Genomic DNA, 55480 nt, shown 5'->3' on the forward strand with positions numbered 1-55480 from the left:
ATGGGGCCGGTCTCGCCCCGGTGATCCAGGCGCCGGAGGCTCTTGCGATGGCCCCAGAGGCTGGTATCGGCGGAGACCATCTCGGAGACGGCCAGCCCGGCCCCCAAGTCGCGGCAGAGTTCCCGGAAGGGGCGGTCCGTCACCCCGGCCATGGGGGCGAGGATGAGGTTATTGGCCAGGGTGATGGGGCCGATACGCAGGGGCATTGGCTGGGTCGGGACGGCGGTTTGGCCCCCGGCCAGTAGGTCGGCGGGGTCCATCAGGACGCCGGGGCCAGCTCCCGGCGGCGGCCGGCGAGCAGGACCCAGTCCTCCTGAATCTCGGGCGGTTCCAGGTCAAACCAGGGGGCGTAGGCGGCGGTGACGGACCCGACCTGATCGAACAGCAGGCCCGACAGTGCCAGGGCACCGCCGGGGTGTACCAGGGCTGCGAGCCGGGGCGCCAGTTCGATCAGGGGACCGGCGAGGATGTTGGCCACCAGATAGTCGGCCCTCTCCTCCGGCAAGCCCGGGGGCATATCCTCGGCCGCCAGGCACCGCAGCCGGTCGGCGACGCCGTTCTCGCTGGCATTCGCTTGGGTTGCCTCCAGGGCCTGGGGGTCATGGTCCACGGCCAGGGCCTGGGCCGCGCCCAGCTTGAGAGCGGCGATGGCGAGAATCCCCGAACCACAGCCATAGTCGATCAGGCGGGTCCCGGTCAGAGCGGCGCCATCCAGCCATTTCAAGCAGAGGGCCGTGGTGGCATGGTGGCCGGTGCCAAAGGCGAGACCCGGGTCCAGTTCCACGATGACCTGGTCGGGCTGCTCATCCACCGGCCGTTCGCCGCGTGGGCAGACCCACAGGCGCTCGCCGAAGCGGGTGGGGGCGAAGTCGTCCCGCCAGGTGTGTTCCCAGGCCTGGTCCTCGATGCGCTCGTAGCGGGGTGGGGCGGCCAGGTGCCCGGTCAGGGAGGCGACCAGGGCCTCGGCGTCCTGGCGGCTCGCCGCGTCGGGTTCAAAGAGGGCGTTCACCAGGACCTGGCCCCAGAGGGGCGTGGCGCCGGGCGGTGGCTCCAGTTGGGGTTCGTCGCCCGCATCGCCCAGGGTCACGGCCAGGGCGCCGATGTTCTCCAGGGCCGCCTCGAGGAGGGTGGCGTGCTCCCGGTCGGTAGCGAGGGTGATTTGTAGCCAGGGCATGGGGATACCGCTACAGCCCCAGCTTCTTTTCCAGATAGTGGATATTGACCCCGCCGGCGCGGAAGGCGGCGTCGGTGAGGATACGGCGCTGGAGGGGCAGGTTGGTGTGGATGCCCTCGATGACGGTCTCCCGCAGGGCATTGCTCATGCGCGCCAGGGCGGAATTACGGTCCTCGCCGTGGGCAATCAGCTTGCCAATCATGGAGTCATAGTAGGGCGGGACATAGTAGCCGCTGTAGATATGGGTCTCCATGCGGATGCCGGGTCCGCCGGGGGCGTGGAATTCCTCGATGCGACCGGGGCAGGGGATGAAGGTATCAGGGTGCTCGGCATTGAGGCGGCATTCGATGGCGTGGCCGCGGATCTGGATGTCGTCCTGGGTGTAGTGGAGCCTCTCCCCGGCGGCGATGAGGATCTGCTCCTTGACGATATCCACCCCCGTGATCATCTCGGTCACCGGATGCTCGACCTGAACCCGGGTGTTCATCTCGATGAAATAGAATTCGCCATTCTCGTAGAGAAATTCGAAGGTGCCGGCACCGCGGTAGCCAATGCGGCGACAGGCCTCGGCGCAGCGTTCGCCGATGGTGTGGCGCTGCTCCGGCGTGATCCCCGGGGCCGGGGCCTCCTCGACCACCTTCTGGTGGCGGCGCTGCATGGAGCAGTCGCGTTCCCCCAGATGGATGGCGTGGCCCTGAGTGTCGGCGAGGAGCTGAAACTCGACGTGGCGGGGGTTCTCCAGGTACTTCTCCATGTAAACCATGGGATTGCCAAAGGCAGCCATGGCCTCGGCCCGGGTCAGGGCGATGGCGTTGAGGAGGGTGGCCTCGGCGTGAACGACCCGCATGCCCCGCCCACCACCCCCGCCCGAGGCCTTGATGATGACCGGGTAGCCGATCTCGCGGGCCAGCTTGAGGGAGCGCTTCTTGTCCTCGTCCAGGGGGCCGTCGGAGCCTGGGACGCAGGGGACGCCAGCGGTCTGCATGGCGCGGATGGCGGAGACTTTGTCGCCCATGAGGCGGATGGTCTCGGGCCGGGGGCCGACGAAAATGAAGCCGCTCTTCTCCACCCGCTCGGCGAAGTCGGCGTTCTCCGACAAAAACCCATAGCCAGGATGAATGGCGACCGTGTCGGTGACCTCGGCGGCACTGATGATGGCGGGGATGTTCAGATAGCTGCCCGCCGATGGTGCGGGGCCGATGCAGACGGTCTCGTCCGCCAGCAGTACGTGCTTGAGTTCGCGGTCGGCCTCCGAGTGGACGGCGACGGTCTTGATGCCGAGTTCACGGCAGGCGCGCAGGACGCGCAGCGCGATTTCCCCTCGGTTGGCGATGAGCAACTTCTCGATCATGGCAATCTGATCCGCGTCTGGGCACTGGTGGCGACGGCTGGGTCCCGGCTCGTCGGGGGCATGAAGTGGAAACCGGCGCTCTTGGGCGATCGGGCGGGTAGGCCCGCTGCCGGGGCGCATTATTTTAGTCGATCACGAAGAGGGGTTCGTTGTATTCCACGGGTTGGCCATTCTCGACCAGGACCCGCTTGATGGTACCTGCCTTCTCGCACTCAATTTGGTTGAGGATCTTCATCGCCTCGATGATGCAGAGGGTGTCGCCGACCTTGACGCTGCTGCCTTCCTCGACGAAGGACCGGCTTCCGGGGGAGGGCGAGCGGTAGAAGGTGCCCACCATGGGTGAACGCACCAGGTTGCCCTCGGGGATGTCCGCGCCCGGCGAGGAAGGGTCCTGGGTTAAGTCGGGCGGGGCCAGGGCGAGGGGTGGCGACGCCGGCAGGGGGGCCGCGGGCATGTAGAGGGGCATGCCCGTGGGGTTGGCGCGGCTGATGCGCACCGATTCCTCGCCCTCCCGGATCTCGATTTCGGTGATATCGGATTGTTCCAGGAGTTCGATGAGTTTTTTGACTTTGCGGATATCCATGGGGTGTCGCGTCAGTTCTGAGTGTGGTCCCTGGCCAAGCGGTCAGCGGCGGCGCGCAGGGCTAACTCGTAGCCCAAGGCCCCCAGGCCGCTGATGACACCCGCCGCCAGGTCCGAAAAATAGGAGTGGCGCCGAAAGGGCTCGCGGGCGTGGACGTTGGACAGGTGCACCTCGATGAAGGGAATGGCCACCGCCGCCAGGGCGTCGCGCAGGGCGACACTGGTGTGGGTAAAGGCCGCCGGATTGAAAAGGATAAAGGTCACGCCTTGGCTGGGGGCCTGGTGAATGGCATCGATCAATTCATGCTCGGCATTGCTCTGCAGGAAGCTGATGCTCAGGCCGAGCACCTCGGCCAAACGCCGCAGGTTCTCCTCGATGCCGGCCAGGGTCGTGCGGCCGTAATGACCGGGCTCCCGGGTACCGAGCAGGTTCAGGTTGGGGCCGTTGAGCACGAGGATGGATGCCATGAACAAAAACCGGTGGAAAGGCGCCGGGGCCTGGCCACCAAAAGGGGTTGAGGACACCGGGGGTGTCTCCGGATTACTAATTACGGGATTCTCCGGATTCAGCGAGAGGCTGTCCAGTTCCGCGCGCTTTTATCCCTAGTTTGCCAGCGATGGGGTCCGGGGGGCCTCGGCGAGCAAGGGCGCCAGGTTCTCGGCCAGGAAAGCCTGGGTGACCTCCCCATTGTGGGCCTGGATCCGCCTGCCCTGGCGGTCGAAAATCACCGTGAAAGGCAGGCCTTCCAGCCGATTGCCGAGGCGGCGGGACAGCTCCACGGCCTCGGTCCCGCCCAGTAGCATCGGGTACTTGACCGGATTTTTTGCCAGATAGCTGGCCACCTCCTCCTGGGTATCAATGGCGATCCCGATCACCCGTACCTGGTCGCTCGCCGCGTGCGCCTCCTGGAGGAGGGGTATCCCGCTCAGACAGGGCTGGCACCAGGTGGCCCAGAAATTCAGGATCACCACCTTGCCGGCCCAGGCCGAACTGGCGATCTCCTGGCCATCCAGGTCCCTCAGAATTAAGGCGGGCAAGTGCCGGAGAGGGTCCTGGGCGTTTTTGGGGAGACCGGGCAAGGACAGGCTGGAGGCTTTCTCATCACTCCACCAGGTTTGACCCAGGACGGCGATCAGGATGCTGATGGCCCCGGCCAGGACGGTCACCAGCACGAACTTTCCCGTCTTCAAGGGCGCAGGCCCTGCAAATGGCTGGCGAACTCGGCGGCGGGCATGAAGCCAACCAGACGCCGGTCGCGCCGTTCCTGGCCCTGGGGATCGAAAAAGAGGATGGCGGGCGGGCCTGGGATGCCGAAGCGCCCCTGCATCAAGGCCTGGTCCTCCTCATCGTTGGCCGTGACATCCGCCTGAAGCAGGACGAAGCGTGCCATCTCGGCAGCGACGGCGGGGTCGGAGAAGGTGTAGCGCTCCATCTCCTTGCAGGACACGCACCAGTCGGCGTAAAAGTCCAGCAGGACGGGACGGCCGCTGGCCTGGGCGGCGGCGATTTCCCGCTCCAGGTCCGCTACCCCCTTGATGGCCTTGAAACTCGCGTGGGGGACGGCGCCGGGGCTGGTGCCCCCTGGCCCGAATCCCAGGCCGCGCAGGGGTTGGAGGGTGTCCTTACCTCCCGCCGCCGCCCCCACCAGCATGAGGGCGCCATAAACCAGGGTGACCAGGCCCAGGCCCTTCCATAGCTTGCGCCAGCCGCCGGCCTCGGGGGGTAGGTGGTGCAGGGCGCCCATGTAGGTCGCGGAACAAATCAGCAGGGCGCCCCAGAGCAGCATGGCGACACTGGGTGCCAGCAGGCGTTCGAGGAGGAGGATGGCAACCCCGAGCAGGGCGACGCCAAAGACCGCCTTGACCGCCTCCATCCAGGCGCCGGCCCGGGGCAGCAGCTTGCCCGCCGAGGTGCCGATCGCCAGGAGCGGCGCCCCCATGCCCAGGCCCATCGCGAAGAGGGCGGCGAAGCCCAGGAGGGCGTCGCCGGACTGGCTGATGAAGATGAGGGCGCCCGCCAGGGGTGGTGCCACGCAGGGACCCACGATCAGGGCGGAAAGGACGCCCATGATAGCCACGCCGATCAGATGCCCCCCCTGCTGGCGCTGACTGAAAGCGGCGATCCGGGTCTGGAGGCTGGAGGGTAACTGCAGGTCGTAGAAACCAAACATGGATAGGGCCAGTGCGACGAAGACCAGGGCGAATAGGGAGAGTATCCAGGGGTCCTGGAAGGCGGCCTGAAGGTTGGCCCCGCCCAGGCCCGCCAGTAGGCCGGCGATGGCATAGGTCAAGGACATGGCCAGGACATAGGTCAGGGACATCCAAAAGGCCTTGCGGGTGGAGAGGCCCGGGCCATGGCCGGCGATGATGCCGGACAGGATGGGAATCATAGGAAAGACGCAGGGCGTCAGGGCCAGGAGCAGGCCAAAACCGAAGAAGAGGGCCAGGGCCGCCCAGACGTTGCCGCTGGCCAGGGTGGCGGCAATGCGGTCCTGTTCGGAGACGGGGGCACTAGGCTGGGGGCTGGGGCCGGTCGCCGTCGGGGGGGGGGTGGCCGGCGCGGTGGAGACTGGGCTTGCGGCCAGGTCAGCCTTGGCTAGTCTGGCTGCTGGCGCCGTTTGGGGCTCGCCGCCGGGGGCTACCGCTGTCAGAGCCGCTCCGGTCGCCGCGGGTAGGGCTAGTTCAATCCGCTCCTGGCGGGGGGGGTAACAGACGCCGATGTCGGCGCATCCCTGGAATTTGGCAACCAGGGTGATGGTCGTCGCCTCCGTATCACCCCGCTGAATGGGCAGTTCCAGGTCGATGCGATCCCGATAGAGGGCCACCTCCCCCAGGCTGCCATCGGGCCTGACGGCATTCTTCACCTGTTCCGCGGGGGGCAACTGGTAATCACCGATGCTGATGCCCGCGGGCCCCTCCAGACCGAGGGCTAACTTATCCTGATAGATATAAGTGCCTTCGGCGATGATCCAGGTGAGGCGCAGGCGATCCGGACCCACCACCTCGGCGGCGAGGCGAAAGGCCTCCTCCGCCGGGAGCAGGGCCTGATCCTCGGTCGGTGCGGTGAGGCCCAGGGACTGGGTCAGGGCTGATTTATTACTGGAAGCCAAAGGTTTGGTTTTGTCCACCGCCCCGTCGTCGCTGGCCAGGGGTGGGAGGTCAAGGGCCAGCGTCTGACGGTGCGGGGGGTAACAGAGGCCGGCGTCGGCGCAGCCCTGGGAGCTGACTTCCAGGCTCAGGCGCCTGCCCTCCCCGGTTGCCCTTTCGATGGGCAGCCTGACCCCTACCGGGCCGCGAAGAATCTCGACCTCACCAAAAAATTCGTCCTGGCGCTTCTCGCCCGCGGGGAGTCGCGGTTCGCCCGTCCGGATGCCCTCCGTCAGGCTGCGAAACTTGAACTTATTCCGGTAGAGGTAGTAGCCCTCGGCCACCGACCAGTTCAGGACCAGGGTGTTCGGCCCCTCGGCCACCACCACGACGGGGAAGGCCTCTTCTGGCAACAGAAATTCCTCCTCCGCCCGGGGCGCGGCGGTGGCGCATAGCGCCAGGATCAGGAGCAGGCAGAGGCGGGGGAAGTGGCGTTGGTACATGTAATAACCCAGTTAAGGTAGTCGGGTAGGCCATGGCTGATCAAGACCGCCATAATCTCCGGGAGGTCGTAGGGATGCAACTCGCGCAACCGCGCCGCCAGTTCCGGAAAACGGGAGGCGGCGGTTTTAATCAGCAGCAGGACCTCGGCGTCGCATTGCATCCTGCCCTGCCAGACATAAATGGACCTCACCCCCGGCAGGAGGTTCACGCAGGCCGCCAGCCCTTCGCCGACCAGGGTCTCGGCGAGGGCCAGGCCCACGGACTCGTCCGGGCAGGTGCAGTAGGCCAGAAGGACGTCATCGGTCATGCTTGGATACCCCGAGGGCTGGTGGGGACCTGGTGGCGGTCTTGGGCCAAAGATCGCGAGATGTTACCCTTAATCACGGCCGGCGCGGGCCGGTATACCGCTTCTTCCATGTCAAAAGGGCAACCCGACTTGATCCTATTCTTACTTTTCCTGGTCGGTATCCCGCTGGTTGAACTCTATTTCCTCATCGAGGTTGGTACCGAGATCGGTGTCCTCCCCACCATCGGCATCAGCTTGTTCACGGCGGCCCTGGGTGGCTACCTGGTGCGGCGGCAGGGCTTTGATGTCTTGGCGCGGGTGCGACGGGTCAAGGATCAGGGTGAACTACCGGCCTTGGCGGTGATGGACGGTGCCTTGCTGCTGGTCGCGGGCCTCTTTCTCCTCCTGCCCGGCTTCCTGACGGACACCCTGGGATTTTTGCTCCTGATTCCCGCCATTCGCCAGCACCTCATCAAGCGCTTTATCGTCATCCTGCCTCCGGGACAGGAGGGTCCCGGTGGCCCGGCCGGTCCTCGCATCATCGAAGGCGATTACCGCCGTGAATCCGACTGAAGGGGGCCAGTCCTTCAGTCCCCGGGACCCGCCTGCGTAATATTTGCGCGGTCCAACCCTTGACACGCTAAGACAAGCCCCTATTATTAGCACTCGCAAGCGGTGAGTGCTAACAAACAGCATCGCCCCGCGTGACCGTCGAGCCTCGGGTAGCTTATATCCAGCCGCTGGCGGCCAAAAACTTATCCTAACCCAACCCGTTATCACTCCGGAGACCGTTCTCGATGAACATTCGTCCCCTTCACGACCGCGTGGTCGTTCGCCGTATGGAAGAAGAGCGCACCTCGGCTGGTGGCATCGTCATACCCGATTCCGCCACCGAGAAGCCCATCCAAGGCAAGATCATTGCCGTCGGTAACGGCAAGCCCCTCGACAATGGCCAGGTCCGCGCCCTTGACCTCAAGGTCGGTGACCGCGTTTTGTTTGGCAAGTACTCCGGAACCGAGGTCAAGCTCGACGGCGATGATTTCCTCGTGATGCGCGAGGAAGACATCATGGGCGTAATCGAGGGCTGAGCGCCTCCGCCAGCACCCGGACCCCCCTTACACCCCACTGAATGAATTAAGGAACTCAAGCATGAGCGCAAAAGACGTCAAATTTGGCGATGATGCCCGTATTCGGATGATGGCCGGCGTTAACGTCCTGGCCAACGCCGTCAAGATTACCCTGGGTCCCAAGGGCCGCAACGTGGTGCTGGAGAAGAGCTTTGGCGCTCCCACCATCACCAAGGACGGCGTCTCCGTCGCCAAGGAAATCGAGCTCAAGGATCGGTTCGAGAACATGGGCGCCCAGATGGTCAAGGAAGTCGCCTCTAAGACCTCCGACGTCGCGGGTGACGGCACCACCACCGCTACCGTTCTGGCCCAGGCCATGCTGCGCGAAGGCCTCAAGGCCGTTGCCGCTGGCATGAATCCCATGGACCTCAAGCGCGGTATCGACAAGGCCGTGGAGGCCGTGGTCGCCGAGCTGCGTGTCCTGTCCAAGCCCTGCACCGAGAACAAGGCCATTGCCCAGGTCGGCACCATTTCCGCCAACTCCGACGAGTCCATTGGTCAGATCATTGCCCAGGCCATGGAGAAGGTTGGCAAGGAAGGCGTCATCACCGTTGAGGAAGGCAAGTCCCTGCACAACGAGTTGGATGTGGTCGAGGGCATGCAGTTCGACCGCGGCTACCTCTCTCCCTACTTCATCAACAACCAGCAGGGCCAGAACTGCGAACTGGAAGACCCCTTCATCCTCATCCACGACAAGAAGATCTCCAACATCCGCGATATGCTGCCGGTGCTGGAAGCCGTGGCCAAGGCGGGTCGGCCTTTGCTGCTCGTGGCCGAGGACGTGGAAGGCGAGGCCCTCGCCACCCTGGTGGTGAACAGCATCCGCGGCATCATCAAGGTCTGTGCCGTCAAGGCCCCCGGCTTTGGTGATCGTCGCAAGGCCATGCTTCAGGATATCGCCATCCTCACCGGCGCCACTGTCATCTCGGAAGAGGTCGGCCTGTCCCTGGAGAAGACCACCCTCAACGAGTTGGGCACCGCCAAGAAGGTCCAGGTCAACAAGGAAGAGACCACCATCATCGATGGCGCTGGCAGCGAGGCCGACATCAAGGGCCGTTGCGAGCAGATCCGCGCCCAGGTCGAGGAGACCACCTCCGACTACGACCGCGAGAAGCTCCAGGAACGCTTGGCCAAGCTGGCCGGCGGCGTGGCCGTCATCCAGGTCGGTGCCTCCACCGAGATGGAAATGAAGGAAAAGAAGGCCCGCGTCGAGGACGCCCTGCACGCTACCCGTGCGGCTGTGGAAGAAGGCATCGTCCCCGGCGGCGGTGTCGCCCTGGTCCGCGCCCTGCAGCGCGTCAAGGGTCTCCAGGGCTCCAACCATGACCAGGATGTCGGCATCGATATTGCCCGCCGTGCCCTGGAAGAGCCCCTGCGTCAGATCGTCACCAACGCCGGTGACGAGGCCTCCGTCGTCCTGCACAAGGTCGTCGCCGGCGAAGGTAATTATGGCTACAACGCCGCCAATGGCGAGTACGGCGACATGGTCGAGATGGGCATCCTGGATCCTACCAAGGTGACCCGTTATGCCCTGCAGAACGCCGCCTCCATTGCGGGTCTGATGATTACCACCGAGGCTATGGTGGCCGAGGAGCCCAAGGAGGAGTCCCACGGCCACGGCGGTGGCGGTGGTGGCGGCATGGGCGGCATGGGCGGCATGGACATGATGTAAGCGCCCGGGGTCATCCGACCCAGTGAGACGAAGCCCCGCCCCGGCGGGGCTTTTTTTTGGGGCTGTGCCCCGTTTCTCGCCCTATGGACGGTCCCCGCCGCCTATCACGACCAGGCCGGCTCACTGGGCGCCGCTTGGGGCAGGCGTTTCCAGGTGGGCGTCGGGGGGGTTGCGGCAAAGCCTGATCCGCGCCACTATCCGATCCTGAATTTACCTGGCTCGTGGAGGCCCCTCGTGCATCATCGCTTACGCATCGCACCCGCCGCTGTCATCGGTTTTGCTCTGGTGGCCTGGGTGCTAGCCGGACTAGCCAAGGGTCCAACGGCCTTCGCGCAGGCGCCCGCCAGCGCCGGGCACGACCCTCATGCCCATCATCATCACCCGGCCCCCGCCAGCGTGAGTCGATCCCAGGCCCACTATTCAATCCCGGACGTCACCCTGGTCGATCAGGAGGGTAGGCCCGTCATCCTGCGGGATCTTTTAAATACCGACAAGCCGATCCTGGCGAACTTCATCTTCACCACCTGCACCGCCATCTGTCCGGCCATGAGCGCGACCTTCCAGCAAGTGGGGCGAGAGTTGGCCGGGGACCGTGACCAGGTGATGATGGTGTCCTTCTCTATCGATCCGGAGCAGGACAACCCGTCCGCCTTGGCTCACTATGCCGAGCGCTTCGATGCCGGCCCCCAATGGGTGCTGCTCACGGGTAGCCTGGAGGACAGCATCCGGGTGCAAAAGGCCTTTGACGCCTATCGGGGGGACAAGATGAATCACGCGCCCCTGTCCTTGCTGCGGATCGGACACGGTGAAAATTGGGTACGTTTCGACGGTTTCGCCAGCGCCACGGACCTGGTCACGGAACTGCGCGCCGGTATGGAGAGGTCTGCCTCGGCGGACTTGGCCCCTGCGGCGGTTCCCAAGCCTGGCGAGATGGCCAGCTACGCCATCGGCTATGAGCTTGGCGGTTACCTATCGGGCCTCGCGCGTCAGGGTGGCGGTGTGGATCCAGGGGCCATGTTGCAAGGCGCCTTGGACGCCTTGGCCCAGGCCGAGCCGCGGGTGAGCCAGGAGGCGATGCGTCAGGCCCTCGCGCCGCTTGAGGCCGACCCCCCCGCCGTCGCCGAGAGCGGCGAGGCTACCGCGACACCGAACCCGCCACCCGCCCGGACCCTGGGGTTCGTCGACGATTTTGCCGTCCTCAATGCCAAACGGCCAGGCGTCGTCACCCTGCCCAGCGGGGTCCAGTACGAGATCCTGAATGCGGGCCAGGGGCGCCGGCCTGACCCGCCAGACCGGGTCGCCCTCCGTTACGAAGGGCGGCTGACAACGGGAGTCGTGTTCGATTCCACCCACGAAGACCCGGAGCCAGCGCGCCTGCGGGTCGAGGAGATTCTAGTTCCTGGTCTGCGGGAGGCCCTGCTCCTGATGCGAGAGGGCGACCGCTGGCGTGTCGTCGTGCCCCCCGCGCTGGGTTTCGCCGCCGCCGGCAACAACCTCCTGCGCAAGCGTGACCTTATCTACGAGATCGAGTTGGTCGCCATCGAGCCCGCCACGCCAGGTTCCATCACCCAGGAGGGTAGTGTCTCGGCGGCGCTCCTCAAGGCGGACGCCGCCCTGGGTGCGGACCCGGCGGCCTCTCGGTAGGCCGGCCGAGCGGGCGCATCCGCCCGCGTTAAAGACCCCCTGCTTACTCCGGGATATTGGCGCCTCAGGGTACGAGGCGCCCGGTGACTGCCACCAGGCGATGCGATTCCGGGGACATGAAGCGCAGCAGCATGCCCCCGCGCGCCGCCATGCGTTGCCGGGGTCCAAGGCTCATGCGCCCGTAGAAGGCTACGTGGCTGTCGGGATCGACCAGCGGTGTCCCGTCCGCGTACTTGTTGACTTCTCGCTCCAATGCCTCCAGCAGGTGCTCGCGGCTCAAGGGCACCCGGGGCCGACGCGCCTCCTGACTGCGGATCTCTCCCAGTGCCCGGGTGAAGAGGTAAGCGGCCGCGTAGGCATCGGCCCGAGGGCGCGCATCTCCCCCGGTCTCCAGCCCCTGGCGATCGAGCCAGTGTGTCAGCCGCAGTCGGGCGATCTCGCCCTGTAACCCGAGATCGTCAAACAGGGAAACGAAGGTCACGCGCGCCTTCCAGGCGGGTGGCAACGCCAGGGACTCGGGTGGCGCCAGCAGGGAGGACAGGTAAATAGGCCCCGAGCCTGGGCCCTCGGGCATGGCCGCCACGAGCAGAGCGATCTCCGCGGGTCTGAGCCATAACGCCAGGGCGGTGGCCTTGCCCAGCGCACCCAACCCGGCCGCCGGGGCCGTGGGGCGGAAGCGGCGCGGGCTTTCTGGCTGGGCCTCGGTGGCCGCCAAGACCTCGGCGGCCTGCCGCCCGGAGGCGTCGCTAAACATCTGAACGATGGGCGGCGGCTTGCCCCCTGGTACCAGGGACTCGGCACGCCGATGGGCGGCGAGCAGCCGGGCCTCCAGGGTGACCCCGGGGGAGAAATAGAGCGAATAAAAGCCCGGATCACCCTCGGGGGCGATCTCCAGGGATGGCAGGATACAGGGGACCCGGCGCGCCTCGCAGAAGCGGTCTACTGGCCGCCATTCGGCACCACCGGCCCCCGACAGGATGGCGAATACTGGCTGCTCCCGATAGCGGGCCTCCAACTGCCCTGACCAGGTCTCTGGCGGGCCCGACAGCTCCCAGACCTGCAGAGCCCAGGGTCTGCCGGAGGCCTGGGATGCGGAGGCCCAGGCCTGCAACACCCCGATCACCGCCTCACCCTGCTCGCTCGGGGCGTCCGGGGTCACGACCGTCGCCAGGTGCAGCAATCCGTCGGGCTCGGCGCCCGGGGCGGGCATCGTGCCGAGACCCCGCAAGTAGGTCGCCAGGGCGGAAAGGGAGCTCTCGTCGAACTCGTAGCGGGGCATGGGCGCTATTAAGGGCTGGCCGTCCGGATCCAGGCCCTCGCGCAGGGCGCGGGCGAAACTCTGGTCATCATAGGCTCCCCGCGTGAGGGCCCGCGCCCAGGCTTTATTGGGTACCCAATGATGTGCCTTATTCAGAAAGGTGCCGGTGAAGCGGGCCGGGGCGAAGAGGAGGGGGCCGGCGACCGGCGGTACCAGGAGGGACAGTTCCAGGGACCCTTCCACGGACCCCATGCCGCTGTCCCGATGACAGGTGACGCAGGCCGCCTGCTCCCCCTCCAATATGAAGCCTTCAGGGCGGATGGCCCGCAGTGGCGAGCCATCCGCCAGGCGACCTTCCCGATAGATACGGCGGCCTATGTCCATTTGGGGGTCGCTGGAGATAGGGGTCTCGGCCACCGCGCCGAGGATCGCCGCGAGCGGCAGGCTCACGGCGAAAACCCAGGTGGTGGCGACCCGGCACCTCATCTTTACTCACCCCCATCCGGGACCTGGATCACTTCTTCGGCTGGGCTGGCTCGGCCGCCGCAGGCTTCTCCGGTTCGCCCACCGCGATCAGTTCGACGTCGAAGATGAGGGTCTGGTTGGCCAGGGGACCCCGTTCGCCATAGGCGAGTGCCGCCGGCACGAAGAGTTTGATCTTGCCCCCCTCCTTGATGAGCTGGAGCCCCTCGGTCCAGCCCTTGACCACGCCATTCAACTTGAATGAGGTGGGCTGACCCCGCTTGTAGGAGCTGTCGAATTCCTGGCCGTCCATCAGGGTGCCTCGGTAATTCACCGTCACCTGGTCGGTCGGGCCCGGGGTCTTACCCTTTCCTGGCTCGATAATCTGGTACTGAAGACCGCTCATGGTGGTGACTACTCCGGCCTGCTTGGCGTTCTCCTCCAGGAACTTCTTGCTCTCCTCGGCAACCTTGAGTTCCTGGTCGGCGAGGCGCTGCCGTTGCTCGGCAACGATTTTTTGTTTGAGATCGGCGAGGGTGGTCAGCATGTCTTCCGGCTTCATCAGAGGTTCCGCGCCGGAGATGGCGTCCGCGATGCCCTGGGTGATCGCCGCCGCGTTCATATCGACCCCCTGCCGTTTGAAATCTCCGCCGATCTGATAGCCCAGGCTATAGTTGATGCGGGTGGTGTCATTCTCGAGGTTCAGGGGTTCGGCGGCCACGACCAGGCCCCAGGGCGCGGCCAGAAGGGCTATACCCACCAGGGTGTTAATCTTCATCTCTTGGTTACTCCATCGTTAACGGGTGGCAAGAATACAGACTTGGTCTAGCCAAAATAGCGTCTTGCCGGGGTGATGAAAAGGGCCGCCCACGGGCGGCCCCAAGATCAAGGTGGCCCAGGCCCGATGGCCTGGCCCTGGGAAAGCCTCAGGGCACGACGCCGCACCCGGGGGCGGTGGCCTTATCACCCACGCAGTAGGGCACCATCATCTCATTGTCCTCGTGCTCGACGATGTGGCAGTGCCACACATAGAGACCCGGGATGACGAAGGTCGCGGCGATACGGGTGACCTGACCGGGGTAGGCGACCACCGTATCCTTCCAGCCGGCCTCCGTGGCCTGCGCCGGCCGCGCGACACCGGACAAGGCGCCCGTCAAGGGGTCGAAGGCCTCCCGATTGATCACCTTGAACTTGACCTGATGGACGTGGATGGGGTGACCATCCACAGTCCAGTTCCAGAACTCCCAGGTCTCGGTCGCATTGAGTGCCGGATTGGTCTGTATGGGGTCCGACCAGAGGGACACCGTGCCCCCCGTCCTCCCGTTGATGCCGAGCACGGCGGCCTTGGGTGCGAAGGGTACGGCGGCCGCGAGGGTGGCGGTCCCGGTGAGCACGCAGGTCCCCGGGTTCGCGGGGTCAGGTGTCGCCGTCGGGTCGAAGCTGATTGCTCCGGTCGGGGCTATGGTGACGCAGACCTTCAGGGATTCCTCCTCAAGCAGCGCCTGGTCACGGGGCATGGGATTAAGGTTGGCTACCCCGGTGGGATAGGTATCCACCCCTTCAACGGGGCCCAACACCAGGCTCTCGGGCGGGGTGGCCGCGGTCGTCAGGTTCGTGAGGGTCCCATTCGGGGCGCGCTTCTCGTCTGTGGGGCTGGTGCCCAGCAAGCTGGTATTAACTACGAAGCGCATCACCTGGCCCGTGGTGGCGGGGTCGGCCGGGATGTCCGGAAAGCCGCCGAAGGGGGTATCGGGCGCCGTGTTGAACATCTGGATCAGGGTCCCGTTCGGCAGGCCGCGGAAGTCCAGGATCACATCCGCGCGCTCGGCATTGCCCAGCAGGAGGGCCTGGGCGGGATGCGGCCCCTTAACCGGCTTGGGGAGGGTGCCGTTACCCGGTAGGGGGGTCGCAGTACCGGTTGTCACCCTCACGACGCGTGGCAAGAGGCTCTGCTCGGCGCCGATCTGGTAAAAGGGCAGTTCCTCTAGGTTGTCGGTTTTGGCCTTGAGCTTGCCATTTTTCTGGGTGACCCACTCTGTCCTTTTGACTCTGATCGGCTTACCGGAAACCCGGTCCACCGGCTTGAGCGATAGGTTGAGGAAGCGGGAGTTGCAGCCGTTCAGCAAGCGGACACGGTACAGGGCGGGGGCTACCTCCTGGGTGGGCCAGGTAACGCCATTCACCACCATGGTGTTGAAGAAGGCCTCAGGGTTCCAGATGGGGGCGATGTCGGAGGGGTTCGTGGCATCGCCGAGGAAGGGGATCTGGAGCTGGCTCGGTGGCAGGCCTTCGAAGAAGGCCCGGTTGTCCGGATAGAAGAGGGAGCCGTCGGCGTTGAAGGAACGGTCCTGGATGACGATGGGGATCTCGCGATACTTCTCGCGGGCACCGCCGCGCGAGGCTGGGAGGTTGGTGGTCGCGAGGTCCTCGCCCGCCACGGGCGCGGGCGCCGGGAGGCGGCCCGACACCAGGCCGGTCTCGCCAGCCGGGTTTCGGGGATCGCGCAGAATCCAGAAGCCCGCCGGTCCCGCATAGACATTGTTGCGGGTCATGCCCAAGGCGTGGTCGTGATACCAGATCGTACTGGAGGGCTGGGTGTTGGGATAGGTGAAGGTGCCGACACCCGGCCGGTTGTCGGCATTGGTGGTGACGCCGCCGAACCGGTTGACCAGGGTGCCGGTGGTGGCGTAACCAGCGGGGATGTTGTTGGCGTTGGGGAGCCACCAGGCCTCGGGGTAACCGTCGCTCTCGGGTCCGGCATGGGCCCCATGCACATGCACGACCATGGGGACTGGCCCCGGGTAGGGTTGTTGGAGGAGGAGCCCGTTCGTGGCCGGATCCGGGGCACAGTCCTTGGACTTGTCCGGATCGATGCAGTTAAGCTGCTCGGGATTAGCCCAGTGCAGGGAGCGGTCGATGGGCAGCAGATGGGGGATGAAGGCGCAGTTGGGATCGCCCGCGAAGCCCGTGGTCGCCTTGCAGGCCACTGGATCCACGACTAACTGATTGATCCAATCGACGGTCGTGGTCTCGAAGGACTTATTTTCGATCGTATAGGCCGGATAGTTGAACTGGGAATTTGGTGCCGGGGCTATCCCCGCGCCCCCGCCCAGGCTGGTTGAATCGGGCAAGGGATCGGAGTCGGGTCCATAACTCCAGACTTTGGTCGCTGGAAAGACGTCGGCGCGGCCGTTAAGCGTATTCCAGATGCCGCCGGGCAGGATCTGCTGTTTGAACTGGCGCACCGCGATGTCGTAATCGTTAGCCGCGCCGGTATTTTTCATCACCGGCGGGATGACCAGGGGGGTCACATACTTGGGGATCGTCAAGGGGTCTAGGGTACCGCCCGGCAGAGGCACCGCCTGGGCGGTGGCAAGGGTCAAGGTCAGGGGGGACAGCAGGAACAGGGTCCGTCCGCCCCCCCGGGGCCTAGCCATAGGCGTTGGTTTGCAGTTAGCCATGTGAATTCCCCCAGGTTGGTTTCAGGTTATCGGCATCCGCCTTCCTCGGGGTGATGGGCCCCCTCCACAGACTTACCAGGCTGTAGATAGAGGTCGCTCCGCCACAGACCCACCCGGGGAAGCCTTCAAGGACTTTGTAGCATCCCTTCCTACAAGAAATAATGGGGGAAAACACCCAAATGTATGCGCCCAGGCCCCCGTTCCCGCTACTTTTGAGGGCGTTGAAGAGCTTCATGCCCTTATGGCGCGATAGCGCTAGATAGAGGCGCGGGTAGGAGGGTGGTGCGGCTGCGCGGGGAGCGGCAGCCTGTGTGACGGGACCGGCCTTTTAACCGCCGGTGACGGGCGGGAAGAAGGCAACCTCGTCGCCATCCTGGACCAGGGTGTCGGGTCGGGCCATTTCCTGGTTGACGGCGGCGAGCAGGCTCTCCTCCCCGCCCAAGGCATCGCTCCAGGGCTCGCCACGCTGACGCAGCAGATGGAGAAGATCCGCCACGCTAAGGGCGCGGTCGAGGTTGGCGAGACTAGGGCAGGGGATGGCCTCGGCGCCCGTACCGAGACGCTCCCGCAGGCTGGCAAAGTAACGGAGTTGGATCATGCCAAGATCTCGTTCAAAGGAAGGTACTGGACCCTGTTCCCGCGCCTGATGGTCTGGTTGGCGGGGATGACCGCCAGCCCGTCCGCCCAGGTGACGGAACTGAGGACGCCGGAGGACTGACGGGGATAGAGGCGGATCTCCGGCTGGCCATCGGCGCCGGCTGCCAGGCGAGCGCGGGGAAATTCCATGCGATCGGCGGCCTTGGGCCAATCGAAGCCGGCAGGGACCGCGAAGGCCTGGGGCTCCAGGTTGCCCGCGCTGCCCTGCATTCGGCGTATGAAGGGCCGGGCGAAGAGGCAGAAGGTGACGAAGAGGGACACCGGGTTACCCGGGGTGCCGATGAAGGGCGTCCGTGCGGGGCCCAGATGCCCGAAGGCCAGCGGCTTACCGGGGCGGATGGCGACCTTCCAGAGATCAAGGGTGCCGATCCGTTCCACGGCCAACTTGACATGATCCTCCTCGCCCACCGAAACGCCGCCGCTCCCCAGCACCAAGTCCGCCTGGCTAGCGGCGGCGGTCAGGGTGGCGATGGTCGCCTCCAGGTTGTCCGGCACCCTGCCCAGGTCCAGGGTCTCGCAACCCAGCCCCGCCAGCAGGCCAAGCAGGGTGAACCGGTTGGAGTTATAGATCTGCCCGGGGCCCAGGGGCTGGCCGGGCATCACCAATTCGTCGCCACTGGCAAAAACCGCGACCTTGAGCCGCCGCCAGACGTTCAGCTCCGCCACACCCACGGAGGCCGCCAGGCCCAGGTGCTGCGGAAGCAGGCGGGTACCGGCGGCCATGATTTCGGCCCCGGCCTGGATGTCCTCGCCGGCGCGCCGAATATTGGCGCCGGGTGTCACCGCCAGGGGTATGACGACCGCGTCACCCTCGGCGCGGCAGACCTCCTGGATCACGACCGTGTCGGCCCCCTCGGGGATCGGGGCGCCGGTGAAGATGCGCGCCGCGGTGTCGGGCTCCAGCCGGGTTCCCGGTTTTCCGGCGGCGATGCGTTGGGAGACGCGCAGGCGGCCCTGGGTCCCCGCCAGATCCCCGGCCCGCAGGGCGTAACCGTCCATGGCACTATTGTCCCAGCCGGGGACGGTGATCTGGCTCACCACCGGGGTCGCCAGGACTCGCCCCAGCCCCTCCAAAGTGGGGAGGTTTTCGTGCTCCTGGACGGGAACGGCCTGGGCCAAGAGGCGTTGCACGGCCTCGTCCTTTCTCAGGAGGGCTTTGGATCCGGCTGGGTCAGCGTAGCAACCATCGGGGGGGCTAGTCATGGTTCGTTCTCTCGCTAACCGGGGTGGATTTCGGGGCGGAACTACTTCTCCAGCACCCGCTTGAGGAGTTGGGCGAAGTTGCAGGGCCGGGTGCGGTGGTCGAGCTGGGGCGCCAGGATCTGGTCCCAGGCCGTGCGGCAGGCGCCGCTGGAGCCCGGCAGGCAGAAAATGAAGGTGCCGTTGGCCAGGCCGGCGAGGGCGCGGGACTGGATGCTGGCGATGCCGATCTCCTCTCGGGAGAGGGCCCGAAAGAGTTCGCCGAAGCCCTCGATGCGCTTGTCGAGGAGGGGCCCGATAGCCTCCGGCGTACTGTCGCGGCCGGTGACCCCTGTGCCGCCCGTGGCCAGAACCACCTGAATGTCGGGAGCGGCAATCCAGCGCGAAAAGACGGCCCGCATCCGATAGATATCATCGGGAATGATCTCGTGTGCCACCACCCGGTGCCCAGCGGCTGCGGCCTTGTCGCGCAGCAGAGCCCCGGATTTATCCTCGGCCTCCCCCCGGCTGTCCGAGACCGTCAGGACGGCGATATTCAGGGGGATAAAGCCGGTATCCTCAAAGTGTTCAGTCATATCGTTGATTGCGGATTAGCCTGCAAGCCGAGGTAGGGGACGGGGGCCTGGCGCTGAGTTAGGCCAGACCGACTGAAAATCATGGCTATTTGTCAAGGGTGCGACAGGCTGAAACGATCAGGGTCGAGGGACCGCTCCGACAGCCAGCCTCTATCCATCCTAACCAGCGCGCCGCGACGCGGCAACCTGTAATCGGGTCAACCGCCTTAAATAGGCCGGGCCGGGGTGGAGCGACCCGGCACGACCCCGCCCGGCTACTGGGTTACGGCGCAGTAGGCTCGGAAGGCCTCCTCCGTCGAAGGGAACCCCCGCGTTTGCGCCAACTCCCAGGACCGGACGCACCGCTGCTCCCGCGCGCACCCGGAATAACCCGCCGAGCCGATGCACCCCTGGGCATCGCGGTCGGAGCCGAACATGCTTGCCGGGCGCGACTCCGTGCCGCTCACCTCCGCAGATGCTTCTGTCCCCGCCGTCAGAGCGCGGCCCGCAAGGAGCGGTTGCCACGCTATCAACACCCCAATGACCCTTTTTATTTTCGTCTCCGGTCGTTGTCAAGGAAGATGTCGCGTCAGCTAGGCCGTTGTTGGTGTCGATTGTGGCTCCTGTTTCAGGGGTTTTCCGGGATTCAGAAGCACGACGGCATCGGGCTCCCCGTTGCGGATCGCGCCGCTCCAGCGTTCCGGGTATTGCGCCTTGGCGGCCGCGTAGAGACCTCGGCGTCCGGCGAGCAAGGCCTGATCCTCCCCGCGGTGACGCTGTCCCGGCGTGACGAACTTCAGGGCACGGTGGCGATGGGCCTCGTTGTACCCGGCGACGAAGCCCGCGACCCAGCGCCGCGCGCTGGCGAGACCGTCGAAGGGTTGGGCGGGAAAATCGGGTTGGTACTTGAGGGTCTTGAACAGGGCCTCGGAGTAGGGGTTGTCGTTGCTCACCGCCGGTCGGCTGAACGAGGGCACCACCCCGAGGCGTTGCCGGGTCGCAAGCAGGGTGGCGCCCTTCATCGGCGAGCCGTTGTCCGCATGTAGCACCAGGGTCTGGCGGGGTACGCCTGCGCCTTGATACGCCGCGGTGAAGACCGCGGCGGCAGGTTTGGCGCTTTCCTGCGCGAAGACCGCCCAGCCGACGATCTTGCGGCTGCAGACAGCCACATCCATGAATAGGTACCGATAGCAGCAGCTCCCCTTCAGCGTGTTGGCCACATAGGTGATGTCCCAGCGCCACAGCGGGTTGGGTCCGGTCGCCTGCAGCGGCGCGGGGCGCTGCCGGGTCGGAGCACGGGCCTGGCCGCGACGGGCGAGCTGCCCTGCCGCGCGCCGCACCCGGTAGCAGCGCGAGGCCGAGGCGATGTCAATGCCTTGGTCGGCCAGGGCCGGGACGATCGGGTGGGGGGCTGGTGGGCGAACTCCGGGCGGTTGGCGACCGCCAGGATCGCCGCGCGCGTCGCCGCGTCGAGGCGGTTGGCCGGCGTGCGCGCCGCCCCGGCCGCGGCTCGGGCATCGGCCGTGATGCCTGCGGTGCTGCGCCAGCGTTGCCGGGTGCGCAGCGACAGGCCCAGGCACCGACAGGCCGGCTGCTGGCGCGCCCCGGCGCGACAGGCCTCCGCGATGAGCGTGCTCACGGTGCGGCGCTGCTCCAGGTCGATAGGCCGTCCGCGGGAGCCATGAAGCGGGCGTGGACTTTTTTTGGGAGCACCAGCAGGGCGGCGGTCTCCGCCAACGCCTGCTCCTTGAAGGCCAGCTCGGGCGTCAGGGCACTGATCCGTTGTTGATCCTCGCGCCGGGCGGCCCGCGCGATCCGATCCGATACCGGCGTATTGGCCGGCACGCAGGCCGTCCGCCAGGTTTCGACCTGCTGGGGGTAGAGGCCCGGCGCGCGGCAGGAGGCGCTCAAGGCTGCGGCATCCAGCGCGCTGGTCGCCAGCACCACGGCGAACTGCTGGGCGCTGCTGCGCTCGTGCGCACCGCTTGGCGCCGGGGCCGCCGCGGGATCGGCCTTCACGGCCAACGTGCGCCAACGTTAGAGGGTGTCCTTGGGGATCCCCGTCTCTTGCGCCAACTCGCCAACAGCGCGGCGCTGCGGGGGCAGCATCTTAGCCATGAGGCTGGCTTTGAACTCGGGTGAAGAGTGGGTCATGAATGAATACCAGTTGTGCGTCGTCGAGGGCTTGCGCCGCGCGATCTGGCGGTCAAGGTCCCGTCGCCCTACGGGCTCCTTCCCGTTGACCGCCAGACCGCGCCAAGTCCCTCGACAACGATGATGCCCCATCGTCACATAAAATCTCCGCGGGGGAGGTGACATTTATCCTGACACTGGGGCTGTGCGGCGACCCGGCACCTAGCCGGGACAAGACGGCGGTGATCCAGTACCGTTGTGGACGGTGACCAAACTGCCACCGTCAGCGAGGGCGATTTCGTAAAATTGCGGTGCCGATAGCGGGGGGCCGCCGGGCCTGGGGCGCTGGAAGTGCTCATTAGGAGCATCGGGTAAATCATGAGCTGCTTATGAAGGACTCACCCACCGCCCTCTCGCTCCTAAGCTGGGACGCAACCAGCGTTTTTGCCAGAGAAGGGTGAATTAACCTTCACTACCGAAAAGGGCCTGTCACGTGATCTCAAGGCGGGCGATGCTTGGATAGAACTCGTGGACCAGCTTCACTTTGGTGAAAACAAAGGACAGGAAGTCGTCCTGACCTTTACACATACTTGAGTCCATTCCTTTCTCACGAAGTATCCTCCGGCGGCGGCCGCAAATACCCCGGCGGATACTCATCGCGCCAGCTCGCCCGCTCCTCCGGGCGATAGATCAGATACCTCTCGATCGCCACGTCCAGCTTCTGCAAGCCATGCCACAGCACCTCCGTCCCCGGGTGGCCATCGGCCTTACGGCCCTGGAAGCCGCCCTTGATGGCGATCCAGCGGGTCGCCTCTTGCAGGGTGGGTGGCTGCTCGGGCAGAACGGTGGTTTGATGAAACCAGCTAAACAGCGCCTGCCATTCCGGATCCTGGAAGAACAGGGTGCAGGGGGCGTCAGGATCCATGCGGCCCAGCATCGTCAGATAGTAAATGCGCCAGGCCACCACCAGATCGATGGCCAGGCAATTCTCCAGGCGGGCCACGCAGCCCAACTGGCGCTCCTCGATCTGGCAACCGGTCTTGAGGGTGCGATGAAACACCTCGATGCCCCAGCGCGCGCCATACCAGCGCACCCGCTCCTGGGCCTCGGCCAGGGTGGTGGTGGCGACGTTGGTCAGCAACAGCCAGTCCACCCGTCGACCCCCGGGGGCAGGGGCCGCTGCGCAGCAACACCGCCCACAGCGCCAGCGGGCTTTCTTTAAGATTCCCGGGCGGTTTGAGCGTCACCGGCCCACAGCGCAGCGCCAGCTCCGCGGTGCGCGCCGCTTGCGCGCCGCGGCGCGGCAGTACCAGGGCGAGGCGCCCCGCCACCTCCAGACCGCCCAGGTGGTCCCACAACGGGGTCAGCCCCTCAGCGCTCATCACCTGGCGCTGCCGGCCCCGGTTGGCCCGCACCAACAGGCGCGGACTCTGGGGATCGCGTGCCAGGGCGAAGAGTTCGAACAGGTCGGCCTCGCGGTCGCCGATGCTCACCAGGGTGGTCTGGGGCACCTGGGGGCGATCGCCTGCAGGGTGCGGTAGGCTGCCAGCCACTTGCCGCTTTCCCGCACCTCGGGTTCCCGGCGGGTCTGATGTTGGTCGGGGTCACGCGCCCAGCACGCGGCGCTCACCACCCCAAGGGCACGCCCTCGGGGTGAAGGCGTGGCTGTTATGCAGCACCAGGCCGACGGGGCCGCCGTCGGTCTTGTTCCCGATCGGCCCCAGCCCCGCCGTATCGGGATGGCCGGTGTAGTTGAGCGAGGTCGTGTCCTGGGGCACCAGCACCAGGGGCTGGGCGCCCATCCGGGCGATCACCGCCTCCCGGTGGGCGCCGAGTATGACGTGCATGTTGATCCGCGGGTTGCCAAAGAAACGATAGGCCGCGACCGTCCGGGCGCGGTCGGCGCAGCGGCGGGTGAGACTCCGGGACTGGACGTCGCCCCAGAAGTCCGCGGCCAGATGATACAGGCGGTGTTTGAGACGGGCATCCCAGACTTTGAGGCCACCAAATTCTTCCTCGGTCCAGTCGGCCGGCGTACTGGGGCGCTCGGCGGGCAAGCCGTGCGGGCCCCTGGCGCAGCCGCTGGCGGGCATCATCCGCCAGGGGCGCACCCACAGGGCCTTCGGTACGCCGTCCCGGCGGCCGGCGCTGTGGCCGATGCATTCCCAGCCGGCGGCGGCGTAGCAGGTGCCGGCATAGTCGGGATGGACGAAGGTCTCCAGCAGCGGGGCCGCACGCCATAGCGGGCTTCCCAGTCCGCCGGCAAACGGCGGGCCAGCTGGCCCAAGAGATGGGAGGCCAGGTGGGGTACGCGTACCCCAGGCAAGATCAGGAAGCGGGCATTGGCGACGACCCGGGCGAGGTTACCGCGGCGGGTGGCCTCGTTCCAGCCGATCCAGTGGTCGCGATCCTGGAGGGCAAAGCTGGCCGCTTGGCAGGCGGCGGCGCCCAGGTCGCCGTGGGCGGAGCGGAAGAGGTAGCGCAGTTGGGCGCCGCACAGGGGTTTATCGCCCAGGGGTGCTGGACCATGAGTTGGTGGTAGGTGTCGCGTTCCGCGGCGGTGTCCACCACCACGAGGTCGATGGGACCCAGGGCGGCCAGGTCGCCCGTTACTTCAGCCACCGGCAGCGGCGCTGGCGCCACCGTGGCGGGTGCCGGGCGGGGGCCGGCGGGAAAGGGTGTCGCCACGGGCAGCGTCACGGCGCCGCGCCGGTGGAGCTCGGCCAGCGCGCGGCGGGCGCTGCCCAGGCAGCGTTGGCCCTGGGCATTGGTCCAGTTCAGCCAGTCTCACACCCGTTCCGCCAGGGCGCGGCGGCTGAGGGCGGGCTCCTGACCGACGGTGGCCATGATGCGCTCGCGTAGGGGGGTGTCAAACCATTGGCCACAGACTCTCATGGCCGGGGAGCGTAGCGGCCGGGCGGCGCGGAGTCAAGTGTGTGTAGGGATCAGGAAGTCGTCAAACCCCGAACATGAGAAATCCGTTCGCCGGGCTATCGAGCTGTCGGCATAGGCGTCTCTGGAATACGGTACCGGAGGTGTATTTGGGGCCGTCATCGTGAAGGACGGGAAAATCATATCGGAAGGAATGAACCGCGTGGTGGCGAGTCATGATCCAACCTGGCATGGAAAAAAGGAGGCCATCCGGCTGGCCTGTATCACCCTGCAGAGCTTCAAACTACCGGGCTGTATTCTTTATACCTGGGCGGAACCCTGTCCGATGTGTATGGCTACCTGCTATTGGGCGGGCATCGAAGAGGTTTACTAAGCCGCGACCGTGGAAGACGCCTTTAAATATGGCAAATTCGACGACCGCCCGATCTACGAACAACTGGCGCTGCCAAAGGAGCATCGTTCAATCAAAATGACCCAGCTTCTTCAGGACGAGTCCGTCGAGGTCTGGAAAAAAATATAAGGCCAGGCCCGATAAGACCCAATGCTGATTGTTCAAAGGCTGCCTCGGCCCGTCACCAGCGGGGTTTTCCCTGCGAAGACGAATTTGTTATGCGCTACCGAGGGGTCGGGGATGAATCTAACTTTACGTCTTCCATAATTAGAAAATTTAATTTAAGATGCAAATCGTCAACCCTGCAACTTGAGGAATAAACCGATGCACAGCCTGGCCGAGATTCAAGCCCAAATAGATGCCCTACAGGAACAAGCCAACTTAATCAAGAACCGCGAAAAAGATGGGATTATCTCCGAACTGCGGGAAAAAATTAAAACCTATGGTTTGACGGCGGCGGATCTCGGGCTATATATTCCTGAAATGCCAGTCGTTAGGCGTGCTCAGAGAGGTGCGAAATTCGTCTCGAAACCGGAACCCAAGTACCGGGATGCGCATGGTAATGAATGGTCCGGCGGGCGTGGCCGGCGGCCGCAATGGGTGATAGCCGCGATTGAAGCCGGGGAAGATATCGAAAACTACCGCATCGCGGATTAGCCTGGACAGGAAGGCGGCCCTGACAGCCAATGCGATCCGCATTGGATATTTTTTTGACTATCCGATGAGGGAGAGGTCGGTCAAAAAGGGCGCGGAGGCGCCCAGGACACCGATCAGGGCGAAGTGGAGACTCTATTCCTGCAACCTGGCAAAGGTAGCTACCAGGGCACCATCAACCATCCGCATCTCCAGCCGATCGCCGGTCCGCTCGAAGCGCGCGGCCTGGGGTAGGGCGGACAGGAAGGCGGTTTCCTGCGCCATGACCCCTGGCGGGTCCTGGCAGAATTTGCGGGTGCTCAGGGCCTGGCCGATGGTGATCTGGTCGCCGCTGATGGCAAAGGAGGCGCTGAAATGGTTGCATCCCGCAGAGCCGTCCAGGGCACCCCCCTCCCCAAAGTCGAGATGTAGCTCAGTGCCGCCGAGGAGGCCCTCCAGGGCGCCCCGGCCATTGTTGACACCCGTCACCCGCCAGCGGGTGCCGACCAGGCCCGGGGCCTGGGGACTGAATTTCATGGTGCCGCTATCGAACTTGAGGTCGATGAAGAGGTTGCCGTCCTGAAAAAAATAGCCATTGGCCCCGCCCAGATTGGCCAGGAAGCGGTCCCCCAGGGAAGCCTCGCCACAGCCCATGAGGGTTGTGGGCCCCAGCTCGATCCGCAGGCGATGATCTTCAATTTTGTAGCGACCCTGGGCCCGGTTGCAGTCAGCCTGAATGGCGAGGGTACCATCCCCGAGAAAGCGCAGGTGATAATTCCCCGGCTCGGCCGGGCGAAAGAGGTCGTCGTTGTTCATGTGGGTCTGTTGCCATAACCAACTCGTCGCGGTCAGGGCGGACGGGGTTTCCACCGCCAGCAAGGCCTGGCTGGATAATCCGGCGGCCAGGGTGAGCAGGATAAGAACAGCGGATATTTTCGAGGACATGAGAAAGGGTCTCCAAAGGTGCCGTCAGGCTAGGTCAGGTACCAATCGTTGGGTGGCGGTGACGCCGCTGGGGCGCCGAGGGCCGGATCTTAGGTAAGGATCACCGTCGCCTTGCTGGCCTGGCGCGGTTTCTGGTGGTCGCGTCGGAGAGTCACGGGTAGGGCCAAGACCTGCAATGAAGGTTGAGGAAAGGGCAGAATTGTACCCTCGGTTCCGGTTGGCGGGCGGTCACTGCAACCTGATCGAGCCGACCATCCGGGACCAGCGAGGCCTCCCCGGGTCCGGGTGCGCCCCAGCAACTGGCCAAAGGGTTTTTCCGCTCTTGTTATTACAGCGTAAGATAGTGCCCTTGGCACCTGCAATGAACCCTGCCCCGGGCCCTCGCCGCCAGTGCCCCGGCCCCCGCTGTTAGACGAGACCCCCATGCGCTACGAGACAGACGATCTACGCATCCGCGCCATGAAGCAGCTGATATCGCCGGAGGATCTGATCCGGCTCTACCCCCTGACGGATGCCATCTCGGCCACCGTCCACCATGCCCGGTGCGCCATTCGCGACATTCTCCACGACGAGGACGACCGCCTGCTGGCGGTGGTGGGCCCCTGCTCGGTGCATGACGTCAACGCGGCCCGAGATTACGCCGAGCGACTTTTGCCGGTCCGCGACCGCCTCAACCAAGAGCTGCTGATTGTCATGCGCGTCTATTTCGAGAAGCCGCGCACCACGGTGGGCTGGAAGGGTCTCATCAACGATCCCCACCTGGATGGCAGTTTCGAGATCAACGAGGGCCTCAAACTGGCCCGCTCCCTGCTGGTGGACATCAATGGTTTGGGCGTCCCGGCGGGGACCGAGTTCCTCGACCTCATCAGCCCCCAATACATCGCCGACCTCATCAGTTGGGGGGCCATCGGCGCCCGCACCACCGAGAGCCAGGGCCATCGCGAGCTGTCGTCGGGGCTATCCTGCCCGGTGGGCTTCAAGAATGCCACCAGCGGCAGCCTGCGCATCGCCTTGGACGCCATGCACGCGGCGGCCCACCCCCATCATTTCCTGTCGGTCACCAAGGAAGGCCGCTCCGCCATCTTTGCCACCGCCGGTAACCCGGATACCCATGTGATTCTGCGCGGGGGTGCCCGGCCGAACTACGACACCGAGAGCGTCAACATGGCGGCGGACGAGATGGACGATGCTGGGCTGCGCCCGCGCATCATGATCGACTTCAGTCACGCCAACAGCCGCAAGAAGCCTCACAAGCAGGTGGATGTGGGCCGGGACGTTGCCGGCCAGGTCGCCCGGGGCGATCGCCGTATCATAGGTGCCATGATCGAGAGTCATTTGATCGGGGGCCGCCAGGACTGGCACCCCGATACCGAATTGACCTATGGTCAGAGTATTACCGATGCCTGCATTGGCTGGGATGACACCGAGCCCCTGCTGGAGGAGCTCGCCGAGGCCGTCCGCCGCCGCCGCGCGGTATCCTGATTTTCCTGAGCGCCGAAGCCAAGCCGACCCATGCGACAAGAATACGACCCCCGCGCCATCGAGGCGGCGGCCCAGGCCTACTGGGAAGGAGCCCAATCCTTCAAGGCTGTGGAAGATCCCAGCCGCGAGAAGTTCTACTGCCTGGCCATGTTCCCCTATCCGTCCGGGAAGCTGCACATGGGCCATGTGCGCAACTACACCATCGGCGACGTCATCGCCCGCTATCAGCGCATGCTCGGCAAGAACGTCCTGCAGCCCATGGGCTGGGACGCCTTTGGGCTGCCGGCGGAAAACGCCGCCATCCAGCACGGCATCCCGCCCTCCCAATGGACCAAATCCAACATCGCCTACATGAAGGCCCAGCTCAAGAGCCTGGGCTTTGGCTATGACTGGGACCGGGAACTGGCAACCTGCGACCCGGATTACTACCGCTGGGAGCAGTGGCTGTTCGGTCGCCTCATGGACAAGGGCCTGGCCTACCGCGCCAAGTCCATGGTGAACTGGGACCCGGTGGACCGCACCGTGCTGGCCAATGAGCAGGTCATCGACGGCAAGGGCTGGCGATCGGGCGCCCCGGTGGAGAAGCGCGAGATCGAGCAGTGGTTCGTGCGCATCACCGCCTATGCCCAGGAACTCGTGGACGCCCTCGACGGCCTCGACGGCTGGCCGGACCAGGTACGGGCCATGCAGCGCAACTGGATCGGCCGCTCCGAGGGCGTCCACATGGACTTCGGAATCGCCGGCTCGGATGAGAAGCTCGGCATCTATACCACCCGTCCGGACACCCTCATGGGCGTGACCTATGTCGCCGTTGCCGCCGAACACCCCTTGGCTCGGCGGGCGGCCGAGACCGATCCCGGTCTGGCGGCCTTCATCGAGGAATGCCGGCAAGGTGGCGTCTCCGAGGCCGAGATCGAGACCATGGAAAAGAAGGGCTATGCCCTTGGCCTGGATGCTCTGCACCCCATCACCGGGGCGCCCGTGCCTATCTTCGCCGCCAACTTTGTCCTCATGGGCTACGGCACCGGGGCCGTCATGGCCGTCCCCGCCCATGACCAGCGCGACTGGGAGTTCGCCGCCAAATACGGCATCCCCCGCAGGCAGGTCATCTTCGCCGCCGATGGCTCGCCCTGTGGTATCGAGGCTGGGGCCTACATCGAGAAGGGGCTACTGCGCGACTCGGGCCCCTTCGATGGGCTCGACTTCGCCCAGGCCTGCGCCGCCATCGCCGCCTGGCTGGAGGAGCAGGGCCGGGGCGGTCGTCGCGTCAACTTCCGCCTGCGCGACTGGGGCGTCTCCCGGCAACGCTACTGGGGCTGCCCCCTGCCGGTGATCCATGGGGCGGATGGCCAGGTGCGCGCCGAGACCCATTTGCCGGTGCGGCTGCCAGAGGACGTCATCGTCGATGGTTCGGGCTCGCCCCTCAAGAAGATGCCGGCCTTCTCCGAGCTGGGCGGGGGCGAGAGCCGGGAGACGGATACCTTCGATACCTTCTTCGAGTCCTCCTGGTACTACGCCCGCTACTGTTCTCCCGACTGCGATACCGCCATGCTGGACGAGCGCGCCCGCTACTGGCTGCCGGTCGATCAGTACGTTGGCGGTATCGAGCACGCGGTCCTGCACCTCCTCTATGCCCGTTTTTTCCACAAGCTGATGCGGGACGAGGGCCTGGTGGAATGCGACGAGCCCTTCACCCAGCTGCTCACCCAGGGCATGGTGGTGGCCGAGACCTGGTATCGCGAGGATAGCGAGGGTCGCAAGCAGTGGTTCAATCCCGCCGAGGTGGAGGTGGAGCGCGACGAGCGGGGGCGGCTGGCGAGGGGCCGGCTTCAGGCCGACGGCCAGCCCGTCGTCTTTGGGGGCATCGAGAAGATGTCCAAGTCCAAAAACAACGGGGTCGATCCCCAGGTGCTGACGGATCGCTATGGCGCCGATACCGTGCGTCTCTACACCATGTTCACCTCCCCGCCGGAGCAATCCCTGGAATGGAACGATGAGGGCGTGGAGGGGGCCTCCCGCTTCCTCAAGCGGGTCTGGGCCCTGGCCCAGGACGAGCACCGCGAGGGCCGGGAGGGGGCTGGTGGCCTTGCGCCCGGGGAGGCGCGCCACGAGATCCATGCCACACTCAAGAAGGTCCTCTTCGATTACGAACGCCATCAATTCAATACCGTGGTCTCGGGCTGCATGACCATGGTCAACAGCCTCCACAAGCTGGACCCCGGGGTCGCGGCCGGCGCGGCGGTGATGCGCGAGGGGCTTGGCATCGTCCTGCGGCTGCTGGCCCCCATCGCGCCCCATCTGAGTCACCACCTCTGGCGCGAACTGGGCCTGGGTGACGACATCCTGCGCGCGCCCTGGCCCAGCGTGGACGAGGAGGCCTTGCGGCGGGACACCTTGGAATACGTGATTCAGGTCAACGGCAAGGTGCGCGGCAAGATCCTGGTGCCCGCCGTTGCCGATCGCCAGGCTGTGGAGAGGGCCGCCCTGGAGAACGAGAATGTGCGTCGTTTCCTGGGCGAGGCCCAGGTGCGTAAGGTGATCCTGGTCCCCAACAAGCTGGTCAATCTGGTGGTGCAGTGATGACCATGGGCCTAGCCGATACGCGCCTGGGGTTGCTGGTGGCCCTGCTGATGGCTTTGACCCTGGTAACGGCCTGTGGCTTCAAGCTGCGGGGCGCGGTGGCTATACCGCCCAATCTCAGCCCGGTCTTTGTCGAGATCCCCGGCAACTCCCTGGTGGGGGGGATCCTGCGGGAGAGATTCCAGCTCTCCGCCGTTCAACAGGCCGCCTCGGCCAAGGACGCCAGGGTCCTGGTACGCATCTTGTCCGAGTCCCGCCGCTCACGGGTCGGTGCCCTGGATCGCAATGGCAAGATTATCGCCACCGAACTCATCCTGGACCTGCGCTTCGATGCCCGCGACGCCACGGGCAAGATCCTGATCGAGCCCCGCGCCCTGGAGATTTCCCGCACCTTCGAAAATGCCGACGTGGAAGTGCTGGGCAAGCAACTGGAGGCGGAGATCCTCTACGCGGAGATGGCCCAGGACGCGGCCACCCAGATCCTGGCGATGCTGCGCGCCGCCTTGCCCGCGGGCTAGTCCGGGACCGGCGGGCCCATGCGCCTCCAGTTTCATCAGCTTGCCGCCCACCTCAAGCCGGGGCTGCCGCCGGTGGTCATGCTCTGCGGCGACGAGCCATATCAGCTCGGCGAGGCCGCCAGCCTGGTCCGCCAAGCGGCCCGCGCCCTGGGCTTCGCGGAACGGGAGATCCTGGAGGTGGACGGCCATTTCGACTGGGGCCTGCTCACGGTGGCGGCCCAGTCCCAGTCGCTCTTTTCCAGTCTCAAGCTCATCGAGTTGCGGCTGGCCTCCGGCAAGATAGGGCGCGAGGGTGGCGAGGCGGTGCGCCGCTATTGCGCCCAGCCCAGGCCCGAAAACCGGCTCCTGATCCTGGCGCCCAATCTGGAATACCAGGAGCTTCAAGCCAAGTGGATTCAGGTAGTCGAGCGCGCCGGGGTGCTGCTCCAGGTCAAGCCCCTTGCAGGGCCGCGGCTGGTGGAGTGGATCGGGCAACGTCTACGCGAACGTGGTCTCAAACCCGGACCCGAGGTCGCCGCCATGCTCGCCGAACGGGTGGAGGGTAATTTGCTCGCCGCCGCCCAGGAGGTCGATAAGCTGGTTCTGATCCACGGCCCGGGCCCCCTGACTGCCGAACAGCTCAGCCGCGCCATCTCCGACAGCTCCCGCTATGATCTGTTCGATGTCCCCGACGCCGCCCTGGCGGGGGATCGCGGCCGCATGCACCGCATCCTTGACGGCCTCGCCGCCGAGGGCACCGCCGAGCCCCTAGTGCTCTGGGTTCTGGCCCGCGAGGTTCGTCTCCTGACCCGCGCCGCCTTCGCCGCGCGCTCCGGCCCCCGGGCACTGGAGGCCTTCCTGAGCGCCGAACGGGTGTGGCAAAATCGCCATGGCCCCATGAAGTTGGCCCTGCGCCGCCTGCCTCCCGCCCGGCTGCGGGCCCTCATGGGACACTGCGCGCGCGCCGATCGCCAGATCAAGGGCCTGGAAGCCGGAGAGGCTTGGCTGACCCTGGCGGTCATCGGTGATGCCCTGGCGGGCGGGGAGGGGGCTCTGCCCGCGAGTTGAGATGAGATGCTTGACAGTATTAGCGAATGCTAATACATTATCTCCCCAGGATGGCGCGCTATGACGCCCTCCCTTGCTGCAACCCAGATCTAACTTCGGAGAACACAGATGAAAAAACTTGCTACCGCTGCCGCTATCGCCGCCCTGCTGGGCGTTTCCGCCTCCGCCGCTGCCTACTGGGGCGGTGGTCCTTGGGGCGGTGGTCCCGGCTATGGCAACAACAACATGATGAACGACATGTTTGGCGATGGCAGTGGCTACGGCGACTTCAGCATGAACATGAGCGGTGGCGGCCGCGGTTACGGCCGTGGTTACAACCGTTACTATGACAACTATGGCTACGGGTATGCCCCTTACGGCTATGGCGCCCCCTACGGTTATGCCCCTTACGGTGCCCCCTATGGCGCGCCTTATGCCCCGCCCGCGCCCCCGGTTGCTCCCGCCGCTCCCTCCAAGTAAGCCAGTCCAGCGCCGTTTGCACCAGAAATGAGCTAACGGCGTTCGTCGGCACAGGGAGGTGCCGAGCCACCCCGGCCCCGCCGGGGTTTGTTTTAAACAGGGTCCGCGCCAGACGGCGCGGACCCTGCCGTTTTGGCTTCCCTGGCCGGTGCCGAGCCACTTGGCGGTTCCAAGCATCTGCCTGCGGCGTTCCCTCCCGTCATGGCGATGCCCCTCAGCCTGCTTTTCAGCGCGACTCGGATGAGATTGATATCCATGCCAAGACCCATCAGGAAGGTTCCGCCGCCTGATCTGCCGCGCCGCTGTTCCCACCCCATGGCCAATCAGAAATCGGTTGAAATCTGACACCCTGAAACGGGCGCATCCTACGTTTTTACTTCCCCCTATTTCTTCCCGGCTAATCAAACTCAATCTGGGAATTTCTTTTCCTTGGCCTTGTTCTAGGCTATCTTCCCCTGTCTATCCTGGCCAGAAAGTCGATCCAACGAAGCCTTATAGCCCAAACCCATGCCGGCCAAGTGCTTAGAGGGCGTGTATAGAAATATACAAGTAAATGCTGATATATTGATCGAAATCAAATAAGTTTGCGCTATCTGTTGATTTATCGCATTCTTATAATAATTGAGTCCGCCCCGATCCCCAGGTCCCATCCCGCTGCTGGGGCTGGGTCGCGATCGGCTTGATCGAGCTGGAAAGAGTGTGTCTTGCAGCATGGCAACAGGAGGTGGTGGGGCCTGCAAGGCGCCAATCGTGAACACCGAGTAATCGAGGCTCTGGACCCAGACCTCGCCTCGCAAGTACGACAATTACTACGAGAGGGGATTTGGCAGTGAATTTAAAGCGCATCGGGGCCATAACCGCCTCGCTATCCTTAACCTGCTGGGCAGGACACGCGGCGGCCGAGTTGGGGTTCAACTTCCCCGAGCCCGCCGCCGGCGTGGCCCAGGAGATCTATGACATCCATATGATGACCACGACCATTGCCGCGGTCCTGCTGGTCGTTATCTTTGGATTCGTCATCTACTCTCTGGTCTATCACCGCAAGAGCCGGGGCTATGCGGCCGATCAGCATTTCCACGAGTCATGGTTTGGGCGCTGGTCCTGGGTGATAGTCCCCGTCCTGGTGCTGGGCGTGGACCTGACCATAGCCAACTCCGCCCATAAGACCCTGGTGAAGGTTTGGGAAATCCCCAAGGGCGAAGACCTCATGGATGTCAAGGTAGTGGGTCACCAGTGGTGGTGGGAGTACGAGTACCTGGACCACTCGGTGGAGGTCGGCGGCCAGCCCAAGCACGTCCGCATTGAGAGCCGCTATCTCCCGGAAGATAAGGCCGGTGAAAACTATCTACGGGCGGTGGACAATCCGCTGGTCCTGCCGGTGGGCACCAAGGTCCGTTTCCTGCACACCTCGGCCGACGTCAACCATGCCTTCTGGGTGCCAGAGCTGGCGGTAAAGAAGGACGCCATCCCCGGCTACGTCACTGAGACCTGGGTTGATCTCAATCGCGAAGGCACCTTCCGCGGCCAGTGCGCCGAGTTGTGCGGGACCTGGCACTCGCGTATGCCTATCGTGGTGGAGTCCGTGTCCAAGGAAAAGTTTGACGACTGGATGGTCCAGCAAAAACAAGTCATGGTGGCCTCCGCCGCCGAGGCGAATGTGGACAAGACCTGGACCAAGGCCGACCTGATGGAAAAAGGCAAGGACCTCTATAACAGCAAGTGCAGTGCCTGCCACCAAATCAACGGCCAGGGGCTGGCTCCGGCCTTCCCGGCCCTGGCGGGAAGCAAGATCGCCACCGGCCCCATCGCAGGCCACCTGGATATCGTTCTGAACGGCAAGACAGGTACCGCCATGGTGCCCTGGAATACCCTTAATGATCTGGAACTGGCCGCTATCATCACCTACGAGCGCAATGCCTGGGGCAATGACACCGGCGACCTGGTTCAGCCGCGCGACGTGCATGCCGGCCGCTCCCTGGCAGTCAAGTAGGCCCATGCAGGCCCTTCCCCATCCGCTCCAGAACGCTACGCCGCGCAGCCCGAATATGGGTGCGTCGGCGGGCGGACGAACTCTTTCTCCCACGAGGTAGACCGCCATGACCGCCATCACATTGGATCACGAGCACGAGCAGCATGGCCCCCCTCACGGCCTGCGACGGTGGCTGTTCTCGACGAATCACAAAGACATAGGGACCATGTATCTGATTTTCGCCTTGATCATGCTCTTCATGGGTGGGGCGAGCGCCATGCTCATCCGCATGGAGTTATTTATGCCGGGCCTGCAATTGCTGGAGCCAGACCTTTACAACAACCTGGTTACCAATCATGCCCTGCTGATGATATTCGGGGCCGTGATGCCCGCCGCCGCAGGCATGGCCAACTGGATGATCCCGCTCATGATCGGGGCTCCGGACATGGCCTTGCCGCGCATGAACAACCTGAGTTTTTGGATTCTGCCGGCGGCTGGGACCATGTTGGTCCTGTCCTTCGTCGTGCCTTTCTTCCCCGGCGGCGGGACCCAGATCAACACCGGCTGGACTCTCTATCCGCCCTTGTCCATCCAGGTCGGCATGTCCATGGATTTCCTGATTTTCGCCATCCATCTCCTTGGCATTTCCTCGGTGCTGGCCTCCATTAATATTATCGTCACCATCTTCAATATGCGCGCACCGGGCATGAAGCTGTTGCAAATGCCGATCTTCGTCTGGACCTGGCTAGTCACCGCCTTCCTGCTCATCCTGGTGGTGCCGGTGCTGGCTGGCGGCGTTACCATGCTGCTGTTCGACCGCCATTTCGGCACCAGCTTCTTCAATGCCGCCGGCGGCGGCGATCCGGTTCTGTTTCAGCACCTTTTCTGGTTCTTCGGCCATCCCGAGGTCTATATCCTGATTCTGCCGTCCTTTGGCATACTGGCGGCTATAGTCCCGACCTTCTCCCGCAAGCCGCTGTTTGGCTATAACTCCCTGGTGGGTGGCATGATCGCCATCATGGTTATCGGCATGGTGGTCTGGGCTCACCATCAGTACACCATCGGCATGTCACTGGGGGCGGTGAGTTATTTCATGATTGGCACCATCATCATCTCCATTCCGGTTGGGCTCATGGTCTTCAATTACATGGCTACCATGTGGAAGGGATCCATGACCTTCGAGACGCCCATGCTCTTCGCCGTGGCCATTCTGCTGATGTTCTCCTTCGGTGGTCTGACCGGCATCATGCTGGCGGTGGTCCCGGCGGACATGCAATATCACGACTCGATGTTTGTCGTCGCCCACTTCCACTATGTGCTGCTGCCGGGGGCCGTTTTCGGGCTGTTCGCCGGCGTCTTCTATTGGCTGCCCAAGTGGACCGGCCACATGTACAACGAGCGACTAGCCAAAATCTTCTTCTGGACGAATATCATCAGCTTTAACGCGACTTTCTTCCCGCAGCACTTCATTGGACTGGCGGGAATGCCCCGGCGCATTGTTGATTACAATGTGATGTTCACTGAATTCAATGTTATTTCCAGCCTGGCGGCTTTCGTCTTCGGCCTCAGCCACCTGTTGCTGCTGTACATCATCATCGACACGATACGCCGCGGAAAGCAGGCCAAGGATCGGGTGTGGGAGGGTGCCGAAGGGCTAGAGTGGGAGTTACCATCGCCCCCGCCCTTCCATAGTTGGACTACGGCCCCGGTCCTGGCCAGATAGCTAACCCTAAAGCCCGGGATGGCTGGCCAGGAGAGCCGCGTGAACTCCCTGGCGAGCCATCCAACTGTAACCCAAACGAGATCATCAACATTCAGATGACTAACGACATGATTTCCGAGGCGAGGCCCGAACTGCGGCGCCGCAATGTCCGTACCGCCTGGGTGCTGGCGGCCTTTGCCTGTTTTATGTTCCTGAGTTCCGTGCCCTTCTGGAAGGGCCTGGCCAACATGATCGCGGCGAGTGGACTATGAGCGAGGCCGCTGACCTTGGGCGGAGGAAGCGTCGGACTTCGTGGTGGCTTGCGATGCTCGCCCTTGGCATGTTTGGCTTCGGTTTCGCCATGGTCCCGCTCTACGGACTGCTGTGCAATATTACGGGGATGCAGTCAGTTGATGGCATGAGCGATCTCGGCAGGCGCATTACAACGGCTGGGGAATGGACGGGTGCCGAAGGAAGGTGGGTGACGGTCAAGTTCGATACGACCATGCATCCGGAATTGCCCTGGAGCATTAACCCGATGGAGGGCAAGGTCCGGGTACGGCTCGGGGAATCGCGGGTGGTGAACTTCGTGGCGGAGAACCACTCCGCCCAGTCGATTACCGGTCAGGCGATTCCGAGCATTGCACCCTGGCAGGCTAACGGCTTCTTCTCCAAGCTGGAGTGCTTCTGTTTTTCCCAGCAGACCCTGGCCGGCTATGAACGCAAGGAGATGCCGGTGCGTTTCGTGGTCTCGCCGGACCTACCGCCGGAGATCGATTCCCTGACGCTCTCCTATAACGTCATGCGGTTGCAGGGTGGGACTCTGGCGGCAGCCCAATAGCTGGGGCATCGCCGGCCCCCGAGCGGTCCTGGCGCCCAGGACCATCATCGACATCAAGATTAAGCGAGGAGTGCGAGGATGAGCGGTTCTATCCACGGGCAGAAAGACTATTTCATCCCGGATTCCAGCCCCTGGCCGATCACGGCCATGTTCGCGGTATTCCTGATGCTGTCCGGGACAGCCCTGAGCATCAATAGCGTGAGTTTCGGTACCTGGATGCTGGTGGCGGGCTTCGCCTTGCTCGCCTTCATGTTCTATGGCTGGTTCGGCGATGTCATCGGCGAAAGCATGGCGGACCGTTATAACGCCCAGGTGGACCGCTCCTTTCGCCAGGGGATGTTCTGGTTCATCGCCTCCGAGGTCTTCTTCTTCCTGAGTTTCTTTGGGGCCCTGTGGTACATCCGCAATGTGGCCATGCTCTGGCTGGGGGGCGAGGGCTATCTGGGCGAATCCCATGCCCTGCTCTGGAGCCAATTCAGCGCGGTCTGGCCCTCGGCGGGTCCTGAACAGCTCGGCGGTGAGTTCAAGGCGATGGGTCCCTGGGGCATCCCGGCCATCAATACCCTGCTGCTGTTAACCTCAGGGGCCACCATTACCTGGGCCCATTGGGGCCTGAAGGAGCATAACAATACCACCCTGGTCCGCGGCCTGGCCCTGACCATTGGCCTGGGTTTTCTCTTCGTCCTGCTTCAGGCCTACGAGTATTACCATGCCTACCATGCGCTGAATCTGACCTTGGGCTCCGGGGCCTATGGCTCCACCTTCTACATGCTGACCGGCTTCCATGGCTTTCATGTGACCATGGGCGCCGTGATGCTCAGCGTGATCCTGGTCCGGGCCATGCGGGGTCACTTTAGCCCGCACAACCACTTTGCCTTCGAGGCGGTGGCTTGGTATTGGCACTTCGTGGACGTGGTCTGGCTGGGGCTCTTCGTCTTTGTCTATTGGCTTTAATCGGGGGATGGGGCTCGCCGGAACTTGCTCCCGGCGAGCCATGGGGATGGGCTTCAGACCCCGTGGGGCTGAAGCAGACCGGTGAAATGGCCGAGCATCAGGAGCCCGAACAGGGTCAGCGAGAGAACGATACGTACCGTCAAGGCGCGTACCACCCGGGTCTTGTCCTCCTCGCCATCATCCTTGGTAAGGTAATACATACCCTGGCCCAATGAGAAGACAATGAAGACCAGGACCAGCAGTACCGGTATCTTGAAAATGAGTTCCATGATGACTCCCCCTTATGTTCTTGTTGGTGGTTGCTAATGTCCGCGGCCATCTTATCGCCTGCGCGACATTCATACGAATATAGCACCCCTATGCAATTTGACGAATCCGTATTTCAACCCCGCTGGCTACCGACCCTGATCCTGGGACTTGCGTTTGCGTGTTTCGTTACCCTTGGGCTCTGGCAGATGGGACGGGCGGCGGAGAAGCGGGGGCAGGCCCACGACCTGGTAACCGCGGGAGAACTGCCGGCCTTCGTTCTCGGCGTCGAACCCGTCGAGTCCGAGGTCCTGCGCTATCGGCGCCTGAGCGCCACCGGGACCTACGAGGCCGAGGGACAGATACTGCTGGAGGCCCGCCGGCACGCCGGCAAGACGGGCTTTCACGTTGTCACGCCTCTGCGCATCAGTGGTGGCGAGATGCGGGTCCTGGTGAACCGGGGCTGGATTCCGGCCGACACCCAGGGCCAGGCTACGCCAGCACCGGTCCCGCCGGGCGAGGTCCGGGTGACGGGCCAGACCCACATCCCAGCTGCACCGGCCCTGGCTCTCCACGCCGGTTCGAATGCGGCAAAGGGTTGGGGAGGGCGTTGGCCCTATCTGACGGTGGACCTCTATCGGGCAATGGTCGCCTATCCCCTCCAGCCGGTGGTCATGCTTTTGGACCCGGCCGAGGGGGGTGGCTTTGTCCGTGACTGGCCTCGTGAACTGCCAAAAGAAGGGATGCATCTGGGCTATGCGATCCAGTGGTTCGCCTTCGCGGTCATTGTCCTGGTCATCTGGGTACGTCTCAGCCTGGCAAAAAGCGGCGGGCACGAGGTTTCCCCATGAGCTCGGCGGAGGCTGCCAAACCCAACACCAGCGAGGGAACCGATTCCAAGCGGCGTCTGAAGCCCCTGCTGGTGATGATTGCCATCTTTGCGGCGCCTTCCCTGGGGGCCTGGTTTCTGTACTTCAACCCGGAATACCTGCCCAGCGGGCGCGCCAATCAGGGGGAGCTTATCTCCCCGGTGGTTCCCATCCCCGCCCGTCTGGAGCTGATTACCCCGGAGGGTGCCCCCTTGGATCGGGAGGCCCTGATGGGCAGGTGGACTCTGGTTTTTCTGACCGGTCGGGACTGCCCCGCACCTTGTCAGTCACGGCTCAGGGATCTAAGGCAGATCCGTCTCGCCCTCGGGGAGGGGAGTCTGAGCACGGAGCGGCTCCTGATCATGGTGGACCCGGATGGGCAGGGGATGGACGCTGAGCTGGCGCGGGAATTTGGGGGCATGCGGGTGGCGCGGACGGATGTGGCGGGTGGGAAAGAGTTGCTGGACCTCCTGGGGCAGGGCGACTCCGCCCTCGGCCGAATTTATATCCTTGATCCCATGGGCAATTTGATGATGCGGTATGCATCGGATGCCCCGGCGAAAGATACCCTTAAAGACATGGGGCGCCTCATCAAGGCCTCCCGAAACTGGATAAAAGGTGCAGGCTATGGCCACAAGTGAGATCACCCTGACCAAGTCCCAGGAACTGGCCTGGAGACGCTACTACGACCTGACCAAACCCAAGGTGGTGGCGCTCATCCTGTTCACCGCTCTGGTGGGGATGCTCCTGTCCACCCCGGGGATGGTCCCCGTGCAGCCCCTGTTCTTCGGACTGCTGGGCATCGGGCTAGCCTCGGCGGCCGGGGCGGCCCTGAACCACGTGGTCGATCAACGCATCGATGGCATCATGGAACGTACCCGCAACCGGCCACTGCCCAGCGGCGACCTTGACGCCCCTCACGCCTTGGGCTTTGCCCTGGTGCTGGTCGCCTTGTCCATGCTGATCCTGACGACCCTGGTCAATGCCCTGACCGCCGCCTTAACCTTCGCCGCCTTCATCGGTTACGCCGTCATTTATACGAGCTATCTCAAGCGGGCCACGCCCCAAAATATCGTCTGGGGCGGCATCGCGGGGGCGGCTCCGCCCCTGCTCGGTTGGACCGCCATCACTGGGGAGGTCGGCGGCTTTGGTTTACTGCTCGTCATGATCATCTTTCTCTGGACCCCCCCACATTTCTGGGCCTTGGCCATCAAACGCCGCGCCGAGTATGCCAAGGCGGGCATCCCCATGCTCCCCGTGACCCACGGTGTGGAATTCACCAAGCAGCAAATCCTGATCTACACCCTGATGCTCCTGATCGTCTCACTCATGCCATTTCTAGGGCATATGGCGGGGCTCTTATATTTGGGTGGGGCCCTGGTTCTGGGTACGCGCTTCGTCTATTTCGCCCTGCGTCTCTGGCTCGGCGAAGGCGATGGCATGGCGATGCCCACCTTCCTCTATTCCATCCGGTATCTGATGTGGCTGTTCGGGGTACTGCTGGCGGATCATTACGTGATGGCGCTCATTTAGGCCCCGATGCGTGGGGGCTGGGGGCGGACGGCAAAGGCCTTAAGGACCACCAGGACAAAGAGGATGCCACCGATGACGGCCAGCAAACCTCCGATTCCCATGACTCCCATGGCGGCTTTGGCCGACCAGGTATCGAGGCCTTGGGCGGCACCGGCGGTTTTGCGCTGGATACCCATGGCCCCGGAGGCCGCCAAACCGCCGATGTGTAGCAACTGCCCGCTGCCGTAGACCCAGGGTTGCACCCTCGCCATCCAGCCGGCGGGGGGGGCCAGGCCAAGGGTGGGGAGCAGGTGGTAGGTCAGACCCATCAGGGCTAGGGTCACGCCGACGATGGACCCGTGGTAATGGGCCGGGATGATGGTATTCACCCCGGAGATGGCCACCGCCAGCACCCCGCCGGCGGCGAATAGGGTCAAGGAGGCGGCGAGGGCCCGGGACTCTGGGCGCGGGGATGGGTCCCGGGTTGAGCCGCGGCGGCGGATCAGGGCAATCACCAGCAAGATGCCAAGGGGGATCACGGCCAGACCATTGCCAAACTGCATCAGGCGGGTAAAGGCGATCCGGGCTTCCCCAGTACCGGGGGGATAGAGGGTGTGAATCAGGGGTACGGCCAGGAGGGGCAGGACGCCAAGGATCAGGACACCCGAAAGCCAGCGGTCGGGCAATGCCAGGGGGTACCCCAGGTCGCGGGCGAGCCAGAGCCAGGCAATCAGCATGATCTGGGTATAGACGAATTGGAGGACATGGCCGGGTCCCCAGAACAGGAGTTCGTAAGAGATCCCAGTGCCTGTCTGGGCCAGGTCGATCCATGACCAGATCAGAGAAATAGCGGCAATCAGTGTCGCGAAGGCGGCGGTTGCGCCGCCGACGGCAATGGGATCGATGAGTCTGATCCTTGGCACAGCCCCCAAGAGATAGGCGGAGACCTGCAGTAGACTGCCAAGGGCGAAAAGACCGAGGCCCCAGAAGAAGACGGGGGCATCCAGGACGGGGACATAGTTGTTAAGTTCGCGTGCGCTGGCCCCCAGAAAGGGCGCGGCCGCGACCAGGAGGCAACCGAGGGTTGCTCCCGCCAAGCCGAGCCGCGACAACTCGAGACGGATGCCGGGGGCAAGGCCCCAGATCACCCCGGCGAAGGCGAGGAACCAGATCAGGATCGACTGATCGACATGCACCACCAAGGCCGTGCGGAAGAAATCCTGGGAGGGGAAGAGCCACGCCAGTCCTGGGGTGCGTGCCAGGACCAGCAGGATGGCAAAGATCCCGGCCAGCGCCAGCGCCAGGACCCCGAGCCCCAGCCAGCCTCGCGCCAAGGGGAGGGCAGGGTGCCTCGCCACCGCCTCGGTATGCGCGCCCAAAGCCGTTTTCAGATCCGCCATGACATTTACCACCCTGATGTTGTCGAACCGTTCATTCTAGGAGATAGCCCCACATGAAGCGAAGCAGATTTGCCGCCCTTGCCGCCTTGGCGGCGGTATTGGCCTTAGCCGTCATCATGCTGGGAGCTTATGTACGCCTATCCCACGCCGGGCTGGGGTGCCCGGACTGGCCCGGCTGTTATGGCCGTCTGGCCGCGCCCAGCCATCCCGAGGCGTTGGCCGAGGCCAATGCAGCCTTCCCCGAACGCCCGGTTCATACCGCCAAGGCCTGGAAGGAGATGGTCCACCGCTATCTGGCCAGTGGCTTGGGGCTGGTCATCCTGATCCTGGCGGGGTTTGCCTGGGCCGGGCGGCGCGCGGGTCTCCCCGTCGGCCTGCCCACCCTGCTGGTGGGCTTGGTCGCATTCCAGGGCTTGCTGGGGATGTGGACCGTCACCCTGCTTGTCAACCCGACTATCGTGACCCTGCACCTGGCGGGTGGTTTGGCCACGTTGGCCTTGCTGTGGTGGTTGACCCTGCGCCAGGGGCGACTCTTCTATGCAGTCGTCCCGTCTGAATTAGCGGCCTTGCGGCCCTGGGCCTGGCTGGGGTTGGGGCTGGTCTGCGTCCAAATTTTGCTTGGCGGCTGGACGAGTACCCACTACGCCGCCCTTGCCTGCCCGGATTTTCCTAGCTGCCATGGCGGCGAATGGTGGCCTAGGGCGGATTTCACGGCAGGCTTCAGCCTGTTACGCCCCGTCGGCGTGGACTACGAGGGCGGGGTTCTGGACGGTCCGGCGCGGACGGCGATCCACCTGACACACCGTGCCGGGGCCCTGATCGTCTTTTTGTATCTCGGCAGCCTCGCCCTACTCCTGTTGCGTCGGGCCCGCTACCCCGTGCAACGCCACCTGGCCCAGACCCTGATCCTCGCATTGGTGTTGCAGGTGGGTCTCGGCATTGCCAACATAGTCACAAAGTTGCCACTGGATTTGGCGGTAGCCCACAACGGTGGGGCCGCCTTGCTCCTGCTAGCCCTACTGACCTTAATACATGCCTTGTACCCCTCCGGCGAGTCCGGACCGGACCGCACCTACCGGGATCGGCTGGCCAGGGTGCGGGGTGCATCATGAGCCCGAAATCGTCCCAATCCGGCTTCACTGCACCGGTCGTCGTGGCGGTGGCTTTACTCACGGCGTTGGTGGGGCTTTGGTGGGGTGCCGATTGGTATGGGCATCGCCGTGCTGGGCCGAGCCCCGTGCCCGCCCAACTTCAGGCCGGGACCGTGCTGCCTTGGCCCAAGGCGCTGACCCCATTCATCATGACAGACCAAGACGGACGCGAGATGACTGAGGCGGCACTGCGTGGCAAATGGACTTTCGCGGCTATCGGCTATACCACCTGCCCCGATATCTGTCCCATGACCCTGGCAACCTTCGTTGCACTCCATCAGCGGATAGGCGCGACGGCGGGCGGACAGGGGCCGCAATTCCTCTTCATCTCCGTGGATCCCGAGCGCGACACCCCCGAAAGGTTTGCCCAATACGTGCATCATTTCCACCCCGATTTTCTGGGAGCCACCGGTTCCGAGGAGGTCCTTAAGGGGTGACCCGTGATCTTGGCGCCCTTTATGTGCGGGTCAACGACCCGCAAAGCGCTCTTGGATATACCATGGACCATTCCGCTTCCATCTACTTGATCGACCCCAAGGGCCAGTTGGCCGCGATCTTCAGTGCGCCTCACGACCCGACACTGATGGGGCAAGACTTCATGGCCCTCGTCCACGCTGCCAGACCACAAACCCAAATCCTAGGAAAATAATGGAGGATACCCTCATGTCACCTGCCGCAATGGCCCATCGGGACACCCGCCCCCAGGTCAATAAGATCACCTTCGACAACCCCTGGGCATGGCTTGCCAAAGGTTGGAATGACTTGATCCGCGCCCCACGCTTCAGCCTGCTCTATGGCGCCTTTTTTGTCTTGATCAGCTATCTGCTGACCCTTGGCCTGATGGCGGAGAAGATGTTCTTCATCATCCCGCCCCTGGCCGCGGGTTTTTTTCTGGTCGCGCCCTTGCTGGGGATTGGTCTCTACCAGATCAGCAAGAATCTGGAGAAGGGTCAGGAGTTGAAGTTCTGCCAGGCCATCGAGGCATGGAAGCGTAACGAGGTGCAACTCAGCGCCATGGGCTTGATGCTCGTCATGGTGTTGCTCTTGTGGATGCTGGCTGGCCTGCTGGTGTTCGCCCTCCTCTACGATCTGCCCGTGCCGACCTTGGAAAACTTCATACCCGTGGTATTCCTGTCCGGAGACAGCCCGGTCTTTCTCATATCCGGTATCCTGGTCGGTGCTGTCATTGCCGGCTTTACCTTCGCGATTAGCGCTATCACGGTCCCCATGCTGATGGATCGCGACGTCAACGTCCTAACGGCCATGCAAACCAGTATCGAGGCGGTACGCGTCAACTGGCAGGCGATGACCCTATGGGCCTGTTTGATCGTGATGTTCGTTGGGATTGGAATCATGACCTTCTACATCGGTCTACTGGTGACCATGCCCTTGGTGGGTCATGCCACCTGGCACGCCTACCGGGATCTGGTTCCATCGGACTGAAGTGATTAACCCTATGTCAAACCGACAAAATTCTCCTGAATCCTACCCACCGCTCCCCATCCCGGAGCAAGCCTCCCTGGGTACCGACAAGGGTTCCAGGGTACTGATGTGGATCTCTGGCGTGGGTTTGGTGGCCCTGCTGATCGCGATCGTGGTTGTCCTGTGGCAGGAAAAACCCGCAGCTCCGCCCTCTGGAGATGCCGCAATTGCCCCCGCCCTCAGCCAGCCCATCCCCCGATAGCCAGGAGGCGCGAGGGCCGGGTGATGCGTGATGGGTGGCGGGGGGGTGTCGACAACCGGGATGCTGTCGCCAAGCCGACAGGGAGGTCTGCACGGCGTCCCCCGCCAGCCCCCCCGGGATAGCCGCACACTCAGGCTCAGAGGCGAGGCACCAGCCCCTTCATCACAAGATCGGTGAGGCTCACCACCCCCAGCACCTCACGATCTTTTACCACCGGCGCCCGGCTCAGGTCGAAGCGGTCGAAGAGGCGGGCGCAATAGCGGATATCCATATCGGGATGGACGGTGATGGCCGGCTTGACCATGATCTCGTAGATGTTGACCCGGTCCGGGGCCCGGTCCTTGGCCAGCACCTCCCGGGCGATATCGGACAGGACGACGATGCCCAGTTCATCGTGCTCGCTGCGCGGCTTGACGATGAGGGTCTTGGTATCGACGTGGCGCATGGCCTCCAGGGCGGCGGCCACCGTCGCCATGCCATCGACCAGGTCGAAATGGGGCTTCATGACCTCGCGGACGCGAATCAGGGGTCGGTTATTCATGGTGTGGTTGTCCTCCGCGAGGATGCCGTGAGTTTAGGGACCGGGTAACGGATTGAGTCGAGACTTAGGCGTGGGGTGCCGCCAGGGGCGCGGTTTGAAATTCGCGCTGAAAACGCTCCAGATCCTGGATAGTTCCACAGACGAGGAGCGCGTCGTCCGGACGGATCTGGAAATCGTTGGCAAATTCCATCAGCGCCTGCCCGCCCCGTTCAATGGCGATGATGTTCGCGCCTGACCTTTCACGCACCTCGGTACGCCAGGGATGCCAGCCTTCCAGGTTGCCGACGCCCAGCCGGGTGATTCTGATACCGTTCTCAACGGGTACTAATTGCTCGTCGAGCAGGTGATAGGCCAGAATCTTGCCGGCTACCTCCCCTTCCGAGATGGCGAAGTCGGCGCCGGAACGGTACATCCGTTCGGTGTTGTGGCTGCGACTGACGCGGACGATCAAGGGCACTTCCGGGGCATAGTCGCGGACCGCGGCGGTGGCAAAGATGGCCTCGCTGTCATCGCTCAGGGCCAGGATGATGGCGCTGGCCTCGCGCACCTGGGCCTGCTTGAGCGTGGCGAATTCGAGTATGTTGCCCACGACATCAACCCCGGCGGTTAGCCGGATGTCGATGACGGTGCAGGTCTCCCCGACATCTTTCAGCATCTGCGCGACTTTGAAGCCGACGGCGCCGTAACCCGCGACGACGATCGGCCCGGAGCGTCGGATCGGCATGGCCATACGTTCGACTTTCTCCAGATTGGCGAGGGGGCCCACCACGATCAGAATGGCCCCAGCCCTGAGCAGGGTGTCCGGGCCTTGAGTCGTCGTGAAGGCGCCGCCATGCCACTGTCCAATGACGGATACGCCGTGTTGGTGGCGGAGATGCAGTTCCCCAAGCCTTTTTTCGGCCAGGGGGCTGTTGGGGCGAATGCGAAACTCGGTGAGCCCGATTTTGGTGCCGAGGAGATGCATGCCCTCGGCGGGCGGGCTGATGCGCAGGCTGGCCCGCGAGGCGAGGGCACCGCCCAGCACGTGGGCGGGCGTGAAGACATCGGTGGCGCCGAGCCGCAACATGGGCGCCCGATAGAGGGGTTCCCGGGCCAGCGCGAAGATCTGTCCGGTAAATCCTGCCTCGCGCGCCAGAATGGTACAGGTGGCGTTGGCATGATCGTTACCCAGGGTCACGACCGCCCGGGCGTCCTTAACGTTGGCCAGCACCGAGGGGTCTTGGCCCAGCTTACCAAAAACCACGTTAAATTTGCGATCCCGCAGGGTTTGCGCCAATTGCATGTCTTCTTCGTAGATGACGAAGGGCGTTCCGGAGCGCTGGAATTCCACCAGCAGGGATTCGATGGCTGGGCCATGACGGTAAAAGAGGACCTTGCCCGCCATGGCCGGCAACTGGCGGGGCAGGCGCGTCTGGAAGCGTTCCTCCAGGTAGGGCAACAGAAAAATGGGGAAAATCAGAAAGACCAGAAACTGGCCCATGATTTGGCCCAGGATGACGAAGAGGGCGAAGACCGGGTGTTGCCAATGGCTATCATTGCCATAGCCGGTAGTGGTCAGGGTTTCCGATGCCCATTGCAGGCTTTCCAGGAAGGTGCGGGGCGCCCCCTCGAAGTGTTCCATGCCCGTCATATAAATCAAGGCCATGATGACGAGCGTGGCGGGCAGGGCGGCCACAAAGAGGAGCAGACGCTGAGTCGATCGCGAGATTTTTCTTGCCATGGGTGGATAAGGGCCGCAAATTCAGGAGGTGGGTGGCTTGAGGCGAGGCTGGGAGGCTTGGCGGGTTGGGCCGAGGATCATCAGACCGCCAACCGATAGCCGATGCCCTGGACCGTCAGGATGAAGCGCGGATGCATGGGGTCGTCGCCCAATTTTTGCCGCAGATGACCCACGAGGACGCGCAGGTAATGGGTGTCCTCCTGGTGACCGCTGCCCCAGACCTCGCGAAGGATTTGCTCATGGGTCAGGACCTGGCCCTGGCTCGCCACGAGGAGGGCGAGGAGGGCGAATTCCTTCCGCGACAGGGGCACCGGGGCGCCATCAACCATGACCTCGCGCCGCCCCAGATCCACCCGCAACCCGGGAGACTCGAAGAGGGCCGAGGCCGCCGCCTGGCGTTCCTCCTTGCGCAGCAGCACCCGGACCCGCGCCATGAGTTCGCCGATGCCAAAGGGTTTGGTGACATAGTCGTTGGCGCCCGCGTCCAGGGCCTGAATCTTCTCGGTCTCGAGGCCCGCACCGACAGTACCAGGATGGGAATGGCCGACCAGGCTCGCAGGCGACGGATGAAATCCAGGCCATCGAGGTCGGGCAGACCCAGGTCCAGGATGACCAGGTGGGGGGGCGTGGCCGCGCAGAGGTTGAGGCCTTCCTCGCCGAGGCGCGCCTCCCACACCCGGTAGCCCTGAGCCTCCAGGCTGATGCGCACGAATTTGCGGATCTGCGCCTCGTCCTCGACGATCAGCAGTGTCTCCACCCCATCCTTGCTGGCGGTCATGGCTTGATCTCCGGACCGGCGAGAGGCAGGCTGAGGCGCATCCGGGTGCCCCATCCCAACCCGCCCGGCAGCGCCCGGACCTGGCCGCCATGGGCGCCGATCATGCCCCGGCAGATGGCCAGGCCCAGGCCGCTGCCGACGCGGTTGTCACGATCGCCGCGCCGTACCGAATAGAACATATCAAACACCGTTTCTCGTTCGCTCTCCGGGATGCCCGGGCCCTGATCACACACCTCGATCCAGACCTCGTCCCCGGCCCGCTCGGCCTCGATACCAATAAGTCCCTGTGCGGGGGAAAACCGCGCGGCGTTGTCCAGCAGATTGATCAGGGCCTGCTCGATCAGGGAACCGTGGACCCAGAGCAGGGGCAGGTCATCCGGGATCTGGACCTCCACCCGCAAACCATCGAGCACGTCCGTGAGTCGGGCGATGGCGCTGGCGATGATGTCGTGCAGGTCCACCCAATCCCGGTGCAGGCTCAGCTTCCCTTGACCCAGGCGGGTCATGTCCAGCAGGTTTTGGATATGGCGATCCAGGCGCTGGGCCTCGGCGGCGACCGTGGCCAAGAGCTCCCGGCGATCCGCGGGGCTGAAGGCCTCGCCATACTCCAGCAGGCTGGTGGCCGAGCCGATGATGGAGGCCAGGGGGGTGCGCAGATCGTGGGAGACGGAAGACAGCAGGGCCGAACGCAATTGCTCGGTCTCCGAGATCAGCTTGGCCTGTTCCAGATCCGCCGCCAGCCGGATACGATCCAGGGCCATGGCCGCCTGGTCGCACAGGCTGCGCAGCGATTCGAATCGGTCCGGATCGGGCTTCCTCGTCATGGCCACCAGACCGATAGGGCCCCGGTCGGTCGCCAGGGGGTGGAAGACCCAGTCGCCCCTCACCACAGGGTTCCGCCCCACCTGATTCCAGGCGGCCATCAGGTCCTCCGGGGCCATCTGCCGGTCGTCACCCCGTCCGCGGCGCTCTTTGGGCGGTTCCTTGCCCTCGGCGATCAGGATACGCAGGGTGCCCCCCGCCCCGGGCTGCACCAGGGCCAGTTGATCGGCCAAGGCATCCAGTACCTCCTCCGTGCCCATGGCGGAGGCGAGACGGCGGCTGAAATCGTAGAGGTTCGAGATGCGCGCCAGGGAGGCCCGGCGCTCGGCCATCTCCTGGCGCATGCGGGAGGCCAAATTGCCGGAGATGGCGGACACCAGCAGAAAGAAAAACAGGGTCGTCACGTCCCCATCATCCGCCACCTTAAGGGTGTGATAGGGCTCGGTGAAGAAGAAGTTGAAGGCGAGGAAGCTCAGGAAACTGGCCAGCAAGGAGGGGCCAAGGCTGGCGCGGGAGGAGACCACCAGTACCCCGGTCAGAAAGAGGAGCGACCGGCTGGCATGGGGGAAAAGCCAGGGCAGAAGAAAGGCGAGGGCAACCGTAACCGCCACCACCATTACGGCGAAAAGATAGGGCATCAGGGATGCCCGCGCTGGGGGGCGAGGCTCGTAGGGTAGGATGGCCGGAGAGGAAAAGTCGGTTGAGGCAAGGATCGCACCGGCATAAGTCGCGGGGTTGATTTTTATATAATGTTTATATATTGCCCTGGTTGCCAAACTCGGGGTGTAAAAATTTCATTAAATTTTTATATAATTTTTATATGACCTCCCTGGGGAGGGCCTCGATAATCCAACCAGCCTGATTGAGCTTGGGGACCCGGTATAGGGCTTAGGCCGGTCCTGGCAACCGCCGCGAAGGCGGGTAGGCACTTCTGGAACCATCTCTCCGCGGTCTTCGACCTTCATGCATTGGCGCGCCATTATCCGGCTATTCGGCATCTTATTGGTGCTCTATAGCCTCAATTTCCTGCCCTCGATTGGCATTGCCTATTTCTATGGCGATGGCCAGGAAGGGATCTTTTATATCTCCTTTCTCCTGACCCTGGCGGCAGGGGGACTCCTCTGGCTACCTAATTGGCATGCGCACCAGGAACTCTCGGTGCGCGATGGGTTCCTGGTGGTCACCCTCTTCTGGGTGCTCCTGGGTGTGGTCGGTGCCCTGCCATTCATGTTTGGACTGCATTGGAGTCTGGCGGACGCGGTCTTCGAGTCCATTTCCGGTTTCACCACCACGGGCGCCACCGTCATCGCCAGTGGTATCGACCAATTGCCCCCCTCTATCCAATACCACCGTCAGCAACTCAATTTTCTGGGCGGCATGGGCATCGTGGTCCTGGCCGTCGCCGTTCTGCCCATGCTGGGCGTCGGCGGCATGCAGCTCTATCGGGCGGAGACCTCGGGGGTCACCAAGAACGAAAAGTTGACACCACGCATCGCCGAGACCGCCCGCTCCCTCTGGCTGGTCTATTTCGCCCTGACCGCGGCTTGCGCCCTGGCCTTTTGGGCCGCGGGCATGAGCCTGTTCGACGCCATCGGTCATTCTTACGCGGCGGTCGGGACCGGTGGCTTCTCTACTCATGACGCCAGTTTCGGCCATTGGAACAGCCCCCTGATCGACGGCATCGGCATCTTTTTCATGCTCGCCGGGGGGGCCAATTTCGCCGTCCATTTTCTAGTCTGGCAACGCCGGTCGCTCTGGCCCCTGCTCCGGGATTCGGAGGTGCGGGCCTTTGGTCTCATCTTCCTGTTTTCGTCCCTCTTCGTCGCCGCCACCCTGGCCCTGACCGGGACGTACGACAATGGCTGGCAGGCCCTGCGCCATGGCACCTTCCAGGTGGCCTCCATCTTGACCAGCACCGGCTTTACGACCGCGGTCTTCGCCGACTGGCCCCTCTATCTGCCCTTGGTGTTGGTGACCCTGTCCTTTATAGGCGGCTGCGCTGGATCAACAGCGGGGGGGATCAAGGTCGTGCGTATCCAGTTGTTGGGCAAACTCGGACTGCGCCAGCTCTTCCTGCTCGCCCATCCCCAGGCCATAAGCCCCATCAAGCTGGGCCGGCGAACCGTCTCGGATCAGATTATGTTCTCGGTCTGGGGCTTCTATGTCCTCTACATCTCCAGCACCCTGCTGTTGACCATCGCCATGATGGGGGCGGGTCTGGACTTTGTCTCGGCCTTCGGCGCCGTGCAGGCCACCATTAATCTTTGTGGTCCTGGTCTGGGCAAGGTCGCCGTCACCTTTGCCGAAGTGAGTGACACGGTCAAATGGCTGGGCTCCTTCGCCATGCTGCTGGGCCGGCTGGAGATCTTCACCCTGCTGATCCTCTTCCTGCCGGCCTATTGGCGGCATTGATACCCGCCATGCCGCGGAATCGGGGCTAACAGAGCATGAAAATCGTCATCCTCGGAGCTGGCCAGGTTGGCCGCACGGTCGCTCATAGCCTCGCCAGCGAGGATAACGACATCACGGTCGTCGATCGCGACCCCCAACTCTTGCAACTCCTGCAGGAGCGTCTCGACCTGCGCACGGTCACCGGTTATGCCGCCCACCCGGAGGTACTGATCGAGGCCGGTATCGAGCACGCCGATCTCATCCTGGCCGTCACCAACAGTGACGAGACCAACATGATCGCCTGCCATCTCGCCTATACCCTGTTTCGCACCCCGACGCGGCTGGCGCGGGTTCGGGACCCCAACTATCTCGCCTACCCCGAACTCTTCTCCGCCAAGGCCATCCCGATCGACTATATCGTTAGCCCCGAACGGCTGGTCACCATTTTCATTTTTCACCTCATCGAGCAGCCGGGCTGTTTGCAGATCCTCGACTTTCTGGACGGCCGGGCGCAACTGGTAGCAGTGCGGGCGCAATTTGGAAGCCCCATGGTGGGACGGTCACTGCTCGTCCTGCCGAGCCGGGTCCCCGACGCGGAGTGCCGAGTGGTAGCCATTTTCCGGCGTGGCCAGGTCATCATGCCGGAGGGTGCGACCCGCATCGAGGTCAATGACGAGATCTTCTTCCTGGCCGCCAGCCTCGACATTCCCCGCTTCGTCGGCGCCTTCCACCAATCCCAGGCGCCTTATCGCCAGGTCATTATCGCCGGGGGCGGTAATATCGGCACCCAATTGGCGGAGCGCATCGCGGCGAATCACCAGGTGACCATCATCGAGCGTGATGCAGGACGCTACCACTATCTGGCCGAGACTCTGAAGGAGGGCATCGTCGTCCTGCGCGGCGACGCTGGCGACGCCGATCTGCTGCAACGACAGGACATCGCCAACACCGACGTCTTCTGCGCCCTGACCAACGACGAAGAGGCCAATATTCTTTCGGCGACCCTGGCCAAGCGGCTCGGGGTACGCAAGACCATCGCCATCGTCAACAGCCCCAGCTACGTGGATCTGGTGCAGGACACCACCATCGATATTGCCGTCTCGCCGGCCCAGGTCACTATCGGCGCCCTGCTCACCCATATTCGCCGTGGCGATGTGGAGGCGGTTTATTCCCTCCGGCGTGGCGCTGCCGAGGCCATTGAGCTCACCGTCCATGGCGACAGCAAGTCCTCCCGCGTCATTGGCCGCCCCATTGCCAAATTGGCGCTACCCCCCGGGGTCAGCATCGGCGTCATTGCCCGCCAGAGCCAGATCATCTTCCCTCACCACGATAGCCGCATCGAGCCGGAGGACCGGGTGGTCCTCTTCCTGGCCGACAAACGCCAGATCACTGCCGTGGAGCGCCTCTTTGATGTCAGCTTTTCCTTCCTGTGAGCGCCCGCCATGAATCCGGAAAAGGTGGTCTTCGCCTTCTTCATCATTCTGTCCCTGACCCTCAACTTTAGCTTCTTCATCGGTGAGGTGGACAATCCAGCGCACCACGATGCCTGGCAACTCTTCGCCACCCTGGTAGTGAACGCGATCGCCACCGTGCTCAAGTTTGGCGACCGCACCCAGATGGGGGCCGTGCTCCTGGCCACCAGCCTGGCGGCCATGCTGCAACTCATCGCCGCCGCCATCGTCTGGACGGGGGCGGCCCATATCGCGCAGACCGGGCTGACCCCCGGGGTGACCGCCAGCATCGTCTCCCTAAGCGGTGGCGCCCTGATCGCCAATGTCATTTCGGTGGTCCTGCTGGTCATCGAGACCCTCATGCTGCGACGCTGACGGGTGCCGTTCCCGGCGCCGGGGTAAAGCCCAAGCGGCGCCCCGTGCTTTTGTCCCGATTCCCACCGCCGACCACCTTTAGCTGGCCTACTAGCGGCTGTTCCCAGATCTCGCTCCCAGCCAGCCCCGGGCGGCGTTTCTGTTAGAATCCGCACTCGCTTCAGCCTCCTGGGCTTGCCAACCCCTCGTACCCCTCAGCCTTACGGGACTTCATCCATGTCCGAGACACAGATCAGCGATGTCGCCGCCTACATGCGGCAGGTCGGCGAGCGGGCCCGGTCCGCCTCGCGCCTTCTGGCCAGGGCCGAGACGGCCGCCAAGAATGACGCCCTGCTGGCCATCGCCGCGGACCTGGATGCGTGCCGCGCCGATCTCATGGCGGCCAACCGGCAAGATCTGGCGGCGGGGGCGGCCCAGGGGCTGGATGCGGCCCTGCTCGATCGCCTGGAGCTGACCCCGGGGCGGATAGACGCCATGATCGCGGGGCTGCGGGAGGTCGCGGCCCTGGCGGACCCGGTGGGGGCTATCTCCGATCTCAACTACCGACCTTCCGGGATTCAGGTGGGGCGGATGCGGGTCCCCCTGGGCGTGGTCGGCATCATCTACGAATCCCGGCCCAATGTGACGGCGGACGCGGCGGCCCTCTGCCTCAAGTCCGGCAACGCCACCGTCCTGAGGGGCGGTTCCGAGGCCTTTCATTCCAATCAGGCGATTGCCGCCTGCATCCACCGCGGCCTGGCGGCGGCGGGGCTGCCGGAGGACGGGGTCCAGGTGCTCGCCACCACCGACCGCGCCGCCGTGGGCGCCCTCATCACCCTGCCGGAGTATGTGGACGTCATCATTCCCCGGGGCGGCAAGGGCCTCATCGAGCGCATCAGCCGCGAGGCGCGGGTGCCGGTCATCAAGCACCTGGATGGCATCTGCCATGTCTATATCGACGACAGGGCCGATCCGGCCAAGGCCCTGCCCATCGTCATGAACGCCAAGACCCAGCGCTATGGCACCTGCAATACCCTGGAGACCCTACTGGTCGCCGAGGGCGTCGCGGCGGCCCTGCTACCTGACCTGGCGACGCCCCTACTGGCCAAGGGTGTCGAACTGCGGGGTTGCCCCCGGACCTGTGGTCTCATCCCCCAGGCCATCCCGGCGACGGAAGAGGACTGGGATACCGAATACCTGGCGCCCATCCTGGCGATCCGGGTGGTGGCCGACCTGGACGCGGCCATGGATCACATCGCCCGTCATGGCTCCCAGCACACGGACGCCATTATCACCGAGGACTACAGCCGGGCCCGGCGATTCCTGCGCGAGGTGGACAGCAGTTCCGTCATGGTCAACGCCTCCACCCGCTTCGCGGATGGCTTCGAGTACGGCCTGGGCGCCGAGATCGGTATCAGCACCGACAAGTTCCACGCCCGGGGCCCCGTCGGCCTGGAGGGCCTGACATCGGTCAAGTTCATCGTGCTGGGCAACGGCGAGGTCCGGGCTTGATGCGGGCCCAGCCGACATGATGGGGGTCCTCGGCGGCACCTTCGATCCCGTGCATTTCGGCCATCTGCGGCCGGCACTTGAGGTGTGTCAGGACCTAGGCCTCCGGGAGGTACGCCTGGTGCCCCTGCGTCAGGCCGTGCATCGCCATCAGCCTCTGGCCAGCCCGGACCAGCGATTGGCCATGCTGGAATTGGCCGTGGCGGGGGAGCCGGGCTTGGGCATCGACGACCGGGAATTGCGGCGCGTGGGCCCCTCCTATAGCTACGACACCCTGGTCGAACTGCGCGCGGAACTGGGGGCGGAGGAGGGGATCTGTCTGCTGCTGGGGGCCGACGCCTTCGCCGGCTTTCTCACCTGGCACCGGCCGGATGACATCCTGGGGCTGGCCCATCTGGTGGTGATGCGGCGCCCCGGCGATGCTCCCGGCGGCCCCGCAACCATGGACGAGGAACTGACCGCCTGGGCCGCTCCGCGTCTTTGCTCCTCCCCGTCCAGCCTGACCGAGGCGCCAGCCGGGCGCATCTGGTTCCAGGATGTGACCCCGCTCGCCATCTCGGCGACTCAGATTCGCCGCCTGGTGGCCCTGGGTCTGAGCCCACGCTATTTGCTTCCCGACCCCGTGATCGCCCTTATCGCGGCGGAGTGTCTCTACCGGTGACCGGCGTTCCGCAGGTCCACCCTCGAAAGAATCCCACCACTTAGGAGAATCCCTTGGATCTCGATCAACTCAAGCAACTGATACTGGATACCCTGGATGACATGAAGGCCATGGATGTGCAGGTGCTGGATGTGCGCGGCAAGACCGCCATCACCGATCTGATGATCGTCGCCTCAGGCACCTCCGAGCGGCACGTCAAGGCGATCGCCGAGACCGTTGCCTTTCGCGCCAAGGAGGCGGGGGAGACGCCCCTGGGGAGCGAGGGGCTGAGCGAGGGCGAATGGGCACTGGTGGATCTCAACATCGTGCTGGTGCACGTCATGCTGCCCAAGGTGCGCGATTTCTACGCCCTGGAACGTCTCTGGTCCGCCACCGAGGCCACCCGCAAGGCGGCACTGCTCGGCAATTAGAGGACCTGGCATGATGGCCAGCGAGTTGCCCCGCATCGCCCTGATTGCCGCCCTTGCCCAGAATTATGTAATCGGCAGGGCCAACCGATTGCCCTGGCACCTGCCGGCGGACCTGGCCCACTTCAAGCGGCTCACCCTGGACAAGACCCTCATCATGGGCCGCCGCACTTGGGAGTCCCTGCCGGGCCTGCTGCCCCGGCGGCGCCATATCGTCGTGACCCGCGACCCGGACTATCAGGCCCCGGGCTGCCTGCTCGCCCCCACGCCGGAGGCGGCGCTGGCGTTGGCGGAGGGCGAACCGGAGGTCATGGTCATCGGTGGCGAGACCCTGTATCGTGCCCTGCTGCCCCGGGCGGGACGGCTCTATCTGACGCTGGTGGAGACCTGGATCGAAGACGGAGATGCCTTCTTCCCGC

At 64.3% G+C, this 55480-nt stretch carries 56 protein-coding genes and 2 pseudogenes (2 of these 58 cut by a window edge); 31 read left to right on the top strand and 27 right to left on the bottom strand.

Annotation, left to right across the window (positions count from 1 at the left end; translation table 11 throughout):
• The 8 genes from dusB to IPN92_11255 form a co-directional block, all read right to left on the bottom strand.
• Positions 1-206, bottom strand: partial view of a tRNA dihydrouridine synthase DusB gene (gene dusB, locus IPN92_11220; GenBank protein ID MBK8638813.1) — the start only. 787 nt of this gene lie to the left of the window's left edge; only the first 206 of its 993 coding nucleotides appear in the window; its start codon is at positions 204-206; its stop codon lies beyond the left edge, outside the window.
• 53 nt (positions 207-259) lie between these two features.
• Complete coding sequence (gene prmA, locus IPN92_11225) at positions 260-1174, bottom strand: 50S ribosomal protein L11 methyltransferase (GenBank protein ID MBK8638814.1); 915 nt, start codon at positions 1172-1174, stop codon at positions 260-262.
• A gap of 10 nt (positions 1175-1184) precedes the next feature.
• Complete coding sequence (gene accC / locus IPN92_11230; GenBank protein MBK8638815.1) at positions 1185-2525, bottom strand: acetyl-CoA carboxylase biotin carboxylase subunit; 1341 nt, start codon at positions 2523-2525, stop codon at positions 1185-1187.
• A 124-nt stretch (positions 2526-2649) separates the two neighbouring features.
• On the bottom strand, positions 2650-3108 hold the full coding sequence (locus IPN92_11235; protein ID MBK8638816.1) for an acetyl-CoA carboxylase biotin carboxyl carrier protein: 459 nt from the start codon (positions 3106-3108) through the stop codon (positions 2650-2652).
• Positions 3109-3119: 11 nt separating this feature from the next.
• Positions 3120-3575 (bottom strand): type II 3-dehydroquinate dehydratase, encoded by a 456-nt coding sequence (gene aroQ, locus IPN92_11240; GenBank protein MBK8638817.1) that lies wholly within the window; start codon positions 3573-3575, stop codon positions 3120-3122.
• A 135-nt stretch (positions 3576-3710) separates the two neighbouring features.
• Positions 3711-4298: a TlpA family protein disulfide reductase gene (locus IPN92_11245; GenBank protein MBK8638818.1), complete on the bottom strand. Its 588-nt coding sequence runs from the start codon at positions 4296-4298 to the stop codon at positions 3711-3713.
• Positions 4295-6697: a protein-disulfide reductase DsbD gene (dsbD, locus tag IPN92_11250; protein ID MBK8638819.1), complete on the bottom strand. Its 2403-nt coding sequence runs from the start codon at positions 6695-6697 to the stop codon at positions 4295-4297. The genes IPN92_11245 and dsbD overlap by 4 nt, the downstream gene beginning before the upstream one ends.
• Positions 6658-7005 carry a divalent-cation tolerance protein CutA gene (locus IPN92_11255; protein ID MBK8638820.1) on the bottom strand — a complete coding sequence of 116 codons (348 nt, stop codon included), beginning with the start codon at positions 7003-7005 and terminating at the stop codon, positions 6658-6660. Before IPN92_11255 ends, dsbD begins: the two co-directional genes overlap by 40 nt.
• Before the next feature lie 108 nt (positions 7006-7113).
• Here IPN92_11255 and IPN92_11260 point away from each other — a divergent pair, with 108 nt between their 5' ends.
• From IPN92_11260 to IPN92_11275, 4 genes are all read left to right on the top strand, one after another.
• Complete coding sequence (locus IPN92_11260; GenBank protein ID MBK8638821.1) at positions 7114-7557, top strand: FxsA family protein; 444 nt, start codon at positions 7114-7116, stop codon at positions 7555-7557.
• A 224-nt stretch (positions 7558-7781) separates the two neighbouring features.
• On the top strand, positions 7782-8072 hold the full coding sequence (groES, locus tag IPN92_11265) for a co-chaperone GroES (GenBank protein ID MBK8638822.1): 291 nt from the start codon (positions 7782-7784) through the stop codon (positions 8070-8072).
• A 61-nt stretch (positions 8073-8133) separates the two neighbouring features.
• Positions 8134-9783 carry a chaperonin GroEL gene (gene groL / locus IPN92_11270; GenBank protein ID MBK8638823.1) on the top strand — a complete coding sequence of 550 codons (1650 nt, stop codon included), beginning with the start codon at positions 8134-8136 and terminating at the stop codon, positions 9781-9783.
• A 234-nt stretch (positions 9784-10017) separates the two neighbouring features.
• Positions 10018-11427 (top strand): SCO family protein, encoded by a 1410-nt coding sequence (locus tag IPN92_11275; protein MBK8638824.1) that lies wholly within the window; start codon positions 10018-10020, stop codon positions 11425-11427.
• A gap of 64 nt (positions 11428-11491) precedes the next feature.
• Here IPN92_11275 and IPN92_11280 read toward each other — a convergent pair whose 3' ends face one another.
• The 10 genes from IPN92_11280 to IPN92_11325 all read right to left on the bottom strand — a co-directional run bounded on the left by IPN92_11280 (position 11492) and on the right by IPN92_11325 (position 22305).
• The gene (locus IPN92_11280; GenBank protein ID MBK8638825.1) at positions 11492-13171 is read right to left on the bottom strand and encodes a hypothetical protein; all 1680 of its coding nucleotides are present in this window, start codon (positions 13169-13171) and stop codon (positions 11492-11494) included.
• A gap of 28 nt (positions 13172-13199) precedes the next feature.
• Entirely contained in the window at positions 13200-13925 is a 726-nt protein-coding gene (locus IPN92_11285; protein MBK8638826.1) for an FKBP-type peptidyl-prolyl cis-trans isomerase, read from the bottom strand.
• A 148-nt stretch (positions 13926-14073) separates the two neighbouring features.
• Positions 14074-16584, bottom strand: coding sequence for a multicopper oxidase domain-containing protein (locus IPN92_11290; GenBank protein ID MBK8638827.1), 2511 nt, complete (start codon positions 16582-16584; stop codon positions 14074-14076).
• A 352-nt stretch (positions 16585-16936) separates the two neighbouring features.
• Complete coding sequence (locus IPN92_11295) at positions 16937-17206, bottom strand: MoaD/ThiS family protein (protein ID MBK8638828.1); 270 nt, start codon at positions 17204-17206, stop codon at positions 16937-16939.
• Positions 17203-18468 carry a molybdopterin molybdotransferase MoeA gene (locus IPN92_11300; GenBank protein ID MBK8638829.1) on the bottom strand — a complete coding sequence of 422 codons (1266 nt, stop codon included), beginning with the start codon at positions 18466-18468 and terminating at the stop codon, positions 17203-17205. The genes IPN92_11295 and IPN92_11300 overlap by 4 nt, the downstream gene beginning before the upstream one ends.
• A gap of 41 nt (positions 18469-18509) precedes the next feature.
• Entirely contained in the window at positions 18510-19040 is a 531-nt protein-coding gene (gene moaB, locus IPN92_11305; protein ID MBK8638830.1) for a molybdenum cofactor biosynthesis protein B, read from the bottom strand.
• A gap of 572 nt (positions 19041-19612) precedes the next feature.
• On the bottom strand, positions 19613-20239 hold the full coding sequence (locus tag IPN92_11310; protein MBK8638831.1) for a transposase: 627 nt from the start codon (positions 20237-20239) through the stop codon (positions 19613-19615).
• Positions 20224-20658 (bottom strand): hypothetical protein, encoded by a 435-nt coding sequence (locus tag IPN92_11315; GenBank protein ID MBK8638832.1) that lies wholly within the window; start codon positions 20656-20658, stop codon positions 20224-20226. The genes IPN92_11310 and IPN92_11315 overlap by 16 nt, the downstream gene beginning before the upstream one ends.
• Entirely contained in the window at positions 20655-21038 is a 384-nt protein-coding gene (locus IPN92_11320; GenBank protein ID MBK8638833.1) for a hypothetical protein, read from the bottom strand. The genes IPN92_11315 and IPN92_11320 overlap by 4 nt, the downstream gene beginning before the upstream one ends.
• A gap of 721 nt (positions 21039-21759) precedes the next feature.
• Positions 21760-22305, bottom strand: a complete 546-nt coding sequence (locus tag IPN92_11325) for an IS4 family transposase (GenBank protein ID MBK8638834.1) — start codon at positions 22303-22305, stop codon at positions 21760-21762.
• A gap of 133 nt (positions 22306-22438) precedes the next feature.
• Here IPN92_11325 and IPN92_11330 point away from each other — a divergent pair, with 133 nt between their 5' ends.
• Positions 22439-22693: a hypothetical protein gene (locus IPN92_11330; GenBank protein ID MBK8638835.1), complete on the top strand. Its 255-nt coding sequence runs from the start codon at positions 22439-22441 to the stop codon at positions 22691-22693.
• 63 nt (positions 22694-22756) lie between these two features.
• Here the strand turns inward: IPN92_11330 and IPN92_11335 are convergent, their stop codons facing one another.
• Complete coding sequence (locus tag IPN92_11335; protein MBK8638836.1) at positions 22757-23248, bottom strand: hypothetical protein; 492 nt, start codon at positions 23246-23248, stop codon at positions 22757-22759.
• A complete protein-coding gene (locus tag IPN92_11340; protein MBK8638837.1) occupies positions 23245-23667 on the bottom strand; it encodes a DUF4338 domain-containing protein in 423 nt (140 codons plus the stop codon). Before IPN92_11340 ends, IPN92_11335 begins: the two co-directional genes overlap by 4 nt.
• Before the next feature lie 378 nt (positions 23668-24045).
• On the opposite strand from IPN92_11340, the pseudogene IPN92_11345 reads away from it, so the two are divergent.
• Positions 24046-24564, top strand: a pseudogene (locus IPN92_11345) (nucleoside deaminase).
• Positions 24565-24759: 195 nt separating this feature from the next.
• Positions 24760-25092, top strand: a complete 333-nt coding sequence (locus IPN92_11350; protein MBK8638838.1) for an H-NS histone family protein — start codon at positions 24760-24762, stop codon at positions 25090-25092.
• A 132-nt stretch (positions 25093-25224) separates the two neighbouring features.
• Here the strand turns inward: IPN92_11350 and IPN92_11355 are convergent, their stop codons facing one another.
• Positions 25225-26013, bottom strand: coding sequence for an META domain-containing protein (locus tag IPN92_11355; protein MBK8638839.1), 789 nt, complete (start codon positions 26011-26013; stop codon positions 25225-25227).
• Positions 26014-26436: 423 nt separating this feature from the next.
• Between IPN92_11355 and IPN92_11360 the strand changes: the two genes are divergently transcribed.
• From IPN92_11360 to IPN92_11405, 10 genes are all read left to right on the top strand, one after another.
• Positions 26437-27495, top strand: a complete 1059-nt coding sequence (locus IPN92_11360) for a 3-deoxy-7-phosphoheptulonate synthase (protein MBK8638840.1) — start codon at positions 26437-26439, stop codon at positions 27493-27495.
• A gap of 30 nt (positions 27496-27525) precedes the next feature.
• On the top strand, positions 27526-30075 hold the full coding sequence (locus IPN92_11365) for a leucine--tRNA ligase (GenBank protein MBK8638841.1): 2550 nt from the start codon (positions 27526-27528) through the stop codon (positions 30073-30075).
• On the top strand, positions 30075-30593 hold the full coding sequence (locus tag IPN92_11370; protein MBK8638842.1) for a hypothetical protein: 519 nt from the start codon (positions 30075-30077) through the stop codon (positions 30591-30593). Before IPN92_11365 ends, IPN92_11370 begins: the two co-directional genes overlap by 1 nt.
• Before the next feature lie 18 nt (positions 30594-30611).
• Entirely contained in the window at positions 30612-31640 is a 1029-nt protein-coding gene (gene holA / locus IPN92_11375) for a DNA polymerase III subunit delta (protein ID MBK8638843.1), read from the top strand.
• 108 nt (positions 31641-31748) lie between these two features.
• Positions 31749-32099, top strand: coding sequence for a sulfur globule protein CV1 (locus IPN92_11380; protein MBK8638844.1), 351 nt, complete (start codon positions 31749-31751; stop codon positions 32097-32099).
• Positions 32100-32928: 829 nt separating this feature from the next.
• Positions 32929-34089 (top strand): cytochrome c oxidase subunit II, encoded by a 1161-nt coding sequence (gene coxB, locus IPN92_11385; protein MBK8638845.1) that lies wholly within the window; start codon positions 32929-32931, stop codon positions 34087-34089.
• A 106-nt stretch (positions 34090-34195) separates the two neighbouring features.
• On the top strand, positions 34196-35791 hold the full coding sequence (locus IPN92_11390) for a cytochrome c oxidase subunit 1 (GenBank protein ID MBK8638846.1): 1596 nt from the start codon (positions 34196-34198) through the stop codon (positions 35789-35791).
• A 95-nt stretch (positions 35792-35886) separates the two neighbouring features.
• On the top strand, positions 35887-36042 hold the full coding sequence (locus IPN92_11395; GenBank protein ID MBK8638847.1) for a hypothetical protein: 156 nt from the start codon (positions 35887-35889) through the stop codon (positions 36040-36042).
• Positions 36039-36611 (top strand): cytochrome c oxidase assembly protein, encoded by a 573-nt coding sequence (locus IPN92_11400; protein MBK8638848.1) that lies wholly within the window; start codon positions 36039-36041, stop codon positions 36609-36611. Before IPN92_11395 ends, IPN92_11400 begins: the two co-directional genes overlap by 4 nt.
• Before the next feature lie 78 nt (positions 36612-36689).
• Entirely contained in the window at positions 36690-37565 is an 876-nt protein-coding gene (locus tag IPN92_11405) for a cytochrome c oxidase subunit 3 (protein MBK8638849.1), read from the top strand.
• 53 nt (positions 37566-37618) lie between these two features.
• Here the strand turns inward: IPN92_11405 and IPN92_11410 are convergent, their stop codons facing one another.
• Entirely contained in the window at positions 37619-37834 is a 216-nt protein-coding gene (locus IPN92_11410; protein MBK8638850.1) for a twin transmembrane helix small protein, read from the bottom strand.
• 90 nt (positions 37835-37924) lie between these two features.
• Here IPN92_11410 and IPN92_11415 point away from each other — a divergent pair, with 90 nt between their 5' ends.
• Genes IPN92_11415 through IPN92_11425 form a run of 3 tightly spaced genes read left to right on the top strand, consistent with a single transcriptional unit; the run spans position 37925 to position 40213 of the window.
• Positions 37925-38662 (top strand): SURF1 family protein, encoded by a 738-nt coding sequence (locus IPN92_11415; protein MBK8638851.1) that lies wholly within the window; start codon positions 37925-37927, stop codon positions 38660-38662.
• Complete coding sequence (locus IPN92_11420) at positions 38659-39321, top strand: hypothetical protein (protein MBK8638852.1); 663 nt, start codon at positions 38659-38661, stop codon at positions 39319-39321. Before IPN92_11415 ends, IPN92_11420 begins: the two co-directional genes overlap by 4 nt.
• Positions 39308-40213, top strand: a complete 906-nt coding sequence (locus IPN92_11425; GenBank protein ID MBK8638853.1) for a protoheme IX farnesyltransferase — start codon at positions 39308-39310, stop codon at positions 40211-40213. Before IPN92_11420 ends, IPN92_11425 begins: the two co-directional genes overlap by 14 nt.
• On the opposite strand, the gene IPN92_11430 is transcribed toward IPN92_11425, so the two are convergent.
• Positions 40210-41592, bottom strand: a complete 1383-nt coding sequence (locus IPN92_11430; GenBank protein ID MBK8638854.1) for a cbb3-type cytochrome c oxidase subunit I — start codon at positions 41590-41592, stop codon at positions 40210-40212. The two genes, IPN92_11425 and IPN92_11430, sit on opposite strands and share 4 nt — an antisense overlap.
• A 53-nt stretch (positions 41593-41645) precedes the next feature.
• On the opposite strand from IPN92_11430, the gene IPN92_11435 reads away from it, so the two are divergent.
• The 4 genes from IPN92_11435 to IPN92_11450 are packed head-to-tail and all read left to right on the top strand — an operon-like array spanning position 41646 to position 44186.
• Positions 41646-42704 (top strand): COX15/CtaA family protein, encoded by a 1059-nt coding sequence (locus IPN92_11435; GenBank protein MBK8638855.1) that lies wholly within the window; start codon positions 41646-41648, stop codon positions 42702-42704.
• Positions 42701-43180: an SCO family protein gene (locus IPN92_11440; GenBank protein ID MBK8638856.1), complete on the top strand. Its 480-nt coding sequence runs from the start codon at positions 42701-42703 to the stop codon at positions 43178-43180. Before IPN92_11435 ends, IPN92_11440 begins: the two co-directional genes overlap by 4 nt.
• Entirely contained in the window at positions 43177-43392 is a 216-nt protein-coding gene (locus IPN92_11445; GenBank protein MBK8638857.1) for a hypothetical protein, read from the top strand. The genes IPN92_11440 and IPN92_11445 overlap by 4 nt, the downstream gene beginning before the upstream one ends.
• 14 nt (positions 43393-43406) lie before the next feature.
• On the top strand, positions 43407-44186 hold the full coding sequence (locus tag IPN92_11450) for a DUF2189 domain-containing protein (protein MBK8638858.1): 780 nt from the start codon (positions 43407-43409) through the stop codon (positions 44184-44186).
• A gap of 377 nt (positions 44187-44563) precedes the next feature.
• On the opposite strand, the gene IPN92_11455 is transcribed toward IPN92_11450, so the two are convergent.
• The 4 genes and pseudogenes from IPN92_11455 to IPN92_11470 all read right to left on the bottom strand — a co-directional run bounded on the left by IPN92_11455 (position 44564) and on the right by IPN92_11470 (position 48926).
• A complete protein-coding gene (locus tag IPN92_11455; GenBank protein ID MBK8638859.1) occupies positions 44564-44968 on the bottom strand; it encodes a CBS domain-containing protein in 405 nt (134 codons plus the stop codon).
• A gap of 64 nt (positions 44969-45032) precedes the next feature.
• Positions 45033-46688: a TrkA family potassium uptake protein gene (locus IPN92_11460; GenBank protein ID MBK8638860.1), complete on the bottom strand. Its 1656-nt coding sequence runs from the start codon at positions 46686-46688 to the stop codon at positions 45033-45035.
• Between the two features lie 80 nt (positions 46689-46768).
• Positions 46769-47466: pseudogene (locus IPN92_11465) on the bottom strand (response regulator).
• Positions 47463-48926, bottom strand: coding sequence for a DUF4118 domain-containing protein (locus IPN92_11470; GenBank protein ID MBK8638861.1), 1464 nt, complete (start codon positions 48924-48926; stop codon positions 47463-47465). The pseudogene IPN92_11465 and the gene IPN92_11470 overlap by 4 nt, the downstream one beginning before the upstream one ends.
• 325 nt (positions 48927-49251) lie before the next feature.
• Here IPN92_11470 and IPN92_11475 point away from each other — a divergent pair, with 325 nt between their 5' ends.
• The 7 genes from IPN92_11475 to IPN92_11505 all read left to right on the top strand — a co-directional run.
• Complete coding sequence (locus IPN92_11475) at positions 49252-50700, top strand: potassium transporter (protein ID MBK8638862.1); 1449 nt, start codon at positions 49252-49254, stop codon at positions 50698-50700.
• Positions 50701-50735: 35 nt separating this feature from the next.
• Positions 50736-52112 (top strand): Trk system potassium transporter TrkA, encoded by a 1377-nt coding sequence (trkA, locus tag IPN92_11480; protein ID MBK8638863.1) that lies wholly within the window; start codon positions 50736-50738, stop codon positions 52110-52112.
• A gap of 9 nt (positions 52113-52121) precedes the next feature.
• Positions 52122-52505, top strand: coding sequence for a hypothetical protein (locus IPN92_11485; GenBank protein MBK8638864.1), 384 nt, complete (start codon positions 52122-52124; stop codon positions 52503-52505).
• Between the two features lie 216 nt (positions 52506-52721).
• A complete protein-coding gene (locus IPN92_11490; GenBank protein ID MBK8638865.1) occupies positions 52722-53996 on the top strand; it encodes a glutamate-5-semialdehyde dehydrogenase in 1275 nt (424 codons plus the stop codon).
• Between the two features lie 16 nt (positions 53997-54012).
• A complete protein-coding gene (nadD, locus tag IPN92_11495) occupies positions 54013-54654 on the top strand; it encodes a nicotinate-nucleotide adenylyltransferase (GenBank protein ID MBK8638866.1) in 642 nt (213 codons plus the stop codon).
• A gap of 53 nt (positions 54655-54707) precedes the next feature.
• Positions 54708-55064, top strand: coding sequence for a ribosome silencing factor (rsfS, locus tag IPN92_11500; GenBank protein ID MBK8638867.1), 357 nt, complete (start codon positions 54708-54710; stop codon positions 55062-55064).
• Between the two features lie 10 nt (positions 55065-55074).
• On the top strand, positions 55075-55480 hold the 5' portion of the coding sequence (locus IPN92_11505) for a dihydrofolate reductase (GenBank protein ID MBK8638868.1). It continues 107 nt past the right edge of the window; the window shows 406 of its 513 coding nt (coding positions 1-406); it begins with the start codon at positions 55075-55077; the stop codon falls past the right edge of the window.

It is taken from the genome of Chromatiaceae bacterium, assembly GCA_016714645.1.
Lineage (GTDB): Bacteria > Pseudomonadota > Gammaproteobacteria > Chromatiales > Chromatiaceae > M0108.

What these genes read in the sequence shown, in the direction of transcription:
- prmA (MBK8638814.1), bottom strand. Translation starts at nt 1,174, where the DNA reads ATGCCCTGGCTACAAATCACCCTCGCTACCGACCGGGAGCACGCCACC.
- accC (MBK8638815.1), bottom strand. Translation starts at nt 2,525, where the DNA reads ATGATCGAGAAGTTGCTCATCGCCAACCGAGGGGAAATCGCGCTGCGC.
- IPN92_11235 (MBK8638816.1), bottom strand. Translation starts at nt 3,108, where the DNA reads ATGGATATCCGCAAAGTCAAAAAACTCATCGAACTCCTGGAACAATCC.
- aroQ (MBK8638817.1), bottom strand. Translation starts at nt 3,575, where the DNA reads ATGGCATCCATCCTCGTGCTCAACGGCCCCAACCTGAACCTGCTCGGT.
- dsbD (MBK8638819.1), bottom strand. Translation starts at nt 6,697, where the DNA reads ATGTACCAACGCCACTTCCCCCGCCTCTGCCTGCTCCTGATCCTGGCG.
- IPN92_11255 (MBK8638820.1), bottom strand. Translation starts at nt 7,005, where the DNA reads ATGACCGATGACGTCCTTCTGGCCTACTGCACCTGCCCGGACGAGTCC.
- IPN92_11260 (MBK8638821.1), top strand. Translation starts at nt 7,114, where the DNA reads ATGTCAAAAGGGCAACCCGACTTGATCCTATTCTTACTTTTCCTGGTC.
- groES (MBK8638822.1), top strand. Translation starts at nt 7,782, where the DNA reads ATGAACATTCGTCCCCTTCACGACCGCGTGGTCGTTCGCCGTATGGAA.
- groL (MBK8638823.1), top strand. Translation starts at nt 8,134, where the DNA reads ATGAGCGCAAAAGACGTCAAATTTGGCGATGATGCCCGTATTCGGATG.
- IPN92_11280 (MBK8638825.1), bottom strand. Translation starts at nt 13,171, where the DNA reads ATGAGGTGCCGGGTCGCCACCACCTGGGTTTTCGCCGTGAGCCTGCCG.
- IPN92_11285 (MBK8638826.1), bottom strand. Translation starts at nt 13,925, where the DNA reads ATGAAGATTAACACCCTGGTGGGTATAGCCCTTCTGGCCGCGCCCTGG.
- IPN92_11290 (MBK8638827.1), bottom strand. Translation starts at nt 16,584, where the DNA reads ATGGCTAGGCCCCGGGGGGGCGGACGGACCCTGTTCCTGCTGTCCCCC.
- IPN92_11295 (MBK8638828.1), bottom strand. Translation starts at nt 17,206, where the DNA reads ATGATCCAACTCCGTTACTTTGCCAGCCTGCGGGAGCGTCTCGGTACG.
- IPN92_11300 (MBK8638829.1), bottom strand. Translation starts at nt 18,468, where the DNA reads ATGACTAGCCCCCCCGATGGTTGCTACGCTGACCCAGCCGGATCCAAA.
- moaB (MBK8638830.1), bottom strand. Translation starts at nt 19,040, where the DNA reads ATGACTGAACACTTTGAGGATACCGGCTTTATCCCCCTGAATATCGCC.
- IPN92_11335 (MBK8638836.1), bottom strand. Translation starts at nt 23,248, where the DNA reads ATGATGCCCGCCAGCGGCTGCGCCAGGGGCCCGCACGGCTTGCCCGCC.
- IPN92_11350 (MBK8638838.1), top strand. Translation starts at nt 24,760, where the DNA reads ATGCACAGCCTGGCCGAGATTCAAGCCCAAATAGATGCCCTACAGGAA.
- IPN92_11355 (MBK8638839.1), bottom strand. Translation starts at nt 26,013, where the DNA reads ATGTCCTCGAAAATATCCGCTGTTCTTATCCTGCTCACCCTGGCCGCC.
- IPN92_11360 (MBK8638840.1), top strand. Translation starts at nt 26,437, where the DNA reads ATGCGCTACGAGACAGACGATCTACGCATCCGCGCCATGAAGCAGCTG.
- IPN92_11365 (MBK8638841.1), top strand. Translation starts at nt 27,526, where the DNA reads ATGCGACAAGAATACGACCCCCGCGCCATCGAGGCGGCGGCCCAGGCC.
- IPN92_11370 (MBK8638842.1), top strand. Translation starts at nt 30,075, where the DNA reads ATGACCATGGGCCTAGCCGATACGCGCCTGGGGTTGCTGGTGGCCCTG.
- holA (MBK8638843.1), top strand. Translation starts at nt 30,612, where the DNA reads ATGCGCCTCCAGTTTCATCAGCTTGCCGCCCACCTCAAGCCGGGGCTG.
- IPN92_11380 (MBK8638844.1), top strand. Translation starts at nt 31,749, where the DNA reads ATGAAAAAACTTGCTACCGCTGCCGCTATCGCCGCCCTGCTGGGCGTT.
- IPN92_11390 (MBK8638846.1), top strand. Translation starts at nt 34,196, where the DNA reads ATGACCGCCATCACATTGGATCACGAGCACGAGCAGCATGGCCCCCCT.
- IPN92_11395 (MBK8638847.1), top strand. Translation starts at nt 35,887, where the DNA reads ATGACTAACGACATGATTTCCGAGGCGAGGCCCGAACTGCGGCGCCGC.
- IPN92_11400 (MBK8638848.1), top strand. Translation starts at nt 36,039, where the DNA reads ATGAGCGAGGCCGCTGACCTTGGGCGGAGGAAGCGTCGGACTTCGTGG.
- IPN92_11405 (MBK8638849.1), top strand. Translation starts at nt 36,690, where the DNA reads ATGAGCGGTTCTATCCACGGGCAGAAAGACTATTTCATCCCGGATTCC.
- IPN92_11410 (MBK8638850.1), bottom strand. Translation starts at nt 37,834, where the DNA reads ATGGAACTCATTTTCAAGATACCGGTACTGCTGGTCCTGGTCTTCATT.
- IPN92_11415 (MBK8638851.1), top strand. Translation starts at nt 37,925, where the DNA reads ATGCAATTTGACGAATCCGTATTTCAACCCCGCTGGCTACCGACCCTG.
- IPN92_11420 (MBK8638852.1), top strand. Translation starts at nt 38,659, where the DNA reads ATGAGCTCGGCGGAGGCTGCCAAACCCAACACCAGCGAGGGAACCGAT.
- IPN92_11425 (MBK8638853.1), top strand. Translation starts at nt 39,308, where the DNA reads ATGGCCACAAGTGAGATCACCCTGACCAAGTCCCAGGAACTGGCCTGG.
- IPN92_11430 (MBK8638854.1), bottom strand. Translation starts at nt 41,592, where the DNA reads ATGGCGGATCTGAAAACGGCTTTGGGCGCGCATACCGAGGCGGTGGCG.
- IPN92_11435 (MBK8638855.1), top strand. Translation starts at nt 41,646, where the DNA reads ATGAAGCGAAGCAGATTTGCCGCCCTTGCCGCCTTGGCGGCGGTATTG.
- IPN92_11440 (MBK8638856.1), top strand. Translation starts at nt 42,701, where the DNA reads ATGAGCCCGAAATCGTCCCAATCCGGCTTCACTGCACCGGTCGTCGTG.
- IPN92_11450 (MBK8638858.1), top strand. Translation starts at nt 43,407, where the DNA reads ATGTCACCTGCCGCAATGGCCCATCGGGACACCCGCCCCCAGGTCAAT.
- IPN92_11455 (MBK8638859.1), bottom strand. Translation starts at nt 44,968, where the DNA reads ATGAATAACCGACCCCTGATTCGCGTCCGCGAGGTCATGAAGCCCCAT.
- IPN92_11460 (MBK8638860.1), bottom strand. Translation starts at nt 46,688, where the DNA reads ATGGCAAGAAAAATCTCGCGATCGACTCAGCGTCTGCTCCTCTTTGTG.
- IPN92_11470 (MBK8638861.1), bottom strand. Translation starts at nt 48,926, where the DNA reads ATGCCCTATCTTTTCGCCGTAATGGTGGTGGCGGTTACGGTTGCCCTC.
- IPN92_11475 (MBK8638862.1), top strand. Translation starts at nt 49,252, where the DNA reads ATGCATTGGCGCGCCATTATCCGGCTATTCGGCATCTTATTGGTGCTC.
- trkA (MBK8638863.1), top strand. Translation starts at nt 50,736, where the DNA reads ATGAAAATCGTCATCCTCGGAGCTGGCCAGGTTGGCCGCACGGTCGCT.
- IPN92_11485 (MBK8638864.1), top strand. Translation starts at nt 52,122, where the DNA reads ATGAATCCGGAAAAGGTGGTCTTCGCCTTCTTCATCATTCTGTCCCTG.
- IPN92_11490 (MBK8638865.1), top strand. Translation starts at nt 52,722, where the DNA reads ATGTCCGAGACACAGATCAGCGATGTCGCCGCCTACATGCGGCAGGTC.
- nadD (MBK8638866.1), top strand. Translation starts at nt 54,013, where the DNA reads ATGATGGGGGTCCTCGGCGGCACCTTCGATCCCGTGCATTTCGGCCAT.